Source organism: Bacillus cereus group sp. MYBK14-1, assembly GCF_051916885.1.
Taxonomy (GTDB): domain Bacteria; phylum Bacillota; class Bacilli; order Bacillales; family Bacillaceae_G; genus Bacillus_A; species Bacillus_A cereus.
Window position 1 is genome coordinate 1 of the sequence record NZ_JBQAHM010000023.1, and the last position, 45,762, is coordinate 45,762.

The window sequence follows — 45,762 nt, forward strand, 5'->3', positions numbered from 1 at the left end:
TCCATCGGATTCGATTGTAACGGTGTTGTTCCTGACTGTGGTGTTGTGATTGGTTTGCTCTCCATCGGATTCGATTGTAATGGTGTTGTTCCTGACTGTGGTGTTGTAATTGGTTTACTCTCAATCGGATTCGATTGTAACGGTGTTGTTCCTGACTGTGGTGTTGTAACTGGCTTTGTTTGACCTGTTGGTGTTTTAATTGCCGCTAATGGTTTTACTTCCGCTTTTACATTTTCTTGCTTATTATCAAGACCACTATTATTTTGAGGCGCAGCTGGTCTGATTTGAGCTTTTACATCTTCTTCTTTATTACCTAGTTCCTCATTTAATGGTGCTACTGGTTTAACATTCGCCTTTACATTTTCTTCTTTATCTTTTAATTCTGCTTGTTGTAATTCAATATTATTATCTTGAGGTTTCTCTCGTACTGCTAATTCTGGATTTTCTTTAGTTGCGGCTACTTCTTCCTGAACCATTTCTTGCTCCTGATGTCCTTTTCTATCACGAACACCTAAATTTTCTTCTTTTTTCATTTGACTAATATTTTTTTCTTTTTCTGCTTGCATTTGTTCTTTTTCCTTGCGTTTACCATCTGCTACCTTCTCTTTTCTATCAGCATAGTTTTCTTTCAACTGTTTAAACTTACTATAGCCTGATTTACCCACTTTTCCAGCCATTGCCGCACTTGCAACACCCGCGGCTCCAGCTACTGCTACACCTCTTCCAACTGTCTTAGATCCACGTCTAACATCACGATATTTCTGCCTAATATTACTCATAGCATCTGATGCGCGTGCAGCTCCTGCACTTGCTGGTACCGTAGTAATAGCATCAAAAATTGTTTTACGATATAACCAAACACCTAAGAACGAAAGTACTTGTAATGCAGCAACTACTAAATAACCATACTTATCAGTTGCGCTAAATAAGATTGAAGAAACCCAAAACATTAAAGTTATAAGAAAGCCAATTGCAACTTTCATAAGCAGCGTTCGGAACAATTCAGATAAAAATCTCTTTGCTGTCCCAGTCCATGCAGGTACTAGTGCCATCAATAACATTACAGGTGACATTAATGCTACGATAATAAACATTAATTGGTAGAACAACATCGCCATACTACATAAGCCTAAGACAACCCATAATGGTCCATTGATTAAGAAAAGTAGTAATACTAAAGCGCCACGCTCAAAAGTAGCATCCAAAGTTAATATCGTATTTTTCTTCTGCTCTACTTCCTCTTTTAATAGCTCCTGCCTTTCATCTACTGCTGTTGTTGTTAACATTTTCTTAATTCTTTCATCACCGATTTTTTTCATATCCGTTGTACCAAATTGCAATAATGTATACGGTTGTTTGATTAATAAAGTGTGTGTTAAATCGGTAATAGAATCGACACCGCTTGAATATCCTTCACTCGCTCCACTAATACTTTGAGTTGAATCAAGAACAGTTTTATTTACTTGTTCAGAAAAGGTATTCAGTCCTTTGATAATATAACTTGAATTTGCGAAAAAACCTAAGGTGAAAACTAAGATCCCTAATGCTTTTAACAATCCTCCTAGCATCTCTGACTGACGTCGTTGTACAAAGCCTACCCAGATAACCCAGCAAGCTAATAAAGCTAACATGAGTCCAATTAATTCACTATATATTCCATTCCCCCAAGAACCATTGAACCCTGCTGCTTTAGAAATTACATCGCCTAATTTATCTCCTACATCCGCTACAATATTAAGACTCATAGATTGGCCAACCATACTTGTAACAAAAGTACTAACTCCAAGATTAATGGTCCATCCAATACTTATAAGACTAAATAATACAGCAACCATTTGTTCTTTAACTTTATCCCCCCATTTCCAAAACTTAAGGGATTCACCAAATCCACCTTCTGGTGTATATATATCAATCCCATAGCTACTTGGAGGGTATTCTTCATATTTTAATTTTTCCTTACTCTTTGGAATAATATCATCTATAAGAGAAGGTCTGGGTTCTTCCTCTGCATATACTGGGGTAGCTTTAAAAAGTAAATTAAATGCTAAAATCAAAGTACAAATTAATAACAATAGGGTAATAAACTTTTTCATTACATGTTACTCCCCCTTTAATGGGAAACCTATTAATCTTTCGAACTAAACTCATTTGTAGGTTTAGTATTTGCTACTTCATCGATTTCATTTCGATAAGGGGCGGCATAACTACGAACTTTGAAACCATCTTCTGTACGAACTACTCTTACCCATTTCACTGCTTTATCGATATTTTTAGGGGGCTTCTTTGAAATAAAGTTATACATTATTGTATCCTTATCTACCACATACTCTTTTACTGTATAATCTTTGTAAGATAAATTATTTTGTGGTCCTTGATTCGGATCTAAAATTTTATTTTTATCTCCATCGACGATAAGTTTTCTAATTGTTTTATTATCATTTTGTAAGTCGGCTTTTACAAAATCCAACATCATTTCTCTAGGAGTGTGCCCCTGTTTATCTTTTTCTTCCCCTACATTTGTTTCGCTATTTCCACATGCAGCACTCAGAATTAGAGCGCCAGCACAAAGACTAGATAGCATTAATTTTTTTAGTTTAGTTTTTACCATGTTAACTCACTCCTACGTTTATTTTTTCTCCCCCTTCTTCGACAAAGGTTGCATTAACTTCCTGCTTTTCATCATCATTTGACTTTCTATAATTCTTTCTTGCATTTGGTCTTGTATCGAATGCATCGTATAAATCCTTAAACACTACATCCATTGTGACAACACCTGTTCTTCCTTGGATATCTTGGAATAAACATTGTCCTGTTTCTAAATTAGTAATAATCGCATGATTTTCTTCATTATCAGGTAAACCAAAGAAATCTAGGATTGAAGAAATCTCTTTACTGTCGGTATTACGGAATGAGAACTTCATACCGATATTATTCTTAAATGTCTCATCTCCAAGGTCACTTGCGCTTTGAGTTGCAAAGTATACTGCAGAGTTTAAGGCACGACCTTCACGAACTAGCTTACGAGCTAACTCTCGCCCTTGAGAAGTTCCCATGATTGCCCATGCTTCATCTAATAGAACAATTTTGAATTTAGTAGGGTCCTTTTGAAAGAATTTTCTTGCAAAAGAAGATAGAGACATCAGCATACTAACTGATAAATTTTCTTGTAAGGTATAATCTTTCGGATCTTTTTGAATATCAGGCATATCAAGATGCTGAATTTGTATGATATTTACTGCTGTATCAAGTTCAATATCTCTATTTGTTCCATCACCAAAGATTAAGTGTGCAAATGATAAATTCTCAAATGCTTGAATATGAGCAGCTAATTGTTGATCCACTTTATCCTCACTATCTTCAAGGTATTGAGATACAGCTGTTAAGCACGGCTCTTCCATTCCTGCTACGAATTCTACGGCTGAAGCTAAGCGCGGGAATTTCTCCGAGTTATCTGGTTTAATACCTGTAATGAAAGTAAGAATTGTCATCGCTAACTCAATTGCATCTTTTCGGCTATGTTTATGAATGATAAATGGGTCTAGTTTCCCTTCATCTCGTCTATCAGTCCCTAGTGTAATTACATTTACCTTACCTTCTAAGCCATGTAGATCTTCTGTCCAGTTCCCCCTCTCACCTTTTGGATCGACTATCAGTGTTTGGGCCCCTCCTAGCACCGCTAGGTAAACAATTAAGTTTGTTCCAAATGATTTACCAGAACCCGTACTTCCTGTTACTGCAACTGAAAGTGCGCTCGTTTTTTGATTTACAACGGTATTTGTCGCTGCGAGAGAAGGTGTCATATAAACTGCTTTGTTTAAAATACCAGTTGTACCTATATAAAATCCGATATTATCACCTAAATCTTGTGTTGCACCAAACATACCGGCCGCTAGAACTCCAGGCTCCATAAAGTGTATATAATCATTTACATATCTTCTAGCACCAGGGATAAATTCATTAAACAGCAGGAACTGATCTCCATATGGTCTTACTAGTTCAATCATCATCTCTCTATAAATAGAAATAAGTGAATTTGTATTTCGGCGCATTGTATCTATATCTTCAGCACATATACAGAAAGATACTGATGTCTTAACTAGTGGCATACGTGTCTTTTGTATGAGGGCTTGTAATTCAGTAGCTTCTTGAACACCTTCATACACGTTTAGCCCAACAGTTTGTGCATTTTCCCTTGCATGTGCTTCTTGATCTTCTAAATCTTTTTTCTTTTTATTAAGTTTAGATAGAGCTTTACGATGGTTAATATTTTCTGTACGAACACTTAGTTCGATTGGAAAATCTATATTTTGGATCATATACATCCACTCTTGGTCTGGAAATTCCATTGTGTATGGAATCTTCGATGCAGATAAGAAACTCATATATGCTGGATACTCTAATCCATCAGAACCGATTTGAGACATTTCTATATGTCTTCCTTTAACGTCTATTTCGGATTCTGTTAAGCGTAATAAACTCTCTTGATTCGGAAAGATAGCAGAATCATCATCAACTACAGGTGGCGTCCACCCTGCTGTAACAGGTGCTTCCAATGTACGATAGAAGTTTCGTAACACAATCCATTGAGTTTCATTTGTTTCTAGACTTCTTACTGCTAAATGTTTTCTTATTTTGTTTTTAAAAGCGCTAGATTCCCGTTTAAACATCTCTAAATCAGTTTTTAATATTTTGGTATCACCAAGTAATCCAAACTGTTCTGCAGTATTTTTAAAGGTATGAAATGCTGTATAAAGCATTTCCTTAAGTCCTTCTTGTATGTGTCTTACTTTTAATTTCACACCTATAAAGTAGCGATATTCTACAGCGTTTTTACCAAATTTCCTTTCTAACTCATGGACAACATCATCAGTATGATCGATTGCAAGCTCTTTTAGTTCTCCACTGATTGTTTGTTTAAACTCATCGGCTTTTTCTTTGAAATTCTGATAAACAGGTATCATTAAGAGATGTTTTTCTTCTTCATAATTCCAAAATAATCCGAGTTGTCGCATAAACAACGTATTTTTATCATCGTCTCCTTTAAATTCGTAAGGAATCCCGTATGCCTCATAATACGCCCAGCAAGAACCATCTTGGTTAAAAATCAAATTATCATGAAAATATTTGACTGGAAATTCAACCTGATTCATTTGTGCCTCCTTAGAGAAGAATATGAGACTAAACTAATTCTTCCGTATAGATTAATTAATTACTTTTTCTTAATTGAATCATCCTTAAATCGAACTACTGTCTTATATTGATAGCTTCCAATATTGCCAGTTGTATCTTTATAACGACTTAACTTCTTTTTTTCAAATGTAAATACAAAGAATCGATATATAAATTTGTGTGGACTTTTTCCATCCAATTCTACATTTCCAAAGAAGTACGCTATACCACCAGGTAATATTAGATATTTGAAAAAGACGTTGTTTCCTAATGGTAAAATTTGTTCTAAGAATATTATTATTAATAGTGTTCCAACAAAAATCCCCAGCTGTCTGTAAGGTACAGGGAAAGGGAGTGTTATATCCCTTATCCCATATAAACTCTTAGGAATATCCCAGATAGAGTTGTAAGTCCTTACTTCCTTGCGAGTCGGTTTCTGAGTCACTTATACCAACTCCTTAAAATTTCTATTTTTTACAAATGATCATTTAAATAATAAATTATATAATTTTGTTCCAAGGTCTTTGAATACATCTGGAGTGAATACAAACACAGATACAATCGCACAAAGTACTAACCAACCAATTAGACCAGCCATTTGTCTTTTTACAAGTAAAACTATTACACCGATGATTGCTACAACTAAAAATATGGGACCTAACTGAGCTACTAACCAGTTTTTAATATTTACCCCAAAATTAATGTTCCCTAGAACCGCGGCATCTGTAATAGCAGGTAATAGCTGAGCAACTATATCTAATCCCAAAAGCTCCATAATTATTTACCCTCCACTTTCTCTAATGTGTTTTCAAATTTCTTCATAGAGCTAATTGAAAACTTGTTATCTTTATTTACAAGATTTAAATCATATGTGTATGTGTACTCTAAGCTGCTATCATTGTCTTTTAACTTGGCATCAACTAAGACTCTGTATCCTTTATCCTTATCTTCATAAATTCGTAGGTTTTCTAATTTGCTAAATGTCATAATACCTTTTAGTCCATTTGTTATATTACTTTTTTCAAAGTAGTAAGCAATTTCTTCTGGTGTTCCTTCTGTATACACTTTAAATACAGAATGTAAAAATTGTTCTACTTTTTTTATTTCTGCTTCTGTATTAATTTCTCGTCCTTCTGATTTGAAAGTGGCTACTTTATAAGGTGCCTTTTCTCTCTCTCCATGAACGATTGTAGGGTTGTTAGGGACTACCATCTTCCCTTTCTCCATTAAAATTGGAATAGAGAAGTACCTTGTAACTTCTTTTGGTTCTTTTTGTGTGTCTGGAGCTTGTGTCGTTCCAGGAGCAAGATTATTTACAGGTTCTAGTTTCTGAATGATCTTCAATGTAACTTCTGCTTCATTTCCTTTTTGCCGGACTTCTACTGCTTCCGATTTGACTAAAGTACTAGAAGCGTTTTTTAAAGTATCCCTATTTAATCCACCTTGCTCATCGGATCCATCAACTAGAAATTTCTCTAATCGTTTTTTTCGCTCTTCAGCTACATTCATATCAACTTTCCAATTAAAATAATTGGTGGCAAAACTATTCGCATATGCAATTAATTCTGCTTCTGACATTTTAATTTTTACGGGTTCCTCTTTCTTTTCCTGAACAGCTACTGCTCTAGGAGGACCGGCAAGTTGGATAAATGAAAGGGAGCTTCCTGCAAACACGAATCCCATCACACACCAAAATGTAACCTTACCTACTTTTCTTCCTGTTATCGCTGGAACTTTCTCCCTTGTTTTACGTTTCTTCTTTTCTTTAAGTGCTTCTGAATTTTCTTGTTGCATATCTAATATTTCAGTTGTTTTATTCTTTGCTTTTTTAAAGAATGTAAATTTCTTTTTTTCCGCGTTTTCCTGGGATTTCTTTTTTACCATGTCTTCACCTCTCTTTTTAAATGGTTAGGAGATTACCAAGTTCATTGTAATTTCCACTAATCAACTATCTACTTTAAGTATGATTTACTTTTTTCGGAAATCTAAGAGAAATAAAAAAAATTGTGTTTTATATCAAAAATTTTTTAGAATGATTAAAACTAAATATACTGTTTATTAAAGTACATAAAAAAACCAATTCCATTAAGAAATGAAATTGGTTTTACACAGGATCTATTCTCTATAGTAAGTATTACACAATATAAAAACCTAATATAATATATATCTTTAATATATATAAAGAAAAAAGATAAGACTTTTATACAGAGAAAAAATCGTCTTAAAACATTGCTGTGCTAAGGGTTCATCATTACTCTAGCCGTAAAAAATCATAAAAAGTAAATACTGGGAATGAACTTAATGAGCTGGATGATGATTAAAAACTACAAAATATCGTAAAGTAGGTATATAAAAACTACATATAATCATCGTTAATTTGATGCGAGTAAATGAATAAATAATAAATGTAAATTTTGCTGATTTATGAACAAGCTTTCCACATTTCTTAAAAACTACACACAATTTATTAACAAATAGGTCAAAGTTAGGAACAGAATCCACTTTTTAAACATAACTAACAGAAGTTTTGCTGATTTTAAGTAGATTTAGAGGTAAAACATGATAAGAACAGTACTTAAGGCTTTATGTTATACACATCAGGTCAAAATTATTAAGATATCAACAGAATTATAAAAAAATATTTATGCTTTTTTGTAGATAAAATGACACAAAAGAATCGAAAATTCAGATTTTAAAAAACAGAAATTGTGAATATCTTATTTTGATTTACGTGCAATGTATGTAATTGCATAAAAAATAGAGAGTCGTGATCATTAAAATTGAAAACTTACTCTCTGTTTTGTTTGAAGTAATACTCTTCACATGTTATCTCCAACACGAATAGCCCTCCACTTTTGCTTTTTTCAAAAATAGAGAGCTGTATCATTGCATTGCTGGAAGCAGCTGATCAACCGTATGTGGTATTTCATTTGTTGAACGGTAATATGCTTCTAAAGATTGTAGGAACGGAATTAAATCAAAGTCTTCAGGGACTTCAATTACACGAATCTTTTCCTTCGGCAATTTATCAATTTTTTCAATGAACAGTTCACGAATATCGCTAGGGATTTGATTTCCTTTATGTCCACTAGCCTTTAAGAGTTCGCGAATTTCAATTTCTAATGCTGTATATGCGTTAATATTTACGCCCTGCTCATAAGCATATTTTCTAAATAGTGATTCCTCTTGATACTGCATGTAATTACGATGATATGCATCTATAGTTACAGGTACAGCATATTTCGCATGAAGCAGGTCATGCGCTTTACGGAATAGCTTTTGAACATTGCGTAAAGAGTATATAGCAAAATGAGTACCAAATTTAAAAATGGCCTCTTCTTGTTCATGTTTAGGTACATTGTGTGTAATTAAAGGATAAATACCAGTTTTAGCAGCTGTGTCTAATACACGATATTGAGAAGATTGCTTTAATAATTTACTTAGTGTATAAACAAGCTTTTTCGGATATCCTTCTTGTCGATCAATCATTTCCCGTAAGCCACGAACTACTTGGCGAATTTGACGATGACAGGAGTGTTTTAAAACGTTAATGAATTGGTTCATATCCTTTGCAAATTCAGAAATATTCATTTCAACTAACAAGTTTTCTATGAATTTAGCTTTACGCTTATATGTATCTCGTGGTGTAAATGGATCACGGTATTCTGCTCCTTCTTCTTTTGCACATAAGAAATCAGGATGTACAGATAAATGCAATGTTGTGTATTGCTTTTTATTCTGCTTCCCTTTTTCTAACTTGCAAATTTTAAATAAAGGAGATCCAGTAGCAGAAAGTTTTGTTTCTAATTCCTCAAGTACAGCACGAATCTGATGTGGGTATTTCTTATGTAAGTAACGATACATACCACCAAAGTGTGTTGAGTTTCCTTGTTCATCAACTTTGAATAAAGAACGTTTCAGGGTAGTTTCGCGTTTCTGCTGCATTGCTACATCCATGAATAGTTTCTTAGCTGCAATGGATAACTCAAAGAATTCTTTGGTAAATACTATCGGGCTAATAAATGTATATGCATTTGCTTTATTCGTTTCTTTATTCATGAAATCAGTTAAGGTGATTTTATATTTACCACTGTACTCATTTTCGATTGTAATGATGTTATGGAAACTTAACTTCTTCAAAGCTACATAAAATTGTGAGTGGTGAATATGTGCAAATGCTTCTTTATAATTTTTATAATCTTCCCAAAGCATATGGATCGATACATGCGAAAGCTCACCATATGTATTACATTTTTTATGAAGAAATAGAAATACTTCTAAATCAGCATTTGTAATTCCATATAGCTTATGTTTTCTGCCTTCGTTTTTATCAAATTCACTTACTTTATCTACAATCTTTTTCATTTTCAGTGAAAAAGATGGCTTTGCTTTAGCAACAAACCCCTCTTCATCTGCAATTCGTTCTTCATAGGACATTGAATTCACAATGTCTTCTAGATAAGTATCTTTAAAACTGTAATACTTACCTTCTAAAGCATTTACTAACTTTTGCCATGATTTAATTGTTACAATTACCGGTGTTGTTGTTTCACCATTCAAACTACGTTTGTTCTTTATAACGAAAGGTTTTGCCATCTTTTTCACCTCCTTTTATGTTAAGTTGCAGTTTTCCCCACAATTAGATATAGAATTTCATTTTTGATTATATCAAATCGAATACTGGTGAAATCTGTCCCTTTAAGAGGAAAAATAAAAAAATGAAACGTGCCCAAATCCCTTGGGGGACAAGGGATTTGACGTTTCATAAAAAAAAGTTTGTTGCCACCATAGGGCTATGAAGTTTTTTGAATATGAAACGTAGTATGTTGCGGGAGAAATCTTACTCAACCATTGATTTTATAGGGTTTTATGCTAATTTTGTTTTAAAGTTGTAGCCATCATATAGCTATAACGTTTCATATTTTGGATTGACTAAGAAATTTCTATAGATTTCGTATAAACACTGATATATAGGGAGTTATAACTGTTTTTAAATGAAAAGTTGTAGCCATCATAACGCTATAATCGTTTCATTTCGTTTCATGTTTCCTGCCGTCATATAGCTATAACGTTTCATGTTTTTAAAATAAGTTATATTTTATTGAAAGTTGCTGTAACCCTTGGTATATATAGATTTGTTTGAAGTTTTAAAGTGAAAGTTGTAGCCATCATATAGCTATAATAATTTTATCGTTTTTTCTTTCATATTTAATGAAATGGCTTTATATCAACGTTTATTAGTAAATTACATAGAATAAAAAATTTTTTAGTCGAATGATTTTCAGGATATTCTCGTTTCATTTTTTTTTTAGTTGTAGCCATCATATAGCTATAACGTTTCATAAATTACGAAATTATAACCACAATACAGCTATTCATTATTATAAGTAAGAAGTAATAGCCGTGATAAGACTATGCAGTTTCAAGTAATAGCTTATAGCCACGATAAGGCTATATAGTTTCAAGTAAGAAGTATAGCCGTGATAAGGCTATGCAGTTTCAAGTAATAGCTTATAGCCAAGATAAGGCTATGCAGTTTCAAGTAATAGCTTATAGCCATGATAAGGCTATATAGTTTCAAGTAAGAAGTATAGCCGTGATAAAGCTATACAATTTTAAATAAGAAGTAATAGCCGTGATAAGGCTATGCAGTTTCAAGTAATAGCTTATAGCCAAGATAAGGCTATGCAGTTTCAAGTAATAGCTTATAGCCAAGATAAGGCTATGTAGTTTCAAATAAGAAGTAATAGCCAAGATAAGGCTATGTAGTTTCAAGTAAGAAGTAATAGCCGCGATAAGGCTACATAGTTTCAAGTAAGAAGTAATAGCCGCGATAAGGCTACATAGTTTCAAGTAAGAAGTAATAGCCGCGATAAGGCTACATAGTTTCAAGTAAGAAGTAATAGCCGTGATAAGGCTATATAGTTTCAAGTAAGAAGTAATAGCCGCGATAAGGCTATATAGTTTCAAATAATAGCTTATAGCCTCGATAAAGCTATATAGTTTCAAATAAGAATTTATAGCCCCGATAAAGCTATATAGTTTCAAATAAGAGTTTATAGCCGTGATAAGGCTTATATAGTTTCAAGTAAGAAGTAATAGCCGCGATAAGACTATATAGTTTCAAATAATAGCTTATAGCCGTGATAAGGCTATGTAGTTTTAAATAAGAAGCAGCTGGGGTATTTGAATTTTGACTTAGAGTAACAAGTTATCTAGGCGTTAAGCAAAAAATAAGTGTGTTTAACTAATTTACTTTTAAAAATTGAAATTGTATTGTAAAGTAGTGATTTTACAAATAGAAGCAGTTTTATATAATTAAAGGCAAGTAAAGAGGATTTAAATGATCCAAAATAAAAGGAGTAAAAACCAATAATCGTGCGGATTATTCAGATAACATTTCACCTTAAAGGTTATGTGTGGTTTTTCATCTAAATGGGAAAAATAAACGCATTTTGATTCAGTTATTCGTTTAAAGTGAACTTCCATCAGTGGGAGTCTTATAGCCTGCGAATTGTGGGATGAAAAATGGACTAAGAATTTAATCTTAGTCCATTTCTTATTTTATATCCATTTTGTATGGAATGTACCTTCTTTATCTACTCGTTTATACGTATGCGCTCCAAAATAATCGCGCTGCGCTTGCAACAAGTTTGCAGGTAGTTTGGCAGTACGATAGCTGTCATAATAAGAAATTGCTGCTGAAAATGCAGGTATCGGAATGCCCTGTTGTACCGCCATTGAGATAATTTGGCGTAATCCGCCTTGATATGACTCTACAATTTCTTTAAAGTATGGATCAAGTAAAAGGTTCGGTAGGTCAGTGTTTGTCTCATAAGCCTCTTTAATGTTCTGTAAAAAGGCAGCACGTATAATGCATCCGCCTCTCCAAAGCATAGAAATGCTGCCAAAATCAAGGTTCCAATCATATTCCTCAGAAGCTGCCTTCAATTGCGTGAATCCTTGTGCATAAGAACAAATTTTACTCATATATAAAGCTTGGCGCACTGCTTCAATTAATTCAGCTTTTTCAACTCCAATCGCTGTTTTATCTTTAGGGCCAGATAAAACTTTGCTTGCGTTCACGCGCTCTTCTTTTAAAGCAGAAATGCAACGTGCAAATACAGATTCCGTGATAATAGGAAGAGAGATACCTAAATCAAGTGCGCTTTGACTTGTCCATTTCCCTGTACCCTTTTGTCCTGCAGTATCAAGAATAACATCCACTAATGGCTTACCAGTTTCTTCATCTTTCTTCTTGAAGATATCGGCTGTAATCTCAATTAGATAGCTGTTCAGTTCACCTTTATTCCATTCAGCAAATATTTCATGGAACTCTTCTGCAGTCAAATCAAGTGTTTGTTTCAAGAAGAAATATGCTTCACAAATTAATTGCATATCTCCATACTCAATACCGTTGTGAACCATCTTTACATAGTGGCCTGCCCCATTAGGGCCGATATAAGAACAGCAAGGCTCGTTATTCACTTTTGCAGAGATGTTTTCAAGCATATCCTTTACTTTTTCGTATGCATCCTTCTGTCCGCCTGGCATAATAGATGGTCCCTTCAATGCACCCTCTTCGCCGCCTGACACACCTGCCCCGATGAAATTGATTCCTTCTTCGGCAAGACGTTTGTTTCGGCGAATTGTATCGACAAAGTATGTATTACCACCGTCAATTAAAATATCACCTTTATCGAGGTGAGGGACTAGAGAATCAATCGCCTTATCTGTAATTTCCCCTGCATTAACCATTAATAAAATCTTTCTAGGTGATTCAAGTGAGTTAACAAACTCTTCAACTATATGAGTACCAACTAAGTTTTTACCACGGTTTTCCTCAATGATTTCATCAACTTTTTCCTTTGAAATATCATATAGGGCAACAGAATACCCTTTGCTCTCAAAGTTAAGTGCGAGGCTTTTTCCCATAACGCCCACACCAACAACTCCAATTTGTAACTTTTTCATATTCCATCGTTCCTTTCCATGTATGTTACTCTGTATTATAGTATATATACCTAAAATAACACTTTAATCAAATAATCAATCTTTTTCATTTCAATAGGCTCTGCCAGTATTCGTGCAAAAGGTTATAGGGACACGGCACATCACTATCGAGTTAAAAAATAAAGAGAAATTTTCATTCTTATTAATCAATCATGAAGAATAACCGGTTAATTATGAAAAATCACATTTAACAGCTGCCGTATCCCTTTTACTGTTTAGAAAGATCTATACAAATAAACTTAGTAATAAAGTAAACCCTAATCCGGCTACAGAAACGATAGTCTCAAGTAAAGTCCATGTTGCAAATGTTTCTTTCATGCTTAAACCAAAGTACTCTTTGAACATCCAGAAACCAGCATCGTTCACGTGTGAAGCAATTAAACTACCAGCCCCTGTTGCAAGGACAACTAAAGCAAGGTTAACATCAGATTGACCTAACATCGGAATCACTAAACCGACAGTTGTTAATGCAGCAACCGTAGCAGACCCCAATGAAATACGTAAGATGGCAGCGATAATCCATGCGAGCAAGATCGGTGATAATGAAGTTCCTTTGAATAATTCGGCTACATAGTTACCAACGCCGCCATCAATTAATACTTGTTTGAAAGCGCCGCCTCCACCAATAATTAAAAGCATCATCCCAATATTAGAGATTGCTGTTGTACAAGATTCCATCACGTTTTTGATTGGAATATTTCTTGCCAATCCCATTGTATAGATTGCAACCAGTAAGGATATCAACATGGCAGTATCCGCATTCCCAATAAACTCGATCGTTGCTAGTAAACTATTATCTTTGAATCCCATTGTTTTTTGCAGCAAAGTAATAATTGTAGCGACTGCCATTAAAAGAACAGGCAGTAAAGCGGTAAAAACACTGATTCCAAAGCCAGGAGTTTCTTCAAGTTTAAATACTTTCTGCTCACCTAAAGATTTGATATTACCGGTTTTTGTGAACGCATCAGGTACTAGTTTTTTTGCAAGTTTAGTAAATACAGGTCCAGCTAACACAACCGTTGGAACCGCTATCATAAAACCGTAAAGTAATACTTCACCGATGTTTGCATGCAATTCACCAGCGATAGCAGTTGGTCCTGGGTGTGGCGGTAAAAATCCGTGTGTTACAGATAAAGCTGCTGCCATCGAAATACCGAGATATAAGATAGAAACTTTTAATTCTCTTGAAATCGCAAATACAATTGGAATTAATAATACTAATCCTACTTCAAAAAATAATGCAATCCCGATAATAAATGAGGCAGTCACAACAGCCCATTGAATGTTCTTTTCACCAAATTTTTTCACAAGTGTCATGGCAATACGTTGTGCGCCCCCAGAATCTGAAAGCAACTTACCTAACATCGCACCAAGTCCAAAAACGAGTGCTAAATGACCAAGTGTTCCGCCTAATCCCGCTTCAATGGTTTTAAAAATTTTTTCTGGTGGCATTCCAAGTGCTAAAGCAACCCCGACCGATACAATGATTAATGAAATAAAGGTATTTAATTTAAAGCGCATAATCAGTAAAAGTAATGCTAAAATCCCAATTGCTACAATGACTAATGGCATCGTAGTTCCCCCCTAATCTTAGCTGTATTTGTATTTATCCCGGTATTCGCGGGAAGTAAGGCCCCCCACCTCGAGATTTAGATAGAAGCGAGGCGTGGGGGATTACTGATGAAAGTTTTACTTTATTAAATTTCTTTGATAATTTGCAATTCGTGTATAATCATCTTCTAGCGCCCTTGATAGGTTAATAAATATAGGCAGTAATTGTCTGTATTCTTTTGTTGCTTCTTCTTTCGGTGTATGTTTGTAGGTACTGCCAACCATTTCGGAAACGATTTCAAAAGAATCAATTTTTCCTGTGGCATAGAGACCTAATATACATGCACCTAGACAAGAGCTTTCGTAGCTCTTTGGAACAACGACTTCAGATGCGAAAATATCGGACATCATCTGTCGCCAAACGTCAGACCTTGCGAAGCCACCTGTTGCTTGAATACGAGTTACAGGACCATCCATGCATTCGGTTAATGCTAAAAATACAGTGTATAAGTTATATATAACACCTTCTAAAGCTGCACGAATCATATGTTCCTTCTTATGTGACATCGTTAAACCGAAGAAGGAGCCACGTACATCTGGATTCCATAATGGTGCACGTTCCCCTGCGAGGTATGGATGGAATAATAATCCGTCTGCACCAGGTCTCACACGTTCAGCTATTTTAGTTAATACATCGTATGGATCAATTCCTAGTCTTTTCGCAGTTTCTACTTCTGATGAAGCAAGTTCATCACGAATCCAGCGAAGGACCATCCCTCCATTGTTTACCGGTCCACCAATTACCCAATGCTTTTCCGTTAAGGCATAACAAAATATTCTTCCTTTTTTATCTGTTTGTGGTTTATCAATGATGGTCCGAATAGCACCGCTTGTCCCAATTGTGACAGCAATCTCACCTTTTCGAATTGCATTCACACCTAGATTAGAAAGCACCCCATCACTGGCACCAATGACAAACGGTGTTTGTGAATCGATACCAATCTTTTGGGCTAAATCTGGATTGCAGTTGCTAAATGTTTGGGTGGTTGGTACGAGTTCAGATAATTGAGCTGGTGTTATACCAGCAATTTTTAAAGCTTCCTCATCCCAATCTATTGTTTTTAAGTTCATCATACCCATACACGATGCGATGGAATGATCAACAACATATTGATCAAAGAATTGTTTGAAGATATATTCTTTGATTCCAATATATTTTTTCGTTCTAATAGCAATTTCCGGATGATCATTCACAATCCATGTAATTTTACTTAATGGTGACATTGGGTGAATAGGTGTTCCTGTTCGTCTATAAACTTCATGGCCATTCAGTTCATCTTTGATTTTATGTGCCCATGCCTCACTACGATTATCTGCCCAAGTGATACAAGGTGTCAGCGGATGATCATTCTCATCCATAGCTATGACACTATGCATAGCACTGCTAAATGAAATAAACGATGGTTTTTTATCTGAATGCTGTTTCGTTATATTTGATATTGCTTGTAAAACAGCTTGGAAAATCTCTTCTGGATCTTGTTCCGCTGTGGATATATCCGGTGTGCGAAGTGGATAACCAATATTCTCGGTTTGGATGACTTCGCCTTTTTCAGTAAATAAAACTGCTTTCGTACTTGTTGTACCGATATCTATACCTAACATATAGCTACTCATGTCCTTGCTCTACTCCTTTAGATAACATTTGTTGTGACATCCAGAAATCTTCAACTTTCCCTTGAACATCATCAAAGTTTAGATGTAAGGCCTCAATCATGAGGGCTCGATCTTTTGATTCGATTGCTTTTATATAAAGCTCATGATTTTTAATAACCCGTTCAAAGTCTTCGTACTTTTCCTTGAAACGAGTACGCATTGATAAAAGGATTAAGCTTTCCATAACAGGCTTTAAATTATTCCAAATCATCAGGATGTAGGAATGCTCAATGGTTAGAATAATCGTTTCATGGAATAAAAGATCTTGATAAGAAAACTCATCAGAATCATGATATTTAATGGCGATTTTCATCATTTCCATTATTTTATTTAGTTCTCTTACTAAATCATTTGTGTCCATCTTTACAAGTCGCTCAAAGATAAACTTTTCTATAAGTAAACGAACATCATATATTTCTTCGATTTCTTTCTCGGTTAAACCAATGACAACTGCGCCCATTCTTTCTAAGCGAATAATATTTTCAGAAGCTAGTACTTTTAATGCTTCACGAACGGGTGACCGACTTACAGAAAAATCGGCAGCTAATTTATTTTCCGACAGGATGGTACCGCTTTCAATCTCCCCTGCAATAATGCGCATTCTCAGTTCGCTCGCAACACGATCACCTGTAGAAGCTTTTGAAAGCCATTTTTCAGGATAAAGAAATTCCATTGATTTCGCCATAAATTCACCTCATGTTAATCAAGTATACTTGTATACAAGTATTATAACTCGGATTTTTAATTATGCAAGCGCTTTTATTGTTTACTTTGGTTCTTTTAGAGGAAAGCCCCATAATTATCAAGCTAACAAATCGAGTCGCCCCAAAAACTATTATTGTTGATGAAGAAGATTTAGGGAATGGAAGACTGAAGAATACGATATTCAAGGACTTGCATCAACATATTTACCACTCGGGTTTACAACTTTTTGAATCAAAGATATAGATGTTAAAAATGTAACAGTAACTAAATTTGAGCATTAAACACTTTTAAAAATTGAAATTGTATTGTAAAGTAATGATTTTACAAATAGAAGCAGTTTTATATAATTAAAGACAAGTAAAGAGAATTTAAATGATCCATAATAGAACAAGTAAAAATCAACAATTGTGCTGATTATTCTGATAATATTTCAACTTAAAGGTTATATAGCCATCATATAGCTATGACGTTTCACATTTTTAAGATTCAAATTATATTTGTAATTAATATTGTTAGGAGGTATTTAAATATGGAGAAAGTGTTAGCATTGTTTAGTGATGCCCTCCTACTTGCTGCTCCAATTTATGAAGAAAACAAGCAGTTATGGGCCAAATGGAATAAATATTATAAAGAAGTACAAGAGAATCACGATAAATTAGTAACATCAGCTAATATGTCCCCTTCCTTTTCGACGCTGGTTTCTTGGTTAGGTCAGAAACAAGAGCAAGGAATATCGTTATTAAACATTTATGCCAATCTGAATAAATATAAAATTGAGATTCAAAATGTACTAGATAAGATCATTGAACAAGAATTCGGAGGAAAAGTTGAAGCAGTTGAACCAACTCAAATTTCAATTTTTGAAGATAGTCAGGTAACAGAACATATAGAAGATATATCTGATGATTACTATCCTGTAACCAATGACGCAATGTACTATCAATTACGTGATGGAATAGCAAAAAATCATTTTGAGGAAGATGAAGCAGTAGCAAAACCGGTACTGCCATTAGAAACAAAAAATTCAAGCGGAGTTGCACAACTATCTTCACATAAGGATGAGGATTTGAGATTAGTGAATACAAACGAAGCAGAAAGATGGTCTATATTAGTTGATGGAGTAATTAGTAATATGGATGATCTTACAGCAGACTGTTTGGATACCATTACAATACAATGGTTAAATCAAGCTAAATCTCCAGATGAATTCATAGATTTTAGTTATGAAAATGTGTTGGAATTATGTAATATGCCGAAAGCCTCAGCAAACGGTGTAGAGTATTATCGTGCAGAAGATAAGATAAAAGTAGCACAACGTATTGCAGCGTTAGCAAGCATCTTTATTTATTTGAATGATGATAATGAAGTTGTAGTATTGAACGATCAAGCTGAAACTGGGGAAAAATTTGAAGTGAAACGTGAAGTAATCAAAAGGTTATTCGTACTGGACTCTGTAGTGTTATGGAGAGATAAGAATACTAATGAATATATGGGGATAGAATCCTGTAAGATTAAACCAGGTAGTTTTTTATCAGGCTATTTGTATGGATCTAATAGCACAACTGCTTTATTATCGAAAAAAGCATTAGAGTATAATAGCTATAGACACAAGTTTCATAAACGTTTAATACGTTATTTATCCTGGCAGTGGCGAATCCGTCAACAATACAGTACTTTAAAAAGACCATACTCCATTGGTGGAGAAAAAGGTTTACTATCTGTAATGGGTATTACAACCACAAAGGGTCGCCCAACTCGAATTCGTGAACAACTAGAAAATGTTTTAATTGATTTAGAAAAAGAAAATGTAATTTCACATTGGGCGTATGCAGAGGAATTGGATGAAACAAAGATAGGAGAACGTAATTGGTTTAAGAATTACTATTCAAAATTAGGAATCATTATCTTACCACCAAAAGAATTGATGAATAATATAGATAGTATGGTAAAGAAAAAAGCAATAGGTATGCAAGAGAATCCGGAGGACCATTATATTGCAGAGACTGTAAAACAAACTCCTGAAGGATCAGAAGATATGATACGAGAAAAAATTATGTATCAGCATATGCATCAAAATAAAACAATGCGTGAAATAGCTGATGAAATAGGTCTATCCCCTGCTACGCTATCAAGATTCTGTAATAACAAAATGAAGCGTATTTCAAAAAGTGTTAATGAAAAACTAAACAAGTGGTATGAAAGACAAATGATTATAGAGTCAATGTAAAGAGAAGCAGATACCTTTTAAAAATGGAGAGGTACCTGCTTCTTTTTAATTTGTTCATATTCTGCCTGTATTAATCCATAAACGCGCTCGATTGTTCGGTGGATACCATGTGTCCTTTTGTACATAATAAGATTTGCAAATATTAAAGTCAGGAGGGTTTGTATGCAACAGGATAAAAAAGATATAGAAACGTCTGGTTCTATTATGAAACCAAATTTTGCAGAAACTGATGCGCAAAAAGTGAAACAAGAAATTCAAAATGATGTAAGGGAAGGACAAGGAGCAATGACTTCCCGAGAAGCAGGTGCAATGCGGGATTAAGAAAACACTCCTTACTGTTTTTTATTTAGTGAAAGTTTTAACCAGTAAGGAGATTTCCTATTATCTGCTTTTGTTTCTAAAAAAATTGTTTTTACTTTGATATAAAGTTTATTTCATGTAAGTATCCCTCATTAGAAATAATCTATATTTTGTTTGATTTCTGTAAAAAGAAGTTTAACTTGTTGTGATATAAACAATTCCAAAAGTGTCTATTGTAGTTATCATCATTAATTAATATGTTATTATCAAGCTCGACTAATTTGTTCTTCAAATTATGAAAAGTCTTTATTAGATCACAATCTTTGTAGTGCCCCTGCCCTATTAGCTGAACCCAATACTTTTTAAAGCAATTGAAGCAGGAATGCATTTTCTCTATAGAAGAATTAACAAAATATCTTTCTACTCTTTCTGTAATTTCATGCTCTAGCTCATATATCTCGCCTGTGGGCTGGTAGATAGTAATTAGATTACCTGAATCCATATTACTCCCAATAACAAGGTATGGTTTAAACTTCTCTAAACTCGCTAAAAACGCTTCTGTATATTCTTTATCCAATATTGATAAAGAAAAATCATTTTGTTTTGTCCATTCCACTACATCTAAAAGAAAACCATTAGAATAGGTGTAAAATTCAATATTGAGACATTCAAATTCATTTTCTTTAATTTGATGATTAAGTAAAAAATGCTTACCATCAATGGGTAAATTTAATTTGTCTATTTCCAATGTCCTTTCTCCCCCTTATTATTTAATCCATGTTCTCCTTCAACACAAACTCAATTAAATTTTAGCATAAAGGAATGATCCCCTTAGTGAAAGTTACATATGAAATAATAAAAAGGTATGAGTTTACGACCCACACCTTTTTATCAGTAGAAATATTCGTTATTTGCTTAGTGCATCAATCATGATCAATGTCACCTTCGATATATTGACTGAGTTTATCCTTAATTGCCGCACTTTCTGGAGTTACTTCTGCTACTTTACGATTGTGAAGACGAGAGCCACCTTCCATTTCATCTAAAGGTAATGTATTTTCATCTTCTTGAGGAACAGTAGCAGCCATTTGTTGCTGTAACCATTGCATTGTTAAGTTAGATGTTGTATTTTTACCATTGATTTCTGCGGTTCGTTGAATTTCATGTTCTTGCTGATTATGAGTTACAATCGATGTGTAAGCTGGCTCTCTATATTGTGGTGTATGCTTCGCCCTTGGCACTTCTATTGAGGTTTCAGTAATAACTGATGCTTTTTTGTTAATTTCAATAGGTTCTCTATGTTTACTTTTGTCTGGTATATTTTCTTTTTTAACATTTATTACTTCATTAATTTTTGCGGGTTCTGTTGTAGTAGAAGTAGCAATTGATGCCGTAGCGTCCTCCTTTTTTAGCTTAGAAGCGGAATTTCTTGAGTAATCTTGCACAGACTGATTATTTGCTAACTCACCTTCACTGTCATTATCATCGTCATTATTATAAAAATCGTAAGTATCAGGGTTTAACGTTTGTAACCAACCTTCGATTGCAGTAGGTGCTGTTTTAGGTGTACTCAATTCCTCAATTATAGTTTCTTCACTATCAATATCTGTATCTGTGACATAATCATCATATTTAATTTCCGTATTCAATGACTCTTCACGAATTTTTAACCAATAAGCAGCTGCTTCTGCATCAACTTGAATCTTAGCTGTTTTAAACTCAGAGGCAGGAACAAAGTTAGCATTTACTTGTATTCCTCCTTGTGGAGCATTATCTTTTACAATTTTAGCCGCACACTGGAATGCTTTTTGAATTAAGATATCATTTTCAGAAAGAATGGGTACCTCTAGTTTCGAATAAGAGTAGGATGTTCTTCGTGTACTTTGAGTTTTCGTTTCTGCAGTTACCATATCAATTTCTTGATCACCTTCACGTGCCTCATAAATTGTTTTCGTACCCATTAGCTTACTAAACAATTTAGCATCTTCATTTGTAACATCACCATAAACAAGTTTATTACGAAATGTTCCTAACAGGATATCCATGAATCTTGGGCCATGTTCAATTGCTAATTGACTAATGGTTTGTGCAATAACAATTAAAGGTGCTTTATATTTACGTGATTGAGCAGGAAAACTTTTAAATGCTTTATAAATGTAATCCGCAAACTCATCGACTAAAACCGGATGATAAGGAGATACGTTAGGTTTACGACGGAAAACAGCGTTCTGTACGGCATATAAACACAATTTACCGAATACATCAGATAAATCAGAAAGTTCACCTTTCGCTGTATTGACTAACAGAATACCTCCAAATTCCAAATGCTTCTCAAAATCAAAATCCGATGGACCACATAAAACACGTCGGAGCAGAGGTTGAGCAGAAATATCATTTAATGTGTTTCGCAAACCGCGAACAAAGGTTTCTTGTTTATCAATTATCTTGGGTTGACCATAGTATTTCCCTTCAGTATGATAAACAACTTCCCCTCCCCCACGGCCACCAGAAATTTCAGGAATATAATTTAATTCAAACCATTCATCAACTTGTTTCATTATGCGGAAATGGTTTCGTTCATCCCTATCTGGAATGGATTCAATATCATTTGGAAGTCGTTCTTTTAATTTGAGATGCATCTCAAACACGAGATTAGCATCATTATACATATCAATTAAATGCTCAAATCTAGCTTCAAAATTAGAATCATGGAGTTTTAACAAATAAATATGTTGTTTAAGATGGGAACGCTCAGATTGAACGAAAAACGGATTTCCTGCGCCATTATCAGAGAGACCCGTTAATACTGAACATAACATCTCAGCAACCTTATCAACTGGACCACGTACAAAATTTATTGAAGGGGTATCAGGATTTGTTGGGTCTAAATAGAAAATAACACTTTCGGGAATCTTGTGTGCTAATACCAATTTATATACTTTTTCGCAGAAGTCATTAGATGGCTCGATAACTGTAAGACCATTAACCTGCGTTCCTTTTACATCCTCTGAATGATAATCTTTTCTTGCATATAAGGTTTTAAAGTTATTAATCATTGAAGCCATATAGTCAAGAATTTGATTGGCAATTGGCAAACCTAGTGCAGCTGATTTCCCTGTACCAATGTTACCGATGATCATTATATTAAGCGTTAGAGACTTGCCCTGTATAACTGCCATTTCCCGTGTAGCACTGTTAGGACCAAGAAATATATCAGGTTCTGGCAATTTTGATGGATTTTTTTCAGTGAAAAATTTGTGTAATGAAGTAGCAAGTTTCCGTTGACGATCATCATTCAAAAAGGAAAGCATCCAACCAGGTATTTTAAATACGTATTCCCATTTTCTGAATTCATCTATAAGCTCTTTTTTATGTTCATAAAAAATCTTAAAGAGCCATAAGAGTACGAGAATAATAATAATTACAGGTATAGCAAATACAAGGTGCATGATATTACTAAAATTTGAAAGTATAGTATCCTCTAATCCTTTGTCATTTAGTGAAACCTCTCCAGCTTTCGAATGTAAGAATGGAATAAATATCTTAGCTAATGGAACACTAAACGCCCATAAGTACTGGGCAACTATACCAATTAACATCATCGAGAAAATAAACCATCGACGCTTTATCTCCTGATAGGTCTTAACTTTGGTTGATAGTTTCCAAGTATAAATTAAAATCCAAAAGCTAAAAAAGGTTTCAATGTAATAATTAGTTTCAAACGGATTACCGAAGATACTTAAAGTAGGTAATGGAGCCCCCATTTGTATGAACCAGAAAGAAGCGTATTTATAAATTCCTCTAAAAGCAAAATACCAAGCTAGCAGAAGTAGTAATGTCACAACATAGTAAGATGAGCGGGCTGCTAAACGATATTTCCAGCTTTTTGTAATGTCGATTGTCACTATATAGGGATTTTTTTTGCTTTTTTCGGTTTTTGGATCCTCCCCATTACCTGGTGCATTATTGAGTTCAGCATTCTTTTGAACTGCATTCTCCAAATTCTTGTTTCACCCTCTCTTTTAACGAATAAAAAGCAGCGGTGAAATTAAGCAATTCAGCAGAAGTAGCCAATAATATATTCTCTGGTGCTATGGAATTGTGATACAGATCAGTAAAAATGGCTTGCTGCCCATGCTCTAATTCATCCGCTTCATATATCCCTAAAATTTTAATTGGATTGAGTGTTCGGTGTTGATTTTGCATGGCCAACAATCCTGATAATTTCTGTAATTTAAAGTGTGTGTTAACCTCCCCTACCTTAAGTATTGTTAATATACATAATATTTCTAAGTAATCTAAAGATTTTTTTTCTTCATAAGGTGCTTTTTTTCGTAATACCAAAATGTCATCAGTTAGCTCAAGTAGTTTAGAATGCTGAATCCCTTTCGTTTGCATTTCGTTTTTATTAGATATCCACTCTACCGAATAAGGGAAAGAAGAATTTATGTTCAAACGTTCAGTGATCTTTTTGAACAGATGACTTTTGCTTAAACTATTAATTTCGCGAATTTCTTGAAGAATATTGTTTATTACAAGTTCTGATCCACCCATATTGCATACGTAAACATGTAGGTTATTCACTACACTTAAACGTGGTATATTGCTGAAAGCCTTTTTTAAATTTGTTACACGTGTAGTTCTTTTTTTGTAAGTAGAAATTGTGTGATAAGAATCATCGATTACTGAAAATAACACGTAAAACCGTTTAGACGGATTAGAAGCAGCGATATCAAGATATTTTTTTAGTTTGTTTTCTAGAAATGGAATGTTTTCTGTTCCTGTATCAACTTCAATATTGATAATAGAATCGTTACATGTAAGAACCCAATCAGGAATGATTAATGGGTTTCCCTTTGAGTCCGGATAAAACTCTTTAGATGGACGAAATGAATAAACGAGTTGAGGTAAATCTTGTTGGAAGGAAACGGGTTGAAGTTCTGGCTGAAACATTTCGCGATACTCTTCATCTTCGTATAAGAAGTAAACATCATTTGAATCGGAATACATTAGGTTGGGTAAATGTAAATTTTGCTTCACAATTGAGTTTAATGGAAAAAGATAATCGCCATTACCACCTACAATTGCACCGGTATATTCATTTTTGGATTCTGCTTCAAGTAGATTTTGCACAAATTGTGTAATAGCTATATTGTGTTCATATTGTCTTTTGGTAACAAACGAGGTATTGCAATCAGTAATTAATTTTAAACGATGTAATATTTCTGCTCCTTTTGAAGATATAGAAACGAAATCCAATGTAAAGCCGCGCTTTTTTCTCACACTTATATTTTCTTTTTTTATTAATTTCATTTTTGCCCACTTTGTTAACTTGGATGAAAATGTGGTTCGACTTATAGGTCCCCCACTTATCAATTCGTAAAATTTTCGTAATTGAATTTGAGATACTGTTCGTTGTTCATATAAAAATAAGACTGTAAAAATGTCAGAACGATTAAAATAAACTCCACGGTCATTCTCTCCGACGATATATTTAACGGCATGATCAAATGATTTTTTCAATTTAAAACACTCCCTTGATATGGAAATAATATACGGGAATCTGCATAAAATCGGGTGCGATTGTCATGAAATGAAAGTAATAAATGTTGGATAAATTAAGCAGTTCAGTACATAAAAATGATTAGTGTATATTTTAACTGAAATTTGCAAAAAAGTAACCCATTATCCCATATGGACTCTCGGTTTAAAAAACACATATTATTTCGTCAGGTGTGGGTAATTAAAATCAATGATATCAAGTGGGAATTTACTATTAGAGTTCGTCATTTGTACTTCGACATAGATAAAAGAACATATGACGAACTCTAATGATGAAAAAAGGGTTCGTCATATGTATCTCGTCATATATGTGTAGAGTAGCAAAAATAAATAAAATGTACAGTGAATATTCTTTTGCATAGATGATATTAAGTATTAAACAAAATTGTATTTAATTCTGTAGAGCTATTTGTTTATCAGAAGGAAAAATCACATCATAAAAGAAATAAGTAAATAAACATAATAAAGTAAATGAAAATTGTGTATATTTCATATTTTGCATGTTACAATCTAATTTAAGGGGTGAAAAAATGCGGAATTTGAACACAGAATATGAGCTAATAAAAACAATTATACAAAGTGAATTTGAAACAGACGTTCTTTATAATATGGTAACTAACACATTAAATAATGAATATGAGATAATTCCATTACAGTTTGCTGCTCTAGATCCTTATAAAATCTACAATACTTCACAAGTTAGTAGACTATTGAGACTGAAACCTAATAAATTAAGGTATTTAATTAACAGATACGGTGAATACATCCAGTTAATAAAAAAAGGAACTAAATATGTTATTTCATTTAAAGCTGTATATAAGATTTATTTAGTACATCTATGTTTAACAAAGAAATTAATTAGTTTATCAGAGTTTAATCGCTTTATGGCTTTACATGTGAGTTATAGTGATTATATTGATATGAAATTGACAAGTTATACTGACAAGTTTGTAGAACTTAATTTTAGAGAAAAACAAATGAATGAAAATGAATCACAATTTTATGTGTTATTTCTACGAATCTCAAAAATAACTACGGAATTAATAAAAGAAATAACGAAATATAACATGACATTGACATCCCCTTTCCTTTCTGTAGACAACCAACAGAAAAATGAGTTATTGAAAAAGAAGCAGGATCATAAAGATCTGTTTAATAAACTAAGTGTTTTATATAAAACTATATAGTTAAAAGAGTAATACTTAAGAAGTATTACTCTTTTTTATAGGTTTATATACACGTTTTATTGATAAGTCTTTCATATAAGACCTTTAAATAGGGCGTGTAATAAATCGTGGTAATATTCTATTGACATGAAATTAATATAAAAGCATATAAATCCTTTAATAATAAGTGTTTATTTATACGTCTTATATATAGTTTGTATATATAAGACGTATAAATGAAATAACCATGATAATAGTAGGTTATTTTAGGAGTATTATATATTGGAATTATAATTCTAGATAAAAATATACATAAATACTGCACTCATATTTATAATTTAATAGTTATTGTTAGTTATATGAAACCTCATATTAACATGTTTTATTTACTGCTTATATAAACGACTTTCATGTACGTCTTATATATTTAACATTGATATATATAACATTGCTTCGATTTTACATTTTGTAAATATTATATAAGTCTTGTATATAACAACTTAATATAAGACTTATATATAATGACTTGATATACGTCTTACAATGATGTAATATATTTTTAGGAATAATTAACCAACGTTTTAAGGGGGGGACAACTTGAACGAGGTATTAAGTGAAAAATATAAACAAAACAAATTCACTGAAGAAGTTGTGGAAATGTTTGCAGACATTATTGAAGAAGACGAAATACTCTACAATGTATTTCATTACATAGGGTCACAAGTAAACAAACAATACCAAGAGACAAAGTATATGAGAGGAATCTCAATAAATGAAATAGTAGAAAGTGTTGTTATTGATAGGAGAGTAAAGAAACCTAAGGGTAAATCCTATTCATTAGAACTTGAAAGAACTAACATTTCAAGAAGATCGGCAGAAGGTAGTGTTGCTACTTTAGCTTCAATGTCATTAATAACAGAAAAAATTATGCATCCGTATAAGTTTTTAATTTCAACTATTAGGGGACAACAAGTATTAGTTGAATTAGGGAAACGTAAAAAAAGTAATGAGAATAAGGGAGAGATAAAATAATGGCAAAAAACTTTCTGAAAAACGAAGTAGCTGTGAAAATGACTATGGTTGGTTTTGGTCAAGCTGGAACTAGAATGGTAGATAAATTTGCTGAGTATAAGCATACAGACGGTACAGCAGTTTATAATTGTCTAGCATTGAATAGTAATGATGGAGATTTAGCTGAACTGAAAAATGTGCCGAAAAGTAACCAAGTTTCACTAAAATTAGGTGGTTTAGGTAAGAATCCTGAGCGTGCTGTAAAGGTCTTAGAATCTAATGAAGAAGCTAAAGATAAACTAAAAGAATTTATAACGGAACGTGTTAGACCAACTGATGAATTAGTACTATTTTTTGCTGGTTTAGGTGGTGGTACAGGTACATCTACAATTATTCAAGCAATTGAAGAATTCTCCGCTTTTCATAATAAACCTGTAATTGCTGAAGAACTTAAAAGTATGGCAATGAAAATTCCTAGAGAAGAATTAATAAAAAATCAACAAAAGTATGCAAGAATTGCTTTCAATAATGCTATTGAGCGTAAAGATTTTATTAAAATGGGTATTGTGGTTACACTTCCAGTTAGAGCAGATGGGCCGGATGTACTAAGACAGGTAAATAAATTCTCACAAGAAATTTGGAAGTTAGCTAATGATCCAGCCAAAGGCGTTGCATTTGTTGTATTTGCAGATAACCAACATTTCTATGATGAGTTTAAAGGATTAAACGAGAATGAGAAAAAAGGCATTGGAAACTCACGAGACTATGCAAATCAGCGTATTGGAGATATTATTCATGAGTTAAACACAGCTGCAAATGGTTCAGGAACATCAGTAATTCTAGATTCTCAGGACTTTAAACGAATTTTACTAGAAAGAACAGGCTGTTTAGTCATTAATAAGGTTTCACGTAATATGAATCAAATTGAAAACAGTAAAGAAATTGTAGATATGTTCTCAGAATCATTGAAAGGAAGCTCATTCCATCACCCTATTGACCTGATGAAGACAAATGAAAATGGAGATTTAGAGGCATCGAAGGTGCATCATTTTGGTATGTTAGCAATTTTAGATGAACAGAAGAACATTGATGATTCATTTATGGATGATGCAAAAGTAGAAGTGACAAATAAACTACCAATCAATGGAACTGTTTTTAATGGTTATTTAGTGAGTAAAAATGATTTTATGGGCAGCGTGTATACTTTCTATAAGACAGATGCACTACCATCACGTTTATCTAAAGGATTAGTTGAAGAATATAATGAATTTAAAGAAAAACAAAGTCAAATTCAATATACAAAGTCTCAAATTAATACTATTGAAGCGCAAGACTCGGATGATGATTTCAATATTAACTTTGGTGATTACTTTGAATTAGAACCAGTTAAAGATGAAGAATCACAAGCGCAAAATGATGAAGAATTAGCGGCATTTATGGATCCAGATAAGATGTTCGGAACTAAATAAAAAATAAGCCTGGAATCTTCCAGGCTTATTTTTCTATTTTCATTACATTTTTCATGTATTCAATCATGTTCTCATCAATATAGTTTTCTATGAAAAGTTGTTTTCTCGCAAGATCTTCTTCTTTTTTAAACCAACCAACTTTTTTTATACGAGTTTCTTCTGGCTGTGTATTCCACTCGTTTTCAGCTTGTTTTCTTAACTCTGTACGCGCTCTATGCTGAATAATTATATTATCTAGTCTTTCTTGTCTTTGGCGCTCTTTTAACTTTTCAGGGTCTTCTGGTTCAGGTAGCACTGCACGTATAGCCTCTTCAAACTTTCCTTGATACTCTAATTCAATGTTTTGTAAATGCATTTGAATCTTTTGCTCTACTATTTTTTCAATAGTCGCTGCAGCTTCCTGCATGTTTAATTGGGTTGAGACTTCACTGGTTTGATTTTCTGGAGAAACTGGTCTTAGTTCAAATTGATGTGGTAAAAGCTCAATAATTGCATCTAGCGACCACTTTTCATCCCTCTTTAGCTTGATAAATAAAGCTATGTCTAAATCCAGTGTATTATATAGCTTTTCATTTGTATTATTGGTTCTTAATGTTCCGTGTAACCCCTTTTCCTCTAGGATATTGAACCAATTGTATACAGTGTTATGATGTCGGCCTACTAGTTTTGAAAACTCTGTTATTCGCCAAGCTTTTTCAAAAGTATCTTCATGACTAGAGTTTGTATTATTGGACTCCATATGTTCATTTGTATTTTTGTTATCTTGTTCAATCATCGTTATACCTCCTTGAAATATAATGGCCATAGCAAAATGTAATTAACATATAAAGTGAGATTAACATGTTAAGTGTCTTTCGGCGATATAAACCTCAATACCTTTATTAATTGACATTCACATGAAATGTGTAATTGATATATATAAAGTATCACTTGTTAACATAAAGTTGATAAATCAGGCTTTTGAATTAACTATTGTTAATGTCCTATTAATAATCCGTTAGTTATTAATGATTATTGTTGCTATGAAATTAACGAATTAGTCTACAATATACTAATGATAAGAAAATATTAGTGATTTGTAAATAAATTATGAGGATATAGCATTAAACTTAAAGACTTAAAAGCTAAAAAGCATGTATAAATCTAAAGAGAAAAGTCCATACTAATAGTAAATAAAGGCCTATATTTATTATAATTTATGATACCCGGTAGTAGAAAAACAAGAACTGTATAGCTAATTGGTTTCAGTAGGTCTTTAGAATGCACGTAAAGGCTATTATAGGTTATTGAAGTATTTTTATGTGGTTTAATATAAACTTACTTTTTTAAGGGGTATCACCCTTTACAAGTGATCTCTATATAATCAAAATGGATTTATACAATTGTTATTTTTAAATCGTAAGTAATAAAAAGCGATTCATTATTTTTTATTACTATTAAAATGTTTTCAAGAATGATATCTTCCGCAGTTTATGCAGTGAATTTTACTATAGAAAAAAGTCCTTTAATAGATGTAGAATCTAAAACTCTATCTGTATGTATATTCTCAACTTTAGAATCAGAAATTGTTAATGTTATGTCGATATTAATCAACAATAGTTGATATGAAACTACCATTAATTAATAACTAGCCCTATTAACATGTTGATCTCAGTTTATATATCAATGATAAAAAAAGAGAAAACTGTTAATTTTCGTGTGTTATTAATAAGAAACGATCAATTGTATGGATCTCTTGTTAATGTCTATCCACAATTATAGTTCTTTTAGTGTGTTTTCCTTTTTGTTTTCTAATAGAAATCTGTTGTAGTAGATAAAATTTTTAACTAATGTGGATTTTAAAAACCCGAAATCTGCTTCTATGTGCATTTCTACTATTTAATTGTCAATGTCATATTAATGTTAAATGCAAATTTTTGATATAACATTAATAATTCAATAGCATGTCTCTTTACGTTTTGCTTTTAGACTATATGTCATTGCGATTAAATTTTAACTATGTTTTGATAGTGTGAAAACATCTTTTAGGATAGATCATCACTAAATTTGCTTCGAGTAAACCTCCACAGAAGAAAATTTTCACCGATATAGATTTTGAAATCTCGAAATCCATAAACGCTTTCGCTTTTGATACCTTATTGTTAACGTCTTATCAACATCAATTAGAATAATATCGATAACAAAAGAATACGAGTGCTTAACATGTTAATCTCAAGTTACATGTTAATGATAAATGAAAAGAAAACTGTTATTTTTTGATGTCACTAATAAGAAACCATCAATTGTATGGATTTCTTGTTAGCTTCTAACCACAATTATAGTTCTATTAAAGTGTTTTTTTGTTTTTCGATAGAAATCTGTTGTGGTAGATAAATTTATAACTAATACAAATCTCGAAGACCTAAGATCTGTATTTATGTGTATTTTAACTACTTAATTGTTAATGTCATATTAATGTTAAACGCAAATTGTTGATATGAGATTAACAATATAAACAGTATTCCTTTCTATGTGTTGTTTTTAGACTAAATGTCAATGATAAATAAAGGGTAAAATGCTGTCATCATTTATTATCCCAATTAAATTTTCAACTATGTTTTAATGGTGTCGAGACATTTTCTAGGATAGATCATCACTAGATTCACTTCAAGAAAACTGCCGAAGAAGAAAAAATTCAATCGATATAGATTTTGAAATCTTGAAAGCTATAAACGATTCTTCTTTTTTGAAATCTTATTGTCAATGTTATGTCAATCTTATTCGAAATGATATTGATAACAAAAGGAAATAATCAATTAACATGTTAATCTCAGTTAACATGTTAATAACAAATAAGAGATTGAAAACCATTTCTCTTTTCATTGGTATCGACATGAGATTGATAGTTTCATGGTGTTTCTTTTTTTATGTCGTACTAGCATTTAAACATTTGCAAAGGTAGTTTATTAATTAACTTATTTCCGTACAATCAGTTGGAGTGGATTAATGTTCATCTAATATAGATTTTGAAGTTTAGATAGGTACAAACGTTTTTGATAAGTAGCTGCTTGTTAATGTTATGTTAATGTTAACCGGTGGATACTAGTGATAAAGTTGGTGCGCTGCATTTGACATGTTAATCTCAGTTGATATGTCAATGTCAAATGCGGGTGAGATGTGTTGATTTTCTGTTGGTATCAACATGAGATTGATAATTATATGACTGTTTTATAGTCCGTATTCTAAAGTGTTTTTGAGTAGGATTAATTAAATTTGAACAAAATATAATCTTATGATGCTTGTTTACAAGAAAACGATTATGGTTAACAACTGTGCCCTTAATAGCGCAATTAATTGGTTATTAGAGAGTATACTGTACCAAAAAAAGTTAGCAGAAAAACATTAGTGGACGGTTAATAAGGAGGCTCCTTATAGCTTAGTAAATATAGATTGCTAAAATAGTATTTAATTCCGAAGAAGTTCTCGCTTCAAAAGGTCCAAAAGGGGTTAAGCAGTAAGATGCCCATGTATAATTATAGTGGGAGTTTAATAATATTATAATTAACCTCTAGATTAAATAAAGAATTTTTAGTATATTCTTATTATAACTTGTTAATTTTTTTAATTTCTAGTGATTACATGAAGCCCTTCGGGTTACGGATTAAATTACACGTTTGTGTGGTATTTAACCTCCGTATTCCAAAGGGCTTTTTTATTTGCTCAAGGGGAAAGGAGATATGTGATGTCAATTGAAAAGTTAGCAGCAAGTAGAATATTAAGGCCAGTGAGAAGCATGAATAAGGGGAGTAATGAGAGGTGGTTTGAATATTATAGAACAACGTGCCCTATATGTGGTAAGCAAGGATGGTGCATGGTTAATGATTCTGAAACTAAAATAATATGTGGACGAATTTCATCTGAAACAGTATTGGGGGAAGCAGGCTATTTACATATAATAGCTGAAGATCAAAAAAGGGGATATGACTTTTCTCAAAATCAGATGATTAAGGAACATAGGAAGAAAAATGATTACAACCTTGATATTATTTATACTTTATTCCTAGAATTTTTAGACATGCGAGATGAACATATTAAAATGTTAATGGGATCGAAACATAGGGTTACAAGTGAAGTAATAAATGTTAGAAATTACAAAAGTTTTCCTATTAAACCTTGGGATACTACGAAAGAGCTAATAAAAAAAGTAGGAGGGAAAACAAGCTATATTGTTGGAATTCCAGGATTTTATGCAAAAGAAACAAAGGATGGAAGATATTTTACGTTTGCAGGAAGGAGAGATTCTTTATTAATACCGCAGAGAAATATATATAATCAGATATGCGGTTTTCAATGTAGAATTGATAATCCTGAATATATGACAGTTGTAAAAAATCATAAACCAAGCTTTAAGGCAGAAGTTATTGAGCAACCCAATGTTATAGAGGTGACCTATAAAATCAATGGGAAGATAGAGTCTATATTTAAAGGTAAAATCGATGTTAAAGAATGGTATGAAATTAATTATGAAGGTGAAAAATTAGGTGAAGTACAATTAAAGTTAGAAAGTAAATATATTTGGATCAGTTCAGGTGGGAAATTCCATGGAACAGGAGCTGGGAACCCATTGCCAATACATGTAGCAGTACCTAGTCGAGAGTTGAAAAGTTTGGAACGTGGAGAACTAATAAAAAAGGATAATGTATGGATTTCAGAAGGCGCTCTAAAGTCTGATATTGCTGCAGAAAATTTAGACGAGCTTCTAACAAATGAGGAAAAAGTATTGTATGGTACCACAGTTGTATCAATACCAGGGGTTAAAGTATGGAGAATATTAATTGAACCATTGAAAAAAATGGGAGTTAGACAGGCGACGTTCGCTTTAGATATGGATATGATTACAAATTCAGATGTTCAGCGGTCGTTATTAGAATGTGCGCAAGCGCTTTATCAAGAAGGGATAAGTATTAATTATGCAAGTTGGGATATTAATCTTGGAAAGGGTCTAGATGATTTACTGTTAAACGATTATATTCCAGCAATAGAGAAAGTGAGATAAACGCTATTTTAATTGAAGTGAATTAAGATATATATTAATAAGGGGTAGAAATGATTCAGTACTTTTCTATACCATAACTAGAATGAGTGGGTTTTATAAAATCGAAGGATGTATTGTATAGAAGAATACAATACATCCATTGTTTTATACGTATTCTTGATAGTCATCAGGGTTTAAATTGTATATATAATTAGTTTAATCATAAGGAAATGATGGATATTTTAATATCCTGGTAATTTTTGAAATTTTTAGAATAATTCATTTTACATTTTGTTATAATCCTATATCATATACATACAGGAGAAATTTGGAAGAGTTTTGAAGGAGAAGTTTCGTATCTATGTAATACCGATAGTAGTTTTTAAGTACTAAATAATACTATTTATGTATACGAGGTGAAACAAATGGGGAGACGAGTAAGCGAGAAGAAAACAAAAGAGCAGTTTTTATATGAAAGAAGAAGACAATTAGAAATAATGGAAGGTATTAGTAGCATCTGCAAAGGATGCGATATTTATATAGAATTGAGAAAAACGAAAGCACATAAAGAAGTTGCCAATACATGCGCAAGGAACTGTAAGTTGATTAGTAACGTACAAAAGGAGACAAAGATGTTTTTAGAAACAATTCGTTAAAAATGAGAAGGGAGGAATAAGTATGAATCAATCATATAGCAGCTTGAATCGCGATGAGTCATTAAATAAAACTATAACACAAGGTTCTACTGCAAGAAGTATTAAGCCAATGGCTTATCCAGAAGGTAACACTTTTGAAATTAAGGAAATAGGAAATTATCAGGTACTTTCAAAACAAGAAAGTTTAAATTTATTTCAGCGGTACAAACATGGTGAAAAGGATCTACGTGATTATTTGTTTCATGTGAATGTAGGGTTAGTATTATCTATTGCAAGAAAGTACAAAAACAAGCACCCTGATATAGAGTTTGATGATCTGGTTCAAGAAGGAAATGAGGGAATGTTACGGGCAATGGAAGATTTTAATCCAGCTTTAGGCTATTGCTTTTCCACATACGCTTTTTGGTGGATACAAAAAAGGATGTTAGGAATTATATGTAAAAAAAGGTCGGGACCTTTTAAAATACCTAACTATGTGAATCAATTTAATTTAAAATATGTCGAATTAGAAGATAAATATTTACAAATGTACAACAGACCCCCTTCGGTGGAGGAAGTTGTAAAAGAGTTAGATGTAACTAGCGAAATAGTCATTAGGCACAACGTATATTATAAGCGAGCTACTACTATGACTTTGGATATAGATACAATAAATGAAGATATAGGTATATCAAATTCATCCCATGATGATAAATCAGCAATTCCTTCAATAAATGAGATGGTAATTGAAGACTTAAATTACGAGATATGGTTAATATTTGATGAAGTATTAAACCCAAAACAAAAGATGGTACTAAATCTATGTTTTGGTCTTTTAGATGGTAAAGTGTATTTGCATAAAGAAATTGCAAAAGCACTTATGATAACAACTGAAAGAGTGTCACAAATAAAGGAAGAAGCAATTAAAAAATTGAAGAAATGTGACTATAAAGATGAAATTTTTAATCTACTACATGAAAAGTTGAAAGTTATGGATGAACTTAATATGGTGTGAAAATATAAACTCATATATCCCTGAATATTCAATGCAGTAAGTGTGTAGTATCTTTTTTTATCTAAAATTTGAAACAAAGTGATGCATTAAGAGGAGAACATGTACTATGAATTCAATAGATGTAAAGTAAAAAGAAGGATAAATGGGTGCAGACCATTTATCCTTTTTTAATTTATCATGCTTAAAAAATAATATTATCACTAATTTTCCTTAGTTTTTTTGTGGAAATATCTAATGATTAATTATGAAGGATGAATAATTTAATTACTCTCATTAATGAGGTACTGATAGAAAGGAGGCTGTTGTTGTTTTATGCAAAATAATAGAAAAAGAAACGTAATTAAAGAAAGAATTAGACAAGAAAAAGAACGACGTGAGCGATTACTAGCAGAGGAAGAAGAACAATATGAGGATGTCTACAAAGATCCAATAAATGAGCAAATACAACAAGAGCATTCAGAACAGCCGCGGAACCAACGTGAAGAAAGTGTAAATGTAAATTTACCAAAAAATGAACCTTCAAATAGTAACCCAGCTCTTGCTTGGATCACTACAATTCAAAAACAGGCAGGCACTTCTGAAAATGATTTAAAAATAGAAGAAGCAAGGGAACGTGAAGAAGAAGCACGTAGAAAGGCAGAAGAAGAAGCAAGAAAACAAGCAGGAGCAGAAGCGCGTAGAAAAGCAGAGGAAGAAGCAAGAAAACGTGAAGAAGTGGAAGCGCGTAGAAAAGCAGAGGAAGAAGCAAGGGAACGTGAAGAAGTGGAAGCACGTAGAAAGGCCGAAGAAGAAGCAAGAAAACGTGAAGAAGTGGAAGCACGTAAAAAGGCCGAAGAAGAAGCAAGAAAACGAGCAGAAGCGGAAACGCGTAGAAGGGCCGAAGAAGAAGCAAGAAAACGAGCAGAAGCGGAAACGCGTAGAAGGGCCGAAGAAGAAGCAAGAAAAGAAGCAGAAGCACGACGGAAGGAAGAAGAGAAAAAACTTGAAGAAGTAAGAAAAAGAAGATTAGAGGAAGAAAAGAAAATAAAAGAAGCACAAAAGAGACAAAAAATAGCTGTGGTGAAAAGGGAGCCCGATATTGATGAAATTAATTTAAATAATGAAAGAAATCTACCAAATGAACCTAAATTTGAACAAGAAGAGAAAGTCGCAATCGATAAAAAAGGAATCTTAAATAATATGAAAAAATTAAAGTACGCTATTATAGGAATCGCATCAATTGTTTTATTAGTAGTAGCAGGTTTTGCCTTTAGCAATATGAAAAATTCACAGGCTGCATCTGCAAATAATGTAAATAGTTTAGAAGTTAATGCGAATTTAATAAATGGGTTAAGATTATCTGCAGTTCAAAAATATCAAGATGCTGCCTTGGAATTTGATAAAGTCGATTATAAAAAGTTAGGAAAAGAAGATAAAAAGGCAGTTTTATTTACGTATCTATTAAGCGGTAAAGCACAAAAAGCAATTGACTTAGAACAAGATTTTGCAGAATCAGTAGTTTCATATTATATAGCTGTAGATAATTTGAAAAAAGTAAAAGAATTAAAAACAAAAAATCCACTAATTAATTTTGAAATTGCTGCATTAGATAACAAACATGAAGAAGTTATCAATTTAAGAGATCAAGTGCCACTAGATGGCAGAAGAGAAGGAATTATTGTTAATAGTTATTTGAAATTAAATAAATCTGAGGAAGCTAAAAAATTTGCTCAAAAGGTTGGAAATAAGGATTTACTCGAAAAAATTAATAATTCTACACCTAATAGTTCTGCTACTTCTGTAGCAACTATAAGTGCAGGTTAGGTAATGAGGAGGAATTGATTGTGCCTTTAGATTATTCGAAAATTTTAAAGAAAGTGTTACTTACGACTACTGTAACTACCTTAAGTGTTGGGGTAGTTACAGGCTGCTCGCTGTTTTCTTCTGAAAAAAAGAGCACTAAAACGGCATCAGTATCTAAAAAGAAAAAGGATAGTGAAAAAGAAAAGAAAAAAGATGAGAAGAAAGATGAAAGTAAGAATGAAACGACTGAAAATCTAAATACTAATGATTTTGATGAAATCATTGATAATGCAAAACGTAGCTCTGATCAAAATTTAGCCGGTATCATTGAAAATATCAAAACCAAAAAGAAATTTGATGACTTAACAGATTCAATTGCAACCGCAGCTATAAACTCAGATCGAAACTTAGCATCAGTTATTGACGGTGATAAATCAAATAATCGTTTTTCAGATTTAAATACTTCAATTGCATCAGCAACAAACAATCCTTCTGTCTCGGATAATAAGGATAGTAAGAACTTTGTATTTGGTGGCGATCTAAATATTAATGATGGTGTGGCTATTGCAGATAACTCAATACCTCCAATTAATAATGATAAAAAGCCACCTACTTCTAGTGACACTAGTGGCGGGGAAGTGAAACCGCCAACAGGTGGTGAAGGTAATAATGGAGGTGGTACAAAACCACCAACAGGCGGAGATGATAACGATGGTGGAGGCGGTACAAAACCACCAACAGGCGGAGATGGTAACGATGGTGGAGGCGGTACAAAACCACCAACAGGTGGAGATAATGATGGTGGTGGTACAACAAAACCAGAAAAGGATACAGTGGCACCAGTAATAACAGCGAAGCAAGGTGTAACTGTATATGTAGGAGATAGCTTAAATACAGGGGATTTGGTAGACGTAAGAGATAATAAAGATCCAAACCCAGAGGTAACAGTGGGAGCGTATGATACAAGTAAGGTAGGAGAAATCCAAGTAACAGTAACGGCAACAGATGCATCGGGAAATAGCTCAAGTACAACAGTAACTGTCAACGTAGTCGAGAAAGAAGAAGAAAAGGATACAGAAGCACCAGTAATTACAGTGAAACAAGGTGTAACTGTATATGTAGGAGATAGCTTAAACGCAGGAGATTTGGTAGACGTAAGAGATAATAAAGATCCAAACCCAGTGGTAACAGTGGGGGCGTACGATACAAGTGAGGCAGGGGAAATTCAAGTAACAGTAACGGCAACAGATGCATCAGGAAATAGCTCAAGTACAACAGTAACCGTTAAGGTAGTAGAAAAAGAAGAAGAAAAAGATACGGAAGCACCAGTAATTACAGTGAAACAAGGTGTAACTGTACATGTAGGAGATAGCTTAAACAAAGGAGATTTGGTAGACGTAAGAGATAATAAAGATCCAAACCCAGTGGTAACAGTGGAAGCATACGACACAAGTAAAGCAGGGGAAATTCAAGTAATAGTAACGGCAACAGATGCATCAGGAAATAGCTCAAGTACAACAGTAACCGTTAAAGTAGTAGAAAATGAAGAGGAAAAAGATACAGAAGCACCTGTAATTACAGCAAAACAAGATGTAACTGTACATGTAGGAGATAGCTTAAATGCAGAAGATTTAGTAGAAGTAAAAGATAATAAAGATTCAAACCCAGTAGTAACAGTTGGAGTGTACGATACAAGTAAACCAGGTACAATATCAATTCAAGTAACGGCAACTGATAATGCGGGTAACAGCTCAACTGTAACGGTAACAGTAAAAGTAGTAGAAAAGGAAGAGGAGAAGGATACGGAAGCACCAGTAATAACAGCGAAACAAGTTGTAACCGTACATGTGGGAGATAAATTAAGTCCAGGAAGTTTAGCGAGTGTAAAAGATAATAAAGATTCAAATCCAATAGTAACAGTAGGAGCATATGATACAAGTAAGCCAGGCACAATATCAGTTCAAGTAACGGCAACTGATAAGGCAGGAAACAGCTCAACTGAAACAGTAAATGTGGTAGTTCTTGAGAAAGAAAAGCCAGAACAGAAAACAGCAGAAACAACATCTAAAGAGCAGGGTAATGGATTACTTGCATTAAATTCTAATGATGTAGCTAAATAAGATTTTAGAAGGTTCATCTATCAGTTTTTGTATCAGTCGAACTTAACTAATCAAAATTATATTGTAAAAAGCTCCGACTGTCCTACAGTTGGAGCTTTTTTATATGTTTAATTAATTCTATTACAATTTCATAAATTTATTGAGTGGTTTATAGCGTAGAACTACCTTGCCTTCTATATTATTCAAATTTATAAAGCCTATTTCTTTAAATCTGCTGTCTAAACTTTCTTCGCGATTATCTCCTAATACAAAAATTGTATCATTCGGAACCCTATCGAAACCGTAAATACTTTTTAATGAAAAATCAGCTGTATTACCTTTTGCGTATAGATCTTTTACCACAAGTCCATTTATATAAAGCTGCTGTGATTTATATTCTATTGTATCTCCAGGTAAACCAATTACTCTTTTTATAATTGTTTTATTATTAGAAGTGTTTTCTAGGTGGGGATTAACAACAACTATATCAAATCTTTGCAGATCGTCTATTGAATGGGTGAGGTGATTAATTAAAACCTTGTCATTATTAAATAAGGTATTTTCCATAGAGACTCCAGAAACCTTATATGGAAAAAAAACGAACTGTCTTAGTAAAAGTAAGGTAACGCCAATTATAAATATTAATATTGGAAAAACAGAAATTAGACGTTTTTTCAATTATAAATCAAACTCCATTCTGAGGGTTTATTATATTCATCATAACATAAATTTAACGGATTAAATATTCTGAACATTGTTGTTTTTGTAGGTGTAATTTGTTAAAATTAAGTATACCTTTTTTTAATTTCAATTTTTATATCCATAACTACTATAGCCCTTTCGGGGTTTCGATTTTCAAAGATAGTTTGAGTTTTTTACTTTTACTTTCTTTTTAAATATAACTCCGAAAAGGGCTTTTTTGCGTTTTTTTGGAGAACATCACATTGTGAAAGGATCAAGATTTTATGAAGATTAAAAGATTATTTTTAGTATTAGGCGTTTTAGCTATGGTGTTGGTTTTATATAACACCTTTATAAAGGATGAACCTCAAACAGATGCTTTAACTTCAATCAAAGTAGAAGATTTGAAAAAAAGATTCAATACGATTATTTGCTTGAAGATGAATTATCACAAAATGTGATTAATGACATAGGTGGGCAATTCAAATTAATATTTGATGATATTGATAAGAACGGTCACGTAACTATTTATCAAAACAAAAAAGAACTAGAAATGTTTTTAGGAAATCATATAACTACTGCAGAATTAGCTGATGAATTTACATCAGACTATTTTAGTACAGATAAGAATTACAAAGTTACTTATAAAAGTAAACCAAGTCTATTTAATTATGAAGAACCAAGAACTGTTACAAAAGTAAAAAAAAGGATTGTTTTTGGTAAAACAAAACGACTTAATTCTGGAATTTAAATATGTACCAGAAATAGATGGATTTCGAATTTCTGAAATTACATATTTAAAATAAAAAAATATTAGGAGGAATTTATTATGTTAGTACAAATTAGAACTATTATTGCTGATGCATTAAGAATTGATGCAGAAGTGAATGGTTTTTTGAAGTATTGTACTAATCATGGGAAAATAGTTAAAAAAATAACACCAAGCCGGTTCATGGAACGTGAACAAGGCCAACCGCTTTTGGTTATAGTAATTGAATATGAAGAGAAAAATTAATGGCAGTTATAAAAAAGACGAGGATCAATTCCTTGTCTTTTTTATTTTCTAAGAAGGGTGGATATATCGACTATGAAAATGATAAAAAAAGTGCCCGTCTTTAATTACAAAGAATTTGAGAATTGTTTGTTAGAGATGAATAATCGTGAATCAGATGTGGCTAATTTAATGGTACCTATTGATTTAGCAAAAGTTCTAAAGTTTATACGTGAAGATTCATTCTTGGTTAAAGAGCTATTGGATCAGAACTTTCAACCTGAATCTATAGTGGCAGCTGTTGATTATATGCGGCCTAAAATAGTTGGAAATTATACTATTTTACACAAGATTACAAGGAATAATGCAGTGGATTTAATAAAAGGAAATCCAAATGAGGAAATTATAAAACAACAAGAAGAGAGCGGTTATACAGGGCAAACAGTAACAGGGCTAAGAGTGAAAGGTGAAACAATTTTAGCACCTGTTGCTGAATTGTATCCAGATGTTTTAACAGATGAGGGTACAATAGCACCCAGTGATATTTCGTGTGATCAAGTAATAGTATCGCAGCCACAAAGGCGCATTACAAATCAATACTCGGCTTTGGCGGTTAATAATATGTTGAATTTTATTGTTAATCAATATTTGATTTTAAATCATCATATGGTATTTCATGCGAAAAAGGGATACAGCAGGGTATTTCCTGTAACTGAGGAACAAAGAAAGCTGTTTAATCTAACAAATAAGGGTATTAAAGAATAATTATTTAAAATATGTAATTTGATTTTGAGTATCAAACGGGATATTGAAAGGAGAATGAATAATGAATAAGTGTACATTTTGTGGAAGAAAATCAGATTTTTATGATACTAAAATTGTAGGCGGTTATCAAATATTATCATGTTGTACAGATTGTGAAGAAGAAATTCTATTAGGGCAAGAAGGTTAATAGATTAAAAACGTTAATTTAGAGTGAGTAGAATAGTAGAAGTGTATGGATTTATAAGTCCATACACTTCACTTCATAATGAATTAATTTGTGCAGAAATTTATATACCTAATTGAGTTTATTCTATTATTTATCTTTTATTAACATATCCATAAACTCATTATTCAATTTCATACCCTCATCAAATAAAACAGGAACTTTTTCAGCTGTTTTACTTTCTTTCATCTCTGGGTCAAAATATAGTAAATCTAAGAGTTCGTGGAATTTTTTTTCTGCTTCTCTATATTTTTTCTCTGCATCATCAAACTTCTTAGGTGGAACAGTACCTGATATTTTATATAAGTGTTCCCTAGCATTTTTTTCAAGCGTTTTTATTTCATATGAACTTCTTTCAGATAGTTTTCCATCTCCAAAACAATCATAAAACTTCCTAATTTCTACCCTAACTACATCGATATATTCCTCTTGTGTTACACGTCTGTGTTCCCGCTGTTTTTTGATTAGACTTTCTTTTGCATCACTACCTAAGGATTTTTCAAAAGCTTCATACTGCTTAACCAACTTTTCTAAATCCTTTTCACTAAAGCTTTTATGTACAGCAGTTACATTTTTAAGGTTTCCTTTTGCTTCATCTACTAACTTAGCAAATAAATCTAGATATTTTTCATATTCTTTATCTGCAGTTCTATATTCAGATGGTGCAGAGATCTTTTTTGCCTCTTTCATAATAGAAATTGCTTTGTCAATATATTTTTTTCTTTCATCAACAGAAATTGATGTATCTTCAACTTCCTCTAACTCTTTATTAATTAAATATTCCTTTTCTGCGACAGCTTCTAAATAGCCATCCTTATCGTTCTTAAAATCATAGTCATTCTGAGCTGGCGAACATGCCGATAAAAATAATACAAAGCATAATGCAGTCACCTTAATTTTAATTAAATTCATAAATTTCTCCTTTCTAATATACGAAACAAATAATTATTGTACCATAAAATCTTAATGTTTTCTTTCTGGAATAATGAGTAAACTTCTTAAATTTAATAACTGAAGAGAGGGAATGCGTCTGGTGGGTAATGCTTTGAAATCATTGGTTAATTAGCATTGGATTCTCAGCAAAAAAATGGAGATGAAATTTACATGTATTGTAGTGAAAAGATAAAAATATTGGTTTTTTATTTTGGGGATTAAGAATTATATGTTCATAAAAATTATAGAGTGGCTACACTGATTTTATATATGAATTGGCTGTTTTTAGTTATTGATATGGTATAATAAGTATATAATTTTTTTCTTTTTTTTCTGTAATTAAAGCAACCTATCGGGTTGAAGAGTACGCATTTTTAATGTGTTATGTCTTCTCCTTTTAGGTTGCTTTTTTATTTTGCTTAAAAAAGGAGTGATAATTTGAATCATTTATTGAGACTTTCAGAAACAATACATCCTGTTACTTTAAATGCTTATCGATGGAAAATTACTAAAGGGAAACTTATTACCAAACGATTAATTAGAATCGATACAGAACTCGAAGGTGTTAGAGTAGGTGATACGGTTTATATTCATGTAGGAGATGTTATCTCATATATCACAGCCGCTGAATGGGATCAGTATCAAAAAGAACAACATGTAATTGAAGATAGTAACAATAAGATGGTAACTTGTAATATTCGTCATAGAACCTTATTTTAATAAAAAAGATAAAAAAGGAGTGTATATTGATGAATGTGTCTATTTATAATCGCGAAAATAAAGAATGGAAAGAGAGAAAAGAAACAAAAAAAGCAGTTTTAACGAAGTACTGAAGACATTGCAAATTCTTGAAAAAATTTAGACGGGAATACCTGTATTGCACCGACAGAAATAGATTTGGGAAAATATACAGAATTAATAAAGATGGAAAATATAATACGAAATAAGCTAATAGGATATCAAGAAGATTTTTATTTTTTTGATATATAGTATTATTTCTTATTTAAGCGTAAGGTATTGTGGTTAATACATGAGACAGGAACTAGAATAATAAATTTATACAATTATGAAAACGTTGAGGAAAAACAGGTAGCATTTGAGATACTGGCATTCTATATTCATTAAAATTGTATTGTACTTTACAGCATAATTGATAGGAGATTGAAAAAAGTAAATAATAATCAGGTTTTCGAATTATTAGAAAGTATAAAGGTATCAAAGAATTTGATTTGTTAACTTGAGAAAGTTAAATAATAGAAAAACTTTCTGAATTTAAAGATAAAACAAACCTCATTGTGATATAATTTAGTTGCATTTTTTTCTTTTTCTTTTTTATATCAATAACTACTTATAACCTTTCGGGTTAATGAAATTACACAAAAAGGAACTTTATGTTACCTTATTTCATTGTGTAAACAATTCATTTTCCTGGAAGGTTATTTGTTTTTGCCTGAAAGGGGTGATGCTATGTCATAGGAACTAATTATTAAATAGAAACTGCTGCTGCAATGTCAAAAGTTTTTCGAAAAGGGGTGCATATTATGTTGGTTACAGTAATTGTGTCAGTTGTGGCTGGTATGGTCTCAGGGTTGGCTAGTCATTACATCACAAACAAAAAGTTTTGTTGCCTCGTAAGAGCAAGCTTGCATTTCACCCGGGTTTCTTGGGAGAGATGTTTGTAGGCAGTATTGCTTCACTCGTTGGTGTCGCAATGTTTAACCCTGAAACAATGATGGAAATTCTTAAGGTGAGTATTCTTGCTGGGGTTTCAGGGCAAGCCTTCTTGCTGCACAATCGCTTGGCAACGGAACAAGTCAAAAGCAACGAGATTCAGTCGATTTCAAAGAAATTGACCGAACTCGAAAAAAAGAATAAGGAATGAAAGAGGAGTAATCTGGTATAAATAGAAATAGAGAGATGAGGAGATTTGGTTATGTAACGGCCAAATACAAAGAGTTGAGTTGAGGTGAGGTGAGCCCCATGTCTCGAAAGGAAGTTTTTGATTATCTAGATGATCAAGAAAAGGAAGATTTAGCAGAATGGACAGAAGAGCTTATGAATGCTCAATCTACGAAAGCAGTTAAACTTTATTCAAGTAAGATAAAGGAACTGCTAGGAAAGATTGAACAACGAATGATTAGTTCAGGAGAGGAAGCAGCGACGATTAGCTTCTAATTGAATAGCAAGAAATAGAAAAGCTGATGGAGGTTTTATCCATCAGCTTTTCTTTATTATAAAAAAAATTTCTAAGAAAACAGAGAAGATGGTTGATTTGCTTTGTTATTAAAAAAAATATGAGGAGTGTTTACAATGAGTACAGATTTATTACAAGAATTATTAGAGGTTGATCAAAAAGCAAGAGAACAAGAAAGTATTCATTTAATACAAAACTTTTTCAATTTAGGTGTTTCAGTTGAAATCATAGAGGAAGCAACTTCAGTAAGTGTAGAAGATATAAAAAGGATTGTTAATAGGTGAACTACCCGCCACTTAACGTCCTAACGGACTGTTTGAAGTGGGGGCTTCTCGGTTAGTCGTTACTTTTGGTAGCTAACGAATTCGTCCTAAGACATCCGAGCTAACTCCCTTGTTCCAAGGGTTATTTTATTACTATCTATGCTAACGCTAATAGGCGTATTGCTTCATTTTTGATATTGATAGCTGCGTTATAATCTCTATCGAGATTTACACCGCATATACAAGAATAGACTCGCTCAGACAATGACATATTTTTCACA

At 32.7% G+C, this 45,762-nt stretch carries 34 protein-coding genes and 2 pseudogenes; 18 read left to right on the plus strand and 18 right to left on the minus strand.

The genetic code is table 11. The annotated features are described in order from the left end of the window. From ACTFR3_RS28375 to gntR, 11 genes are all read right to left on the minus strand, one after another. On the minus strand, positions 1 to 2,093 hold a 2,093-nt coding region (locus ACTFR3_RS28375; protein WP_440045079.1), incomplete at its 3' end, for a CD3337/EF1877 family mobilome membrane protein. A 32-nt stretch (positions 2,094 to 2,125) separates the two neighbouring features. Next, positions 2,126 to 2,608: a hypothetical protein gene (locus ACTFR3_RS28380; protein WP_000241153.1), complete on the minus strand. Its 483-nt coding sequence runs from the start codon at positions 2,606 to 2,608 to the stop codon at positions 2,126 to 2,128. 1 nt (position 2,609) lies between these two features. After that, positions 2,610 to 5,150: an ATP-binding protein gene (locus ACTFR3_RS28385; RefSeq protein WP_440045080.1), complete on the minus strand. Its 2,541-nt coding sequence runs from the start codon at positions 5,148 to 5,150 to the stop codon at positions 2,610 to 2,612. Positions 5,151 to 5,209: 59 nt separating this feature from the next. Continuing rightward, complete coding sequence (locus tag ACTFR3_RS28390) at positions 5,210 to 5,614, minus strand: TcpE family conjugal transfer membrane protein (protein WP_000192353.1); 405 nt, start codon at positions 5,612 to 5,614, stop codon at positions 5,210 to 5,212. 39 nt (positions 5,615 to 5,653) lie between these two features. Beyond that, on the minus strand, positions 5,654 to 5,944 hold the full coding sequence (locus ACTFR3_RS28395; protein ID WP_071732369.1) for a hypothetical protein: 291 nt from the start codon (positions 5,942 to 5,944) through the stop codon (positions 5,654 to 5,656). 2 nt (positions 5,945 to 5,946) lie between these two features. After that, positions 5,947 to 7,053: a conjugal transfer protein gene (locus ACTFR3_RS28400; RefSeq protein WP_440045081.1), complete on the minus strand. Its 1,107-nt coding sequence runs from the start codon at positions 7,051 to 7,053 to the stop codon at positions 5,947 to 5,949. A gap of 999 nt (positions 7,054 to 8,052) precedes the next feature. Then, complete coding sequence (locus ACTFR3_RS28405; protein ID WP_173602548.1) at positions 8,053 to 9,765, minus strand: hypothetical protein; 1,713 nt, start codon at positions 9,763 to 9,765, stop codon at positions 8,053 to 8,055. Positions 9,766 to 11,733: 1,968 nt separating this feature from the next. Then, positions 11,734 to 13,143 (minus strand): NADP-dependent phosphogluconate dehydrogenase, encoded by a 1,410-nt coding sequence (gndA, locus tag ACTFR3_RS28410; RefSeq protein ID WP_017658258.1) that lies wholly within the window; start codon positions 13,141 to 13,143, stop codon positions 11,734 to 11,736. Between the two features lie 264 nt (positions 13,144 to 13,407). Continuing rightward, entirely contained in the window at positions 13,408 to 14,754 is a 1,347-nt protein-coding gene (gene gntP / locus ACTFR3_RS28415) for a gluconate permease GntP (protein ID WP_001131717.1), read from the minus strand. A 117-nt stretch (positions 14,755 to 14,871) separates the two neighbouring features. Then, positions 14,872 to 16,407 carry a gluconokinase gene (gene gntK, locus ACTFR3_RS28420; protein WP_048538520.1) on the minus strand — a complete coding sequence of 512 codons (1,536 nt, stop codon included), beginning with the start codon at positions 16,405 to 16,407 and terminating at the stop codon, positions 14,872 to 14,874. Next, positions 16,400 to 17,131, minus strand: coding sequence for a gluconate operon transcriptional repressor GntR (gene gntR, locus ACTFR3_RS28425; protein ID WP_001130025.1), 732 nt, complete (start codon positions 17,129 to 17,131; stop codon positions 16,400 to 16,402). Before gntR ends, gntK begins: the two co-directional genes overlap by 8 nt. A 549-nt stretch (positions 17,132 to 17,680) precedes the next feature. Between gntR and ACTFR3_RS28430 the strand changes: the two genes are divergently transcribed. Together ACTFR3_RS28430 and ACTFR3_RS28435 are read left to right on the plus strand one after the other, a co-directional pair. Further along, on the plus strand, positions 17,681 to 19,378 hold the full coding sequence (locus ACTFR3_RS28430) for a helix-turn-helix domain-containing protein (protein ID WP_097814507.1): 1,698 nt from the start codon (positions 17,681 to 17,683) through the stop codon (positions 19,376 to 19,378). 162 nt (positions 19,379 to 19,540) lie between these two features. After that, positions 19,541 to 19,699 (plus strand): hypothetical protein, encoded by a 159-nt coding sequence (locus tag ACTFR3_RS28435; RefSeq protein ID WP_001183576.1) that lies wholly within the window; start codon positions 19,541 to 19,543, stop codon positions 19,697 to 19,699. A gap of 142 nt (positions 19,700 to 19,841) precedes the next feature. On the opposite strand, the gene ACTFR3_RS28440 is transcribed toward ACTFR3_RS28435, so the two are convergent. The 3 genes from ACTFR3_RS28440 to ACTFR3_RS28450 form a co-directional block, all read right to left on the minus strand. Then, positions 19,842 to 20,426, minus strand: a complete 585-nt coding sequence (locus ACTFR3_RS28440) for a hypothetical protein (protein ID WP_440045082.1) — start codon at positions 20,424 to 20,426, stop codon at positions 19,842 to 19,844. A 175-nt stretch (positions 20,427 to 20,601) separates the two neighbouring features. Continuing rightward, positions 20,602 to 23,679, minus strand: coding sequence for a type IV secretory system conjugative DNA transfer family protein (locus tag ACTFR3_RS28445; protein ID WP_440045083.1), 3,078 nt, complete (start codon positions 23,677 to 23,679; stop codon positions 20,602 to 20,604). Then, positions 23,651 to 25,201 (minus strand): replication-relaxation family protein, encoded by a 1,551-nt coding sequence (locus ACTFR3_RS28450; RefSeq protein WP_440045084.1) that lies wholly within the window; start codon positions 25,199 to 25,201, stop codon positions 23,651 to 23,653. Before ACTFR3_RS28450 ends, ACTFR3_RS28445 begins: the two co-directional genes overlap by 29 nt. A gap of 539 nt (positions 25,202 to 25,740) precedes the next feature. Here ACTFR3_RS28450 and ACTFR3_RS28455 point away from each other — a divergent pair. The 3 genes from ACTFR3_RS28455 to ACTFR3_RS28465 all read left to right on the plus strand — a co-directional run bounded on the left by ACTFR3_RS28455 (position 25,741) and on the right by ACTFR3_RS28465 (position 28,886). Next, entirely contained in the window at positions 25,741 to 26,427 is a 687-nt protein-coding gene (locus tag ACTFR3_RS28455; protein ID WP_440045085.1) for a hypothetical protein, read from the plus strand. A gap of 576 nt (positions 26,428 to 27,003) precedes the next feature. Beyond that, on the plus strand, positions 27,004 to 27,438 hold the full coding sequence (locus ACTFR3_RS28460) for a hypothetical protein (RefSeq protein WP_001006720.1): 435 nt from the start codon (positions 27,004 to 27,006) through the stop codon (positions 27,436 to 27,438). Beyond that, complete coding sequence (locus ACTFR3_RS28465) at positions 27,438 to 28,886, plus strand: cell division protein FtsZ (protein ID WP_048538512.1); 1,449 nt, start codon at positions 27,438 to 27,440, stop codon at positions 28,884 to 28,886. The genes ACTFR3_RS28460 and ACTFR3_RS28465 overlap by 1 nt, the downstream gene beginning before the upstream one ends. 25 nt (positions 28,887 to 28,911) lie before the next feature. Here the strand turns inward: ACTFR3_RS28465 and ACTFR3_RS28470 are convergent, their stop codons facing one another. After that, positions 28,912 to 29,661, minus strand: coding sequence for a MerR family transcriptional regulator (locus tag ACTFR3_RS28470; RefSeq protein ID WP_000572414.1), 750 nt, complete (start codon positions 29,659 to 29,661; stop codon positions 28,912 to 28,914). A 2,946-nt stretch (positions 29,662 to 32,607) separates the two neighbouring features. Between ACTFR3_RS28470 and ACTFR3_RS28475 the strand changes: the two genes are divergently transcribed. From ACTFR3_RS28475 to ACTFR3_RS28495, 5 genes are all read left to right on the plus strand, one after another. Further along, a complete protein-coding gene (locus ACTFR3_RS28475) occupies positions 32,608 to 33,921 on the plus strand; it encodes a DUF3854 domain-containing protein (RefSeq protein ID WP_048538511.1) in 1,314 nt (437 codons plus the stop codon). Between the two features lie 404 nt (positions 33,922 to 34,325). Continuing rightward, positions 34,326 to 34,556: a hypothetical protein gene (locus ACTFR3_RS28480; RefSeq protein ID WP_000533697.1), complete on the plus strand. Its 231-nt coding sequence runs from the start codon at positions 34,326 to 34,328 to the stop codon at positions 34,554 to 34,556. Positions 34,557 to 34,578: 22 nt separating this feature from the next. Then, complete coding sequence (locus ACTFR3_RS28485) at positions 34,579 to 35,550, plus strand: sigma-70 family RNA polymerase sigma factor (protein WP_088326585.1); 972 nt, start codon at positions 34,579 to 34,581, stop codon at positions 35,548 to 35,550. A 312-nt stretch (positions 35,551 to 35,862) separates the two neighbouring features. Further along, complete coding sequence (locus ACTFR3_RS28490) at positions 35,863 to 37,353, plus strand: hypothetical protein (RefSeq protein ID WP_440045086.1); 1,491 nt, start codon at positions 35,863 to 35,865, stop codon at positions 37,351 to 37,353. A 20-nt stretch (positions 37,354 to 37,373) separates the two neighbouring features. Continuing rightward, positions 37,374 to 39,452, plus strand: a complete 2,079-nt coding sequence (locus tag ACTFR3_RS28495) for an adhesin (protein WP_440045087.1) — start codon at positions 37,374 to 37,376, stop codon at positions 39,450 to 39,452. A gap of 120 nt (positions 39,453 to 39,572) precedes the next feature. Here ACTFR3_RS28495 and lepB read toward each other — a convergent pair whose 3' ends face one another. After that, entirely contained in the window at positions 39,573 to 40,109 is a 537-nt protein-coding gene (lepB, locus tag ACTFR3_RS28500; protein WP_048538507.1) for a signal peptidase I, read from the minus strand. 287 nt (positions 40,110 to 40,396) lie between these two features. On the opposite strand from lepB, the pseudogene ACTFR3_RS28505 reads away from it, so the two are divergent. From ACTFR3_RS28505 to ACTFR3_RS28520, 4 genes and pseudogenes are all read left to right on the plus strand, one after another. Continuing rightward, a pseudogene (locus ACTFR3_RS28505) lies at positions 40,397 to 40,918 on the plus strand (peptide ABC transporter ATP-binding protein). A 23-nt stretch (positions 40,919 to 40,941) separates the two neighbouring features. Continuing rightward, positions 40,942 to 41,127 (plus strand): hypothetical protein, encoded by a 186-nt coding sequence (locus ACTFR3_RS28510; RefSeq protein WP_048538506.1) that lies wholly within the window; start codon positions 40,942 to 40,944, stop codon positions 41,125 to 41,127. 72 nt (positions 41,128 to 41,199) lie between these two features. Continuing rightward, positions 41,200 to 41,868, plus strand: coding sequence for a hypothetical protein (locus tag ACTFR3_RS28515; protein ID WP_440045088.1), 669 nt, complete (start codon positions 41,200 to 41,202; stop codon positions 41,866 to 41,868). Between the two features lie 61 nt (positions 41,869 to 41,929). Next, entirely contained in the window at positions 41,930 to 42,055 is a 126-nt protein-coding gene (locus ACTFR3_RS28520) for a hypothetical protein (RefSeq protein WP_440045089.1), read from the plus strand. Between the two features lie 126 nt (positions 42,056 to 42,181). Here the strand turns inward: ACTFR3_RS28520 and ACTFR3_RS28525 are convergent, their stop codons facing one another. Further along, positions 42,182 to 43,003, minus strand: a complete 822-nt coding sequence (locus ACTFR3_RS28525; RefSeq protein ID WP_440045090.1) for a hypothetical protein — start codon at positions 43,001 to 43,003, stop codon at positions 42,182 to 42,184. 459 nt (positions 43,004 to 43,462) lie between these two features. Between ACTFR3_RS28525 and ACTFR3_RS28530 the strand changes: the two genes are divergently transcribed. From ACTFR3_RS28530 to ACTFR3_RS28545, 4 genes and pseudogenes are all read left to right on the plus strand, one after another. Then, the gene (locus ACTFR3_RS28530; RefSeq protein WP_173602540.1) at positions 43,463 to 43,744 is read left to right on the plus strand and encodes a hypothetical protein; all 282 of its coding nucleotides are present in this window, start codon (positions 43,463 to 43,465) and stop codon (positions 43,742 to 43,744) included. Between the two features lie 821 nt (positions 43,745 to 44,565). Next, positions 44,566 to 44,906: pseudogene (locus tag ACTFR3_RS28535) on the plus strand (DUF4257 domain-containing protein). 98 nt (positions 44,907 to 45,004) lie between these two features. Continuing rightward, positions 45,005 to 45,199, plus strand: a complete 195-nt coding sequence (locus tag ACTFR3_RS28540; protein ID WP_074593310.1) for a hypothetical protein — start codon at positions 45,005 to 45,007, stop codon at positions 45,197 to 45,199. Between the two features lie 135 nt (positions 45,200 to 45,334). After that, positions 45,335 to 45,502, plus strand: coding sequence for a hypothetical protein (locus ACTFR3_RS28545; RefSeq protein ID WP_017657947.1), 168 nt, complete (start codon positions 45,335 to 45,337; stop codon positions 45,500 to 45,502). A 136-nt stretch (positions 45,503 to 45,638) separates the two neighbouring features. Here the strand turns inward: ACTFR3_RS28545 and ACTFR3_RS28550 are convergent. Continuing rightward, positions 45,639 to 45,762 (minus strand): zinc ribbon domain-containing protein (locus ACTFR3_RS28550; RefSeq protein WP_272514186.1); only part of this gene is annotated, 124 nt, incomplete at its 5' end.

Excerpts from the sequence above, each read along its gene's own strand:
- ACTFR3_RS28380 (WP_000241153.1), bottom strand. The coding sequence starts at position 2,608 with ATGGTAAAAACTAAACTAAAAAAATTAATGCTATCTAGTCTTTGTGCT.
- ACTFR3_RS28385 (WP_440045080.1), bottom strand. The coding sequence starts at position 5,150 with ATGAATCAGGTTGAATTTCCAGTCAAATATTTTCATGATAATTTGATT.
- ACTFR3_RS28395 (WP_071732369.1), bottom strand. The coding sequence starts at position 5,944 with ATGGAGCTTTTGGGATTAGATATAGTTGCTCAGCTATTACCTGCTATT.
- ACTFR3_RS28400 (WP_440045081.1), bottom strand. The coding sequence starts at position 7,053 with ATGGTAAAAAAGAAATCCCAGGAAAACGCGGAAAAAAAGAAATTTACA.
- ACTFR3_RS28405 (WP_173602548.1), bottom strand. The coding sequence starts at position 9,765 with ATGGCAAAACCTTTCGTTATAAAGAACAAACGTAGTTTGAATGGTGAA.
- gndA (WP_017658258.1), bottom strand. The coding sequence starts at position 13,143 with ATGAAAAAGTTACAAATTGGAGTTGTTGGTGTGGGCGTTATGGGAAAA.
- gntP (WP_001131717.1), bottom strand. The coding sequence starts at position 14,754 with ATGCCATTAGTCATTGTAGCAATTGGGATTTTAGCATTACTTTTACTG.
- gntK (WP_048538520.1), bottom strand. The coding sequence starts at position 16,407 with ATGAGTAGCTATATGTTAGGTATAGATATCGGTACAACAAGTACGAAA.
- gntR (WP_001130025.1), bottom strand. The coding sequence starts at position 17,131 with ATGGCGAAATCAATGGAATTTCTTTATCCTGAAAAATGGCTTTCAAAA.
- ACTFR3_RS28430 (WP_097814507.1), top strand. The coding sequence starts at position 17,681 with ATGGAGAAAGTGTTAGCATTGTTTAGTGATGCCCTCCTACTTGCTGCT.
- ACTFR3_RS28435 (WP_001183576.1), top strand. The coding sequence starts at position 19,541 with ATGCAACAGGATAAAAAAGATATAGAAACGTCTGGTTCTATTATGAAA.
- ACTFR3_RS28455 (WP_440045085.1), top strand. The coding sequence starts at position 25,741 with ATGTTACAATCTAATTTAAGGGGTGAAAAAATGCGGAATTTGAACACA.
- ACTFR3_RS28465 (WP_048538512.1), top strand. The coding sequence starts at position 27,438 with ATGGCAAAAAACTTTCTGAAAAACGAAGTAGCTGTGAAAATGACTATG.
- ACTFR3_RS28470 (WP_000572414.1), bottom strand. The coding sequence starts at position 29,661 with ATGATTGAACAAGATAACAAAAATACAAATGAACATATGGAGTCCAAT.
- ACTFR3_RS28475 (WP_048538511.1), top strand. The coding sequence starts at position 32,608 with ATGTCAATTGAAAAGTTAGCAGCAAGTAGAATATTAAGGCCAGTGAGA.
- ACTFR3_RS28480 (WP_000533697.1), top strand. The coding sequence starts at position 34,326 with ATGGGGAGACGAGTAAGCGAGAAGAAAACAAAAGAGCAGTTTTTATAT.
- ACTFR3_RS28485 (WP_088326585.1), top strand. The coding sequence starts at position 34,579 with ATGAATCAATCATATAGCAGCTTGAATCGCGATGAGTCATTAAATAAA.
- ACTFR3_RS28490 (WP_440045086.1), top strand. The coding sequence starts at position 35,863 with ATGCAAAATAATAGAAAAAGAAACGTAATTAAAGAAAGAATTAGACAA.
- ACTFR3_RS28510 (WP_048538506.1), top strand. The coding sequence starts at position 40,942 with ATGTTAGTACAAATTAGAACTATTATTGCTGATGCATTAAGAATTGAT.
- ACTFR3_RS28515 (WP_440045088.1), top strand. The coding sequence starts at position 41,200 with ATGAAAATGATAAAAAAAGTGCCCGTCTTTAATTACAAAGAATTTGAG.
- ACTFR3_RS28520 (WP_440045089.1), top strand. The coding sequence starts at position 41,930 with ATGAATAAGTGTACATTTTGTGGAAGAAAATCAGATTTTTATGATACT.
- ACTFR3_RS28525 (WP_440045090.1), bottom strand. The coding sequence starts at position 43,003 with ATGAATTTAATTAAAATTAAGGTGACTGCATTATGCTTTGTATTATTT.
- ACTFR3_RS28540 (WP_074593310.1), top strand. The coding sequence starts at position 45,005 with ATGTCTCGAAAGGAAGTTTTTGATTATCTAGATGATCAAGAAAAGGAA.
- ACTFR3_RS28545 (WP_017657947.1), top strand. The coding sequence starts at position 45,335 with ATGAGTACAGATTTATTACAAGAATTATTAGAGGTTGATCAAAAAGCA.